General features: G+C 75.5%; 46 protein-coding genes. 20 read left to right on the top strand and 26 right to left on the bottom strand.

Annotated features, from left to right (window positions below):
* Window positions 1-123: 123 nt before the first annotated feature.
* The 3 genes from GJV82_RS11455 to mraZ all read right to left on the bottom strand — a co-directional run bounded on the left by GJV82_RS11455 (window position 124) and on the right by mraZ (window position 2,243).
* A complete protein-coding gene (locus GJV82_RS11455; protein WP_024840622.1) occupies window positions 124-573 on the bottom strand; it encodes a hypothetical protein in 450 nt (149 codons plus the stop codon).
* The gene (rsmH, locus tag GJV82_RS11450; protein WP_155099308.1) at window positions 570-1,631 is read right to left on the bottom strand and encodes a 16S rRNA (cytosine(1402)-N(4))-methyltransferase RsmH; all 1,062 of its coding nucleotides are present in this window, start codon (window positions 1,629-1,631) and stop codon (window positions 570-572) included. Before rsmH ends, GJV82_RS11455 begins: the two co-directional genes overlap by 4 nt.
* Window positions 1,632-1,808: 177 nt before the next feature.
* Window positions 1,809-2,243, bottom strand: a complete 435-nt coding sequence (gene mraZ, locus GJV82_RS11445) for a division/cell wall cluster transcriptional repressor MraZ (protein WP_031316739.1) — start codon at window positions 2,241-2,243, stop codon at window positions 1,809-1,811.
* 374 nt (window positions 2,244-2,617) lie between these two features.
* Between mraZ and GJV82_RS11440 the strand changes: the two genes are divergently transcribed.
* Genes GJV82_RS11440 through GJV82_RS11430 form a run of 3 tightly spaced genes read left to right on the top strand, consistent with a single transcriptional unit; the run spans window position 2,618 to window position 7,276 of the window.
* Window positions 2,618-3,637: an AAA family ATPase gene (locus GJV82_RS11440; protein ID WP_404812967.1), complete on the top strand. Its 1,020-nt coding sequence runs from the start codon at window positions 2,618-2,620 to the stop codon at window positions 3,635-3,637.
* A 1-nt stretch (window position 3,638) separates the two neighbouring features.
* Window positions 3,639-4,979: a DUF58 domain-containing protein gene (locus GJV82_RS11435; RefSeq protein WP_115942408.1), complete on the top strand. Its 1,341-nt coding sequence runs from the start codon at window positions 3,639-3,641 to the stop codon at window positions 4,977-4,979.
* A complete protein-coding gene (locus GJV82_RS11430) occupies window positions 4,976-7,276 on the top strand; it encodes a transglutaminase family protein (RefSeq protein ID WP_155099306.1) in 2,301 nt (766 codons plus the stop codon). Before GJV82_RS11435 ends, GJV82_RS11430 begins: the two co-directional genes overlap by 4 nt.
* Here the strand turns inward: GJV82_RS11430 and GJV82_RS11425 are convergent.
* From GJV82_RS11425 to GJV82_RS11415, 3 genes are read right to left on the bottom strand one after another with little or no spacing between them, the layout of a single operon-like run.
* On the bottom strand, window positions 7,224-7,616 hold the full coding sequence (locus tag GJV82_RS11425) for a DUF3040 domain-containing protein (RefSeq protein ID WP_024840617.1): 393 nt from the start codon (window positions 7,614-7,616) through the stop codon (window positions 7,224-7,226). The two genes, GJV82_RS11430 and GJV82_RS11425, sit on opposite strands and share 53 nt — an antisense overlap.
* A 37-nt stretch (window positions 7,617-7,653) precedes the next feature.
* Window positions 7,654-8,910, bottom strand: coding sequence for a DNA polymerase IV (gene dinB / locus GJV82_RS11420; protein ID WP_155099305.1), 1,257 nt, complete (start codon window positions 8,908-8,910; stop codon window positions 7,654-7,656).
* A gap of 39 nt (window positions 8,911-8,949) precedes the next feature.
* The gene (locus GJV82_RS11415) at window positions 8,950-9,393 is read right to left on the bottom strand and encodes an SAV_6107 family HEPN domain-containing protein (RefSeq protein ID WP_155099304.1); all 444 of its coding nucleotides are present in this window, start codon (window positions 9,391-9,393) and stop codon (window positions 8,950-8,952) included.
* A gap of 194 nt (window positions 9,394-9,587) precedes the next feature.
* Here GJV82_RS11415 and GJV82_RS11410 point away from each other — a divergent pair, with 194 nt between their 5' ends.
* On the top strand, window positions 9,588-10,514 hold the full coding sequence (locus GJV82_RS11410) for a spermidine synthase (protein ID WP_318657554.1): 927 nt from the start codon (window positions 9,588-9,590) through the stop codon (window positions 10,512-10,514).
* A gap of 112 nt (window positions 10,515-10,626) precedes the next feature.
* Here the strand turns inward: GJV82_RS11410 and GJV82_RS11405 are convergent, their stop codons facing one another.
* From GJV82_RS11405 to GJV82_RS11385, 5 genes are all read right to left on the bottom strand, one after another.
* Window positions 10,627-10,830 carry a cold-shock protein gene (locus GJV82_RS11405; protein WP_024840614.1) on the bottom strand — a complete coding sequence of 68 codons (204 nt, stop codon included), beginning with the start codon at window positions 10,828-10,830 and terminating at the stop codon, window positions 10,627-10,629.
* A gap of 294 nt (window positions 10,831-11,124) precedes the next feature.
* A complete protein-coding gene (locus tag GJV82_RS11400) occupies window positions 11,125-12,051 on the bottom strand; it encodes a proteasome assembly chaperone family protein (protein WP_024840613.1) in 927 nt (308 codons plus the stop codon).
* A gap of 108 nt (window positions 12,052-12,159) precedes the next feature.
* Window positions 12,160-12,600 carry a response regulator gene (locus tag GJV82_RS11395; RefSeq protein ID WP_024840612.1) on the bottom strand — a complete coding sequence of 147 codons (441 nt, stop codon included), beginning with the start codon at window positions 12,598-12,600 and terminating at the stop codon, window positions 12,160-12,162.
* Complete coding sequence (locus GJV82_RS11390; protein WP_318657553.1) at window positions 12,597-14,261, bottom strand: sensor histidine kinase; 1,665 nt, start codon at window positions 14,259-14,261, stop codon at window positions 12,597-12,599. Before GJV82_RS11390 ends, GJV82_RS11395 begins: the two co-directional genes overlap by 4 nt.
* On the bottom strand, window positions 14,258-15,589 hold the full coding sequence (locus tag GJV82_RS11385) for a PP2C family protein-serine/threonine phosphatase (RefSeq protein WP_318657552.1): 1,332 nt from the start codon (window positions 15,587-15,589) through the stop codon (window positions 14,258-14,260). Before GJV82_RS11385 ends, GJV82_RS11390 begins: the two co-directional genes overlap by 4 nt.
* Window positions 15,590-15,711: 122 nt before the next feature.
* On the opposite strand from GJV82_RS11385, the gene GJV82_RS11380 reads away from it, so the two are divergent.
* From GJV82_RS11380 to GJV82_RS11370, 3 genes are all read left to right on the top strand, one after another.
* Entirely contained in the window at window positions 15,712-18,000 is a 2,289-nt protein-coding gene (locus tag GJV82_RS11380) for a HelD family protein (protein ID WP_155099303.1), read from the top strand.
* A gap of 85 nt (window positions 18,001-18,085) precedes the next feature.
* Window positions 18,086-19,285, top strand: coding sequence for a phosphoglycerate dehydrogenase (serA, locus tag GJV82_RS11375; RefSeq protein ID WP_318657550.1), 1,200 nt, complete (start codon window positions 18,086-18,088; stop codon window positions 19,283-19,285).
* A gap of 109 nt (window positions 19,286-19,394) precedes the next feature.
* The gene (locus GJV82_RS11370) at window positions 19,395-19,814 is read left to right on the top strand and encodes a pyridoxamine 5'-phosphate oxidase family protein (protein ID WP_155099301.1); all 420 of its coding nucleotides are present in this window, start codon (window positions 19,395-19,397) and stop codon (window positions 19,812-19,814) included.
* A 56-nt stretch (window positions 19,815-19,870) separates the two neighbouring features.
* Here the strand turns inward: GJV82_RS11370 and GJV82_RS11365 are convergent, their stop codons facing one another.
* Window positions 19,871-20,065: a DUF5302 domain-containing protein gene (locus tag GJV82_RS11365; RefSeq protein WP_024840606.1), complete on the bottom strand. Its 195-nt coding sequence runs from the start codon at window positions 20,063-20,065 to the stop codon at window positions 19,871-19,873.
* Window positions 20,066-20,242: 177 nt separating this feature from the next.
* Between GJV82_RS11365 and GJV82_RS11360 the strand changes: the two genes are divergently transcribed.
* Window positions 20,243-21,328, top strand: coding sequence for an aldo/keto reductase (locus GJV82_RS11360; RefSeq protein WP_318657549.1), 1,086 nt, complete (start codon window positions 20,243-20,245; stop codon window positions 21,326-21,328).
* A 25-nt stretch (window positions 21,329-21,353) separates the two neighbouring features.
* Here GJV82_RS11360 and nrdR read toward each other — a convergent pair whose 3' ends face one another.
* Complete coding sequence (gene nrdR, locus GJV82_RS11355; protein WP_024840604.1) at window positions 21,354-21,881, bottom strand: transcriptional regulator NrdR; 528 nt, start codon at window positions 21,879-21,881, stop codon at window positions 21,354-21,356.
* 104 nt (window positions 21,882-21,985) lie between these two features.
* Entirely contained in the window at window positions 21,986-22,354 is a 369-nt protein-coding gene (locus tag GJV82_RS11350) for a LysM peptidoglycan-binding domain-containing protein (protein WP_225873290.1), read from the bottom strand.
* A 332-nt stretch (window positions 22,355-22,686) separates the two neighbouring features.
* On the opposite strand from GJV82_RS11350, the gene lexA reads away from it, so the two are divergent.
* Window positions 22,687-23,421 carry a transcriptional repressor LexA gene (gene lexA / locus GJV82_RS11345; RefSeq protein WP_024840602.1) on the top strand — a complete coding sequence of 245 codons (735 nt, stop codon included), beginning with the start codon at window positions 22,687-22,689 and terminating at the stop codon, window positions 23,419-23,421.
* A gap of 119 nt (window positions 23,422-23,540) precedes the next feature.
* On the opposite strand, the gene GJV82_RS11340 is transcribed toward lexA, so the two are convergent.
* From GJV82_RS11340 to hflX, 3 genes are all read right to left on the bottom strand, one after another.
* Window positions 23,541-24,551, bottom strand: a complete 1,011-nt coding sequence (locus GJV82_RS11340) for an L-lactate dehydrogenase (RefSeq protein WP_155099300.1) — start codon at window positions 24,549-24,551, stop codon at window positions 23,541-23,543.
* Between the two features lie 28 nt (window positions 24,552-24,579).
* Window positions 24,580-26,682 (bottom strand): ATP-dependent DNA helicase, encoded by a 2,103-nt coding sequence (locus GJV82_RS11335; protein ID WP_318657548.1) that lies wholly within the window; start codon window positions 26,680-26,682, stop codon window positions 24,580-24,582.
* Between the two features lie 110 nt (window positions 26,683-26,792).
* On the bottom strand, window positions 26,793-28,352 hold the full coding sequence (hflX, locus tag GJV82_RS11330; RefSeq protein WP_155099299.1) for a GTPase HflX: 1,560 nt from the start codon (window positions 28,350-28,352) through the stop codon (window positions 26,793-26,795).
* 147 nt (window positions 28,353-28,499) lie between these two features.
* Here hflX and GJV82_RS11325 point away from each other — a divergent pair, with 147 nt between their 5' ends.
* Window positions 28,500-29,189, top strand: coding sequence for a class I SAM-dependent methyltransferase (locus GJV82_RS11325; RefSeq protein ID WP_318657547.1), 690 nt, complete (start codon window positions 28,500-28,502; stop codon window positions 29,187-29,189).
* Window positions 29,190-29,202: 13 nt separating this feature from the next.
* On the opposite strand, the gene dapF is transcribed toward GJV82_RS11325, so the two are convergent.
* Together dapF and miaA are read right to left on the bottom strand one after the other, a co-directional pair.
* A complete protein-coding gene (dapF, locus tag GJV82_RS11320) occupies window positions 29,203-30,237 on the bottom strand; it encodes a diaminopimelate epimerase (protein ID WP_155099298.1) in 1,035 nt (344 codons plus the stop codon).
* Window positions 30,234-31,265, bottom strand: a complete 1,032-nt coding sequence (miaA, locus tag GJV82_RS11315; protein ID WP_318657546.1) for a tRNA (adenosine(37)-N6)-dimethylallyltransferase MiaA — start codon at window positions 31,263-31,265, stop codon at window positions 30,234-30,236. The genes dapF and miaA overlap by 4 nt, the downstream gene beginning before the upstream one ends.
* A gap of 186 nt (window positions 31,266-31,451) precedes the next feature.
* On the opposite strand from miaA, the gene GJV82_RS11310 reads away from it, so the two are divergent.
* The 3 genes from GJV82_RS11310 to GJV82_RS11300 are packed head-to-tail and all read left to right on the top strand — an operon-like array spanning window position 31,452 to window position 35,952.
* Window positions 31,452-31,943, top strand: coding sequence for a type III secretion system chaperone family protein (locus tag GJV82_RS11310; protein WP_024840595.1), 492 nt, complete (start codon window positions 31,452-31,454; stop codon window positions 31,941-31,943).
* Window positions 31,940-33,907, top strand: a complete 1,968-nt coding sequence (locus GJV82_RS11305; RefSeq protein WP_318657545.1) for an HSP90 family protein — start codon at window positions 31,940-31,942, stop codon at window positions 33,905-33,907. Before GJV82_RS11310 ends, GJV82_RS11305 begins: the two co-directional genes overlap by 4 nt.
* Complete coding sequence (locus GJV82_RS11300) at window positions 33,904-35,952, top strand: hypothetical protein (RefSeq protein ID WP_155099296.1); 2,049 nt, start codon at window positions 33,904-33,906, stop codon at window positions 35,950-35,952. Before GJV82_RS11305 ends, GJV82_RS11300 begins: the two co-directional genes overlap by 4 nt.
* Here the strand turns inward: GJV82_RS11300 and GJV82_RS11295 are convergent.
* A complete protein-coding gene (locus GJV82_RS11295; RefSeq protein WP_155099295.1) occupies window positions 35,942-36,556 on the bottom strand; it encodes a hypothetical protein in 615 nt (204 codons plus the stop codon). The two genes, GJV82_RS11300 and GJV82_RS11295, sit on opposite strands and share 11 nt — an antisense overlap.
* 206 nt (window positions 36,557-36,762) lie before the next feature.
* Between GJV82_RS11295 and GJV82_RS11290 the strand changes: the two genes are divergently transcribed.
* The gene (locus GJV82_RS11290) at window positions 36,763-37,359 is read left to right on the top strand and encodes a type III secretion system chaperone family protein (RefSeq protein ID WP_024840591.1); all 597 of its coding nucleotides are present in this window, start codon (window positions 36,763-36,765) and stop codon (window positions 37,357-37,359) included.
* Window positions 37,356-37,868, top strand: a complete 513-nt coding sequence (locus tag GJV82_RS11285) for a type III secretion system chaperone family protein (protein ID WP_024840590.1) — start codon at window positions 37,356-37,358, stop codon at window positions 37,866-37,868. The genes GJV82_RS11290 and GJV82_RS11285 overlap by 4 nt, the downstream gene beginning before the upstream one ends.
* Window positions 37,869-38,021: 153 nt before the next feature.
* Here the strand turns inward: GJV82_RS11285 and miaB are convergent, their stop codons facing one another.
* The gene (miaB, locus tag GJV82_RS11280) at window positions 38,022-39,659 is read right to left on the bottom strand and encodes a tRNA (N6-isopentenyl adenosine(37)-C2)-methylthiotransferase MiaB (RefSeq protein WP_024840589.1); all 1,638 of its coding nucleotides are present in this window, start codon (window positions 39,657-39,659) and stop codon (window positions 38,022-38,024) included.
* A 102-nt stretch (window positions 39,660-39,761) separates the two neighbouring features.
* Here miaB and GJV82_RS11275 point away from each other — a divergent pair, with 102 nt between their 5' ends.
* From GJV82_RS11275 to GJV82_RS11260, 4 genes are all read left to right on the top strand, one after another.
* Window positions 39,762-40,580 carry an amino acid ABC transporter ATP-binding protein gene (locus GJV82_RS11275; RefSeq protein ID WP_024840588.1) on the top strand — a complete coding sequence of 273 codons (819 nt, stop codon included), beginning with the start codon at window positions 39,762-39,764 and terminating at the stop codon, window positions 40,578-40,580.
* A 92-nt stretch (window positions 40,581-40,672) separates the two neighbouring features.
* Complete coding sequence (locus GJV82_RS11270; RefSeq protein ID WP_024840587.1) at window positions 40,673-41,539, top strand: glutamate ABC transporter substrate-binding protein; 867 nt, start codon at window positions 40,673-40,675, stop codon at window positions 41,537-41,539.
* Between the two features lie 101 nt (window positions 41,540-41,640).
* Complete coding sequence (locus tag GJV82_RS11265) at window positions 41,641-42,330, top strand: amino acid ABC transporter permease (protein ID WP_024840586.1); 690 nt, start codon at window positions 41,641-41,643, stop codon at window positions 42,328-42,330.
* Window positions 42,327-43,229 (top strand): amino acid ABC transporter permease, encoded by a 903-nt coding sequence (locus GJV82_RS11260; protein WP_155099294.1) that lies wholly within the window; start codon window positions 42,327-42,329, stop codon window positions 43,227-43,229. Before GJV82_RS11265 ends, GJV82_RS11260 begins: the two co-directional genes overlap by 4 nt.
* 72 nt (window positions 43,230-43,301) lie before the next feature.
* Here GJV82_RS11260 and GJV82_RS11255 read toward each other — a convergent pair whose 3' ends face one another.
* The 5 genes from GJV82_RS11255 to GJV82_RS20100 form a co-directional block, all read right to left on the bottom strand.
* Window positions 43,302-43,805 carry a regulatory protein RecX gene (locus tag GJV82_RS11255; RefSeq protein WP_051471627.1) on the bottom strand — a complete coding sequence of 168 codons (504 nt, stop codon included), beginning with the start codon at window positions 43,803-43,805 and terminating at the stop codon, window positions 43,302-43,304.
* A gap of 110 nt (window positions 43,806-43,915) precedes the next feature.
* Window positions 43,916-45,019, bottom strand: coding sequence for a recombinase RecA (recA, locus tag GJV82_RS11250; protein WP_115942389.1), 1,104 nt, complete (start codon window positions 45,017-45,019; stop codon window positions 43,916-43,918).
* A 209-nt stretch (window positions 45,020-45,228) separates the two neighbouring features.
* Window positions 45,229-46,038 (bottom strand): MBL fold metallo-hydrolase, encoded by an 810-nt coding sequence (locus GJV82_RS11245; protein ID WP_318657544.1) that lies wholly within the window; start codon window positions 46,036-46,038, stop codon window positions 45,229-45,231.
* Window positions 46,035-48,221, bottom strand: coding sequence for a phage holin family protein (locus tag GJV82_RS11240; protein ID WP_155099293.1), 2,187 nt, complete (start codon window positions 48,219-48,221; stop codon window positions 46,035-46,037). Before GJV82_RS11240 ends, GJV82_RS11245 begins: the two co-directional genes overlap by 4 nt.
* A 114-nt stretch (window positions 48,222-48,335) precedes the next feature.
* Complete coding sequence (locus GJV82_RS20100; RefSeq protein WP_024840581.1) at window positions 48,336-48,569, bottom strand: DUF3046 domain-containing protein; 234 nt, start codon at window positions 48,567-48,569, stop codon at window positions 48,336-48,338.
* A gap of 121 nt (window positions 48,570-48,690) precedes the next feature.
* Between GJV82_RS20100 and GJV82_RS11230 the strand changes: the two genes are divergently transcribed.
* Window positions 48,691-52,794, top strand: a 4,104-nt coding sequence (locus tag GJV82_RS11230) for a DEAD/DEAH box helicase (protein ID WP_318657543.1), incomplete at its 3' end; no start/stop codon positions are given.

Here is a 52,794-nt window from a genome sequence, read left to right as displayed (position 1 = left end):
CAGCCGACCGGCCCCCGGACGCGGCGCGGCCCCCCGGCGCGGGCCGGGAGGCCGTCGAGGCGGGCCGCGGCGTGCCGGCCGCGGACGGTGCCCGTCCCGCGCGTCCGGCCCCCGTGCCCCGCGTCACTGCCCGGCCTCCTCCTGCGGGAGACCGAGGACCGCGCCGTCGGACAGCCGCACCATCGCCGGGTCCTCCGCCTCGACCATGCCGAGGGAACGCGCGGTCTCGGGCAGCGAGGCCTTCTGCTCGGCCACCTGGGCCTGCAGGCTCTGCGTGTCCTGCGCCACGCGGCTCACCTCCCGGCGCAGCTCCGACATCTCGTAGGAGTTGCGCGCCATCGTCGTGTTCACCAGGAGAGCACACAGGAGCGCCGCGCCCAGGATCGACATGCAGAGCACGAGGAACGGGATCTTCGACCGCGCCTGCAGCGGCGCACGGACCAGCTCGAGGCGCGAGCGCAGCGCGCGCTCGGACGCGCCCCCGGGCAGCGCCGTGAGGGACGGCCGCGGAGCGGGCGCCGGGCGCGCCGGACGTGCGAGCGGGCGGGCGGCGGTCGACCTCTGTGCGCTCATCGTGTCCTCTTCCCCGGGTCGTGCGGTCGGTCGGTCGTGCGGTACTGCGGGCCGCCGGACGGGCGTCGGGCGGCGGGTCGGCGGTGCGGCGGCGTCGGCCGGGTGCGCTCGGCCGCCCGCAGGCGGACGGACGCCGAGCGCGGGTTCGTCTCGCGCTCGTCCGGGGTCGCCTCCTCGGCGCCGCGCGTGAGGAGCCGCAGGTAGGGCTGGTCCTCGTCGGGCACCACCGGGAGCCCCGGGGGCGCGCTGACCGTCGACCCGGCGGCCAGCTCGCGCTTGACGATGCGGTCCTCGAGCGAGTGGTACGACTCGACGACGACGCGCCCGCCGACGGCCAGGACGTCCACGGCCGCGGGGACCGCGCGCTCGAGCACCTCGAGCTCGCCGTTCACCTCGATCCGCAGCGCCTGGAACGTGCGCTTGGCGGGGTTGCCGCCCGTCTGGCGCGTCGCCGCGGGGATCGAGGCGCGCACGAGGTCGACGAGCTCCGCGCTGCGCTCCCACGGGCGCTGCTCGCGACGCCGCACGACGGCCCGCGCGATGCGCTGCGCGAACCGCTCCTCGCCGTACTCGCGCAGCACCCGCGTGAGCGCGCGCTCGTCGTACGTGTTGAGCACGTCGGCGGCGGTCGGGCCGGTCGTCGGGTCCATCCGCATGTCGAGCGGTGCGTCGTGGGCGTAGGAGAACCCGCGCTCGGCCTCGTCGATCTGCAGCGAGGACACGCCGAGGTCCATGAGCACGCCCTGGACCGGTTCGCCGACGACGTCGGCCACGACGTCGCCGATCTCGTCGTAGACGGCGTGCACGGCCCGGAACCTGTCGCCGAACCGCTCGAGGCGGCGCGACGCGCGGTCGATCGCCTCCGGGTCGCGGTCGATGCCCACGACGCGCGCGGTCGGGACCTGCTCCAGCACGGCCTCCGTGTGCCCGCCCATCCCGAGCGTGCAGTCCACGAGCACCGACCCGGGCTCGGCGAGCGCCGGCGCGAGGAGGTCGACGCAGCGCTGGAGGAGCACGGGGACGTGGCGCTCCGCGGCGTCGTCGGGGGTGCTCGTCATGCGCGTCTCCTCTCCGTGCTGCTCGGTGCCCGGCGACGGGCGTGCTGACCTGCTCGTGCTCCGCGGGCGCCGGGCCCCGTACGGTCAGGTCTCCCTCCGCGTCCTTTCTGGCGCCGGGGAAGTGCGTCAGACCGGGCGGGAGGAGGCCTCACCGTGCGGGCGCGGCGGCGCTCGCCCCTAGAAGCGCAGGTCCGGGAACACCTCCTCGGCGGTGTCGGAGTACGCCGACTCCTGCTCCGCGAGATACGTCTCCCACGCCTGCGCGTCCCAGATCTCGACGCGGGTGCCCGCGCCGATCACCGCGACGTCGCGGTCGAGCCCCGCGTACGCCCGCAAGGGCGCGGGGATCGACACACGACCCTGCTTGTCCGGGATCTCGTCGCTCGCCCCCGAGAGGAAGACGCGCAGGTAGTCCCGGGCCTGCTTGCTCGTCACCGGCGCCTGCCGGATCTGGTCGTACATGCGCCGGAACTCGTCCATCGGCAGCAGGAACAGACAGCGCTCCTGCCCCCGCGTCATGACCAGACCCGGCGCGAGCCGCGACCGGAACTTCGCGGGGAGGATGAGCCTCCCCTTGTCGTCCAGACGCGGCGTGAAGGTGCCCAGGAGCAGGCCGGAGGAACCACCGAGCACGTCGTCCACGAAGCCGGACATGCACCTGGCACCTCCTCTCCTGCTCCCTTCTGCTCCACGGTACTCCACTTCCCTCCACCGCTCTCGGTGAAAGCCCCCGCTTTCACCCGCCTTCGCAGGATCTCCGCAGGTCAGCCGAGTGGAGGGCGGTGGAGGGGAGAGGTACCCACGGCGCGTCGTGCCTCGTGGGAGGGCCCTGGCGCAGCGCCCCCCGGGCGACGGCGCGCGCGGGAGCGTCCCCTGCGGCGTGCCGCCCCGGGCCGCGACGCCGCAGGGCCCGCGGGTCCACTAGGCTCGTCCCACCCGCGGTCTGGCCGGTCCGCGGCCCTGCGCCACCGACGACGGAGGTCCCCGTGCTCCCCGACATCGCCCCTGTCGCGTCCTCCGACGACCCGGGACCCGAGCACCTCGCCGGGCTCGACGAGCTCGTCGAGACCACCGGCCGCATCCGCGAGGGCATCGAGTCGGTCGTCACCGGCCGTCCCGACCTCGTGACGATCACCGTCGCGGTCCTCCTCGCGCAGGGCCACCTCCTCGTCGAGGACGTCCCCGGCGTCGGCAAGACGACGCTGGCCAAGGCGCTCGCGCGCACGATCGACTGCAAGGTCGGCCGGATCCAGTTCACGCCCGACCTCCTGCCAAGCGACCTCACGGGCGTCAACATCTACCGCGCCGCGAACCACGAGTTCGAGTTCCGCCCCGGCCCCGTGTTCTCCAACATCGTCATCGGCGACGAGATCAACCGCGCCTCGCCCAAGACGCAGTCCGCGCTGCTGGAGTGCATGGAGGAGGGCCAGACGACGGTCGACGGGACGACCCACCAGCTCCCGAGCCCGTTCCTCGTCGTCGCGACGCAGAACCCGGTCGAGATGGAGGGGACGTACCCCCTGCCCGAGGCGCAGCGGGACCGGTTCATGGCGCGGCTCACGGTCGGGTACCCCGACGCCGAGGCCGAGCTGCGCATGCTCGACACGCAGGAGTCCGACAACCCGCTCGCCCACCTGCGCCCCGTGACGACCGGCGCGGCCGTCCTGCGGTTCGCCGAGGTCGCCCGGGCGGTGTACGCGTCCCCCGCCGTCAAGCGGTACGTCCTCGCGCTCGTCACCGCGACGCGCGAGCACCCCGGCCTGCGGCTCGGCGCCTCGCCCCGCACGACGCTCCAGCTCCTGCGCGCCGCCAAGGCGCTCGCCGCGATGTCCGGGCGCGACCACGTGCTCCCGGACGACGTCCAGTACCTCGCCGTGCCCGTGCTCGCGCACCGCCTCGTCATCACGACCGAGGCCCGCCTCTCGGGCCAGGACGCCGAGGCCGTCGTCACGTCGATCGTGGCGCAGACGCCGATCCCCGCCCTGGACGCGACCGAGCGACGCTGACGTGCGCGTCCCGTCGTCCCTCGCGCGGCTCCGCACCCGGAGGCGGAGCCTCGCCAGCGCGCGTCTCACGCGCCGCGGCACGGCCGTGCTCGCCGCCGGCGCCGCCCTCGTCGTCGTCGGTGTGACCCTCGGGCTGCCGGACCTCGTCGGTCTCGGCGCCGCCGGGGCGCTGGCCGTCGGCGCCGCGTGGTGCTGGATGGCGGTCCGCCGCATCGACCGCGGGCGCGGCGCGCTGCACGTCACGCGTCGCGTCCAGCCCAACCCGGCGGTGCGCGGCCAGTTCACGACGGCGCGGCTCACCGTCGCGGCGGCGCGCACGACGTCGTCCACGGCGGCGACGCTGTCCCGTCTGCGGATCAGCGAGCAGGCGGCGCACGAGCTGTGCGACCAGGGCTCGCTGCGTGCCCAGGTCGCGACGGTCGGCGACCACATCGCGGTGCGCTACCGGCTGCGGCCGCTGCGGCGCGGCCGGTGGCCGCTCGGCCCCCTGCTCACGACGCGCGTCGACCTGTTCGGGCTCGTGAGCGCGACCCAGGAGCTCGGCGAGCCGACGTCGGTGGCCGTCTGGCCGCGCACCGTGGAGCTCCCCGCGCGCGGCGCGCGCGCGTTCGGCGAGCACGAGCGCTCCGCGTCCGGAGCGCGCCTCGCGTCGAGCGACGACTCCGTGCTGCGCGACTACGTCGCGGGCGACGACCCGCGGCGCGTGCACTGGGCCAGCGCCGCGCGCCACGGCCAGCTCATGGTGCGGGCGGACGAGAGCGCGGGGCTGCCGCCCGTCACGGTGCTCCTGGACCGCGGGCTCCTCCCCCACCCCGAGCTCGCCGCGTCGAGCCAGCGCGCGCTCGCCGACGGCGAGTGGGCCGTCGAGTGCGCCGCGTCGGTCGGCGTCTCGCTGCTCCAGGCCGGGCACCCGGTCCGCCTCGTGCCGTCGTCGCTCGCGCCCGTCGTCTCCGGCACCGGCTTCCGCGTCAACCGCTCCGGCGAGGGCCCGGCGGACCTCCTCGACGCGACCGTCGACCTGCACGGCCACCACGGCGTCGCGGACGGCGACCGCGCGGTCGTCGCGACGGCGGAGGCGCTGCGTCGCGACCGCCGTCCCGGCGAGATCACCGTCGCCGTGCTCGGCCCGCTCGGCTCCGTCGCCCGCCACAGCGTCGCCGCGACCGCCGGCGACGGGCAGCAGCGCGCGCTCGTCGTGAGCGCCCGACCCTGGGCCCCGGAGCACGCCGACGCCCTCGAGACGGTCTCCGCGCTGCGCCGGGCCGGGTGGCACGCCGCGCTCGTCGACCCGTCGATGTCCCTGGAGCACGCCTGGACCCTGCTCGTGGAGGGCACCCGATGACCACCCCCCGCCCGGCCGCCACCGCCCCGGTCGCGTTCCGGGTGCTCGCGACGAGCGTGCTCGTCGCGGTCGCGGTCGTCGCCTCGACGTACGCGCTCGGCAGCGTCATCGGCCCCGGTGGGTGGACCGGGACCGCCGTGCGCGTCGTGACCGTCCTCGCGCTCGTCACCGGGGCGAGCCGCTACGCGCTGGAGCGCGGCCACGCGGCCCGCGGCGAGACGCTCGCGCCGCCGGCCGCCCTGCTCCCGTCGCTCGCGGGCCTCGTCGCCGGGCTCTGGGCCCTCCTCGGGCTGTACGGCGGTCCGACCGACCGGTTCTCGCTGCTCATCGGGCTCTCGAACGTCGACCGGGTCCTGTCCCGGCTCTCCACCGCGCGCGACCTCACGCTCGCCGAGGTCGCGCCGATCGACCCGAGCCTGCCGATCGCCCTCATGGCCGTCGGGGGCGCCGTCGTCGTGTTCCTCGTCGCCGACCTCATGGCTGGAGGTCTGCGGCTCGGCGCGGGCGTCGCGCTGCCGCTCCTCGCGCTGTGGGTCCCCGGTCTCGTCATCATGGGCGAGGTCCCGCCGGTCGCGTTCGTCGTGACCGTGACGGCGCTCGTGCTCCTGCTCGCCGTGGACAACCCGCACCGCACCGTGCGGCGGGGGACGGTCGGCCGACGGGCCGAGGGCCGCGCCGCCGGCGGGCTGCGCGCCGCCGGGGCGCTCGTCGTCGCGCTCGCCGTCGCGGTCACCGCGCTCGGGCTCGGCTCGGCCAGCGCCGTCCTGCCGGAGGTCGCGTCGGCCTCGTGGTCGCGCCTGTTCTCCTCGACGGGCCAGACCGTGCGGCTGTCGGACGACCTCGACATGCGGCGCGACCTCGCCGAGCGCTCGGGCGAGGTCGTCCTGCGCTACCGCACGGACGGCGACGAGGTCGGCCCGCTGCGGGTGTTCACCCTCACCGGGTTCGACGGCACCAACTGGCGCCGCGGCGCCGACCGCGACGGCGACCCGGTCGAGGACGCTCAGCAGCTCCTGTGGCCCGGCGACCCGGCCGCCGTCGAGGAGCCGACGACGGTCCGCGTCACGCTCGAGACGCTGCGCGACACCAAGCTCCCCGTCCCGATCGAGCCGCGCGCCCTCGACATCGACGGGGACTGGTCGTACGACGACGTCCGCGACGAGGTGCTCGGGGACCGGCCGACGGGCGCGGGGACGTCCTACGGGCTCGTCGTCCACCCGCGCCCGCTCGACGCCGACACCCTGCGCGGCGCGACCGGCAGCGACCCGGACGACCCGAACTACCTCGACGTGCCCGCGACCGAGCACGAGCAGGACATCCGCGACCTCGCGACGGAGGTCGTCGCGGGGGCGACGACGCGCTACGACCAGGCGCTCGCCCTGCAGACCTACTTCCGCGACGTGTCGCGCTTCACGTACTCGACCGACGTCCCGGCGGGCGACTCGGGCGACGCCGTCTGGGACTTCCTCCAGGACCGCACCGGCTACTGCGTCCAGTTCGCGACGTCGATGACGATGATGGCCCGCACGCTCGGCATCCCGGCGCGTCTCGGCGTCGGCTTCCTGCCGGGCGAGCGCGTCGACGACACGCGCTTCCAGGTGACGGGCCGCGACTCGCACGCGTGGCCCGAGCTGTACTTCCCCGGGCAGGGCTGGGTGCGGTTCGAGCCGACCCCGGCCCAGCAGACCGGGCCGACGCCGCAGTACGCCACGCCGGTCGCCGTCACGCCGGGCGGCCCCGGCGACCCGGGCAACGTCCCGACGCCGGGCGCCACGACGGCGGCGCCGTCGCCGTCGACGAGCGAGGCGCCCACGGCTCCGGGGACGACCGGGCGGCCCGCGGGCGCGCAGGAGGAGGCGACGCCGTGGACGGTCGTCGCGGGGGTCACGCTCCTCGTCGTGGTCGTGCTGGGGGCGGCCGCGTGGCTCGTGCTGCGGCGGCGCTCGGAGTCGTCGAACCTGCGCGACGCGGAGGACGCGTGGGCGGAGCTGCGGAGCCGGCTCGACGCGCTCGACGTGCGGTGGCCCTCGTCGACGACGCCGCGCAACGTGCCGGCCGCCGTCGTGGCGGCGCTCCGCGACCGCCGTGGCGTGCACCCGCTCGACGACGACGTGGCGGAGGCCGTCGCGGACCTGGCGTCAGCGCTCGAGGTCGAGCGTTACGCGCCGCACCCGCGGGCGGTCGTCCGCGCCGAACGTCTCGAGGAGCGTGTCGGCACGGCGGTGGGTCTGGTGGAGGAGTCGCTCAGCGACCGTCCTGCTCCCGCCGACGGTCCCAGCGCTCTTCCAGTCGGCTGAGGAAGGGCTTGCGGGCGGGCTTGCTCGCCGCAGCGGGGCGGACGGTGCCGTCGGCCTCGACGGTGCCGACCGGGCCCTTGCGCGAGCGCGGTGACTGGAAGACGAGCACCACGCCGGCGAACATCAGGACGAAGCCGATCACGCCGAGCCAGGTCTGCGAGAGCGCGGCTCCCAGCACCAGCAGGAGAAGGCCCCCCACCACCCCGACCCCGGCCAGGACGTAGCGCAGCGCAGAGCGACGTCGAGGGGCCTGGAGCGTGTTCGCCAACCGCGGGTCGTCCGAGGTGAGCGCGCGCTCCATCTGCTCCAAGACCCGCTGCTCGTACTCAGACAGAGGCATGAGCACCCCGTTTCTCCACGGTGGTCGTGTGTCCCCCTCAGGATAGATCGACATCCGCGGGGGTGGTAGTCGAGCGGACCCTCGCCGGGCCCATCGCGATGGAACTCACTCCGAAACGCCCCCGGACCGCGTCGACCGCCTCCTCGACGCGCCGCCGGGCCGCGCCCGCCTCGTCCACCGCGTCGTCCAGGGTGGGCTGCACGACCGCGTCCGCCCGCGGCTCGAGGCCCTCCGCCCGGACGCCGACGAGCCGCACCGCGAGGCCCCGCAGGTCGACCCCCGCGACGAGCTCGCGCGCGACGAGGTAGATCTCGCGCGCGACGTCCGTCGGGGCGCCCAGGGTCCGCGACCGCGTGACGGTGCGGAAGTCGCTCGTGCGGACCTTGACGCTCACGGTGCGCGCGACGAGATGCTGGCGGCGCAGGCGCCCGGCGCAGCGGTCGGCGAGCTCGAGCACGCGCGCCTGGACGTCCGCGAGGTCGCGGCGGTCGTGGGCGAAGGTCGTCTCGGCTCCGATGCTGCGCTCGGCCCGTCCGGGCTCGACGGGTCGGGGGTCGCGGCCCCACGCGAGGTCGTGCAGGTGCGCGCCGGAGACCTTCCCGACCGCGGCCTGCAGCACCGCGACGTCGGTGTCCGCGAGCTCGGCGACCGTGCGGATCCCCCAGCGCGCCAGGACGCCCTCCGTCCGCTCCCCCACACCCCACAGGGCGCCGACGGGCAGCGTGCGCAGGAACGGGATGGTGGCGGCGGCCGGCACGAGGAGGACGCCGTCGGGCTTGGCGTGGGTCGAGGCGAGCTTGGCCACGAACTTGGTCGTGGCGATCCCGACCGAGCACGTGATGCCGTGCTCGGCCCGCACCCGCTCGCGGAGCCGGGCGGCGATCCGCGTCGGCGGCCCGAGGCGCCGTCGCGCGCCGCTCACGTCGAGGAACGCCTCGTCGACGCTCACCTGCTCCACGAGGGCCGTGATCTCGCCGATCGCCGCCATGACCGCACGGGACACCTCGTGGTAGCGCGCGTGGTCGGGCGGCACCACGACCGCCTGGGGGCACAGCCGGCGCGCGGTGACCATCGGCATCGCGGAGTGCACGCCGAACGCCCGCGCCTCGTAGGTGGCGGCGAGCACGACGCCGCGCTCGGCGCCCCCGACGATCACCGGGCGGCCCACGAGCTGGGGGCGCCGGGCGAGCTCGACCGACGCGAAGAACGCGTCCATGTCCACGTGGAGGATCGAGCAGCCGTCCTCGTCCGTGCCCCAGTCGCGACGGACCTGCGCGCGGGGCCCGCGGCTCATGGCCGGCTCACCGCGCGCGCCGCGCGGGGCGGGGCGACGTCACGACGCCGCCGTCCGCAGGCCCGGGAGGCGCACGAAGCCGGCGTCGGGGTCGATGAGCATCGCGACCTCGTCGCGGAAGTCCTCGGCGCACGCCATGAGCTCGTCGGCGCGCCGCGGGTCCACGGCGTCGAACCGTCCGGCGTCGACCGCCGCGCGCACGCGCGCTCCGCTCGCGAAGTAGCCGGACCACGAGGCGAGGCCCGGCTCCGCGTCCGCGAGCTGGTCCCACACCGAGCGTGCGCGGCCCCGGCGCGCGGGGCGGCCGCGCAGCGCGACGACCGCCGCCGCCGCGCGCAGCGCGCCGAGGTGGGCGTGCACGAACCGCTCGCCCGCGTCCTGCGCGAGCGCCGCGGCGACGAGCTCCGCGTCCGCGCGGCCCAGCAGCCGGCGGACCTCCGCGGGGACGGCGACCCGGCTCCTCGCGCCTGCATCGTTCGACATCGCGCACCTCCTGCTCCCACTATCGAACACCTGTTCGAACCTGTCAACGCCGGGGGTGCGCGCGCAGCCCGTACCGTGGGCCCATGGCTCGCCGCACCTCCCGCCGCTCCTCAGGGTCCTCCGCACCACCCACACCGACCCGGCGCCGGGGCGGGCAGACGGGCCCGGCACGGTCCGCGCTCCCGGCGGAGCCGGTGCCGACGTCGACCGGCGTCGCCCGCGTCGAGCGCGACCCGGACCGCCCGTCCGCGGTGACGCTGCACGTCAACGGCGTGCCGAGCTCGTACGTCGACCTCGACGACCCCGGTCTGCTCGCGTTCGAGTACATGCAGCAGATGGCCGCGGTGGTGGACGAGCTCGCCCCGGGCCCGCTGCGCGTGCTCCACCTGGGCGCCGCGGGCTGCAGCATGCCGCGGTGGGTCGAGCACACCCGCCCCGGCTCCACGCAGCTCGGTGTCGACCTCGACGCCCGCCTGCTCGAGCTCGTCCGGGCGTGGTTCGACCTCCCCCGCGCCCCGCGACTGCGCCTGCGCCCCGACGACGCGCGGCACGCCGTCGAGGGGCTGGCCGACGCGTCGTGGGACGTCGTGGTGCGCGACGTGTTCGCCGGCGACCGCACGCCCGACCACCTCGTGACGCTCGGCATGGCCGCCGCGGTGCACCGGGTGCTGCGTCCCGGCGGCGTCTACCTCGTCAACTGCGCCGACCGGCCGCCGCTGACGCTCGTGCGCCGCGAGCTCGCGACGCTCGCCGCGGTGGTGGGCGAGGAGGCGTGGGCCGAGGGGCGGCTCGCGGCGGTCGCGGAGCCCGCGCAGCTCAAGGGGCGGCGCTACGGCAACGTCGTGCTCGTTGCCGTGCGCGCGGGCGACGGCGCACCCGACCTCGCGGGCCCGGGTCTGGGCCGGGCGCTGCGCTCGCTCGCGGTCCCGGCGCGCGTGCTCGCCGGCGACGAGCTCCGGTCGTTCGTCGGGTCCGCCGCGGTGCTGCGCGACCCGGAGCCGGTCGCGACGCCGGACACGCGGCCGGACACGGGGCCGGACACGGGGCCGGACGTGCGGGACGAGGACGGCGACCCGGCGGCACCTCGGCCGGGCGCCGGCGGCGGTGCCGCCCGCCCGTGACCGCGCCCGTTCCCACGACCGAGCCCCGACACGACAGGAGCCGCGCCCCGAGGGACGCGGCTCCTGCGCTGCTGCTACGACCGGTCGGCCCGGTCGCTGGACGTCGTGGACGTCAGAGCGGGCGGACCTTCTCCGCCTGCGGGCCCTTGGGGCCCTGGGTGATCTCGAACTCGACCCGCTGCGCCTCGTCGAGCGTGCGGTACCCGTTCGTCTCGATCGCCGAGTAGTGCACGAAGACGTCGGCACCGCCGCCGTCCTGCGCGATGAAGCCGTAGCCCTTCTCGGCGTTGAACCACTTCACAGAACCCTGCGCCATGCTCTTCCTCTGACCTTCTGTCCATCCGGGGACATCAGCGGCGGACCCTTCGTCCACCCCGTGCGCCGCAATGCCATGTCCCACGTCCTCCGCCGGCGCCCCCGGCCGTGTGCGGCCGGCGGACCGACGCCGGACCACCCTGCCGGGCGGACCCACGTACCGGCCCTGCCCCGGGTCGTGCGCAAGTACGTCACTGCAACGGGTGACAGTGTGGCACGGACCACGTCCGGTCCGCCACGAAACTCGCCACCTCGTGATGATTTTTCGGCACATTCTCCCCGGACCGGGGTGGGCTCACTCCCCGGACTGCTGGGCGAGGAAGCGCTCGAACTCCGCGCCGAGCTCGTCCGCCGTCGGGATGGGCGCCGACTCGGCGAGCAGGCTCGTGCGGCCGACGGAGCGTGCGAACGCGTCGTACTGCTCCTCGAGGGCGCGCACGACCGCGGCGACCTCCTCGGAGTCGCGCACCTGGCGCTCCACCTCGATGGTCGCGTCCTGTACCGCCTCCGCGAGCCCGCTCGTCGCGAGGTCGAGACCCGTGACGCGCTGGACCTGCTCCAGCGCGACGACCGCCGCGGGCGGGTACGACGACTGCGCGAGGTAGTGCGGCACGTGCACGGTGAACCCGAGCGCGTCGTGCCCCGCGCGTCCCAGGCGCAGCTCGAGCAGCGCCGCGAGGCTCGCCGGCACCTTCACGGTGCCGAACCACGACGTGTGCTCGCCGAGCAGCTCGGGGCGCGTCGCGTGGGCCGTCACGGACAGCGGCCGCGTGTGCGGGATCCCCATGGGGATCCCGTGGAAGCCCACGGTGAGCGAGACGCCGAGGCGCTCGACGACGTCACGCACCGCCGCGACGACGCGCTCCCACTGCACGTCCGGCTCGGCGCCGTGCAGGAGCAGGAACCCCGTCCCCTCGGCGTCGCGCACGTGGTCGATCACCAGGTACGGCTCGTCGTAGTCGGACCAGCGGTCGGTGCTGAAGGTCATCGTCGCCCGCTTGGAGCGGTAGTCGAGGAGCTGGTCGACGTCGAAGGTCACCACCCGGGTGACCTCGCCGATCTCCAGCAGGTGGTCGACCGCGAGCTCGCCCGCGCTGCCCGCGTCGACGAACCCCGCCACGGCGTGCAGCAGCACGGGCCCGGCGCCTGGCTCGGGCGGGGTGGGCCACAGGCGCGCGACGGCCTGCTCGTCGAGCTCGTAGATCCCGCGAGGGTCCAGCATGCATCCTCCTCGTCACGTCCTTCGCCCGTCGCCGCGCACGGCGTGCGGCGGGCCTGACGTGGACAACGCGTCCGCGGCCCCGGTTCTTCCCGGGCCGGCGCCGGGCGCTCAGCGCCCGGGGAGCCGCACCACGGAGACGAAGAAGTCGTCGATCTGGCGCACGACGTCGATGAACCGGTCGAAGTCGACGGGCTTGGTGACGTACGCGTTGGCGTGCAGCGAGTAGCTGCGCACGACGTCCTCCTCGGCCTCCGACGTGGTGAGCACGACGACCGGGATCTTGCGCAGCGCCTCGTCCGCCTTGAGCTCGGCGAGGACCTCGCGCCCGTCCATCCGGGGCAGGTTGAGGTCGAGGAGGATGAGGTCGGGCGTCGGGGCGTCCGCGTGCTCGCCCTCCTTGCGCAGGAACTCCAGCGCGCTCACGCCGTCGGAGACGACCGACAGGCGGTTGGTGACCTTGTGGTCCTCGAACGCCTCGCGCGTCATGAGCACGTCGCCGGGGTCGTCCTCCACCAGCAGGACGTCGATCGGCTTGCTGCCGTTGCTCATGCGGTTGTCTCCTCGTCGTCGTGGCGCACGCGTGCCGGAGCGTCGGGCTCCGCGGCGTCGTGGTCGGAGCGAGCGTAGCCGACCTGCGCGTGCACGTACGCGTGCGCGAGCGTGAAGCGGATCGTCGTCCCGCCCTCGCGCGGCTCGATCCAGATCCGGCCCCCGTGGTACTCGACGATGCGCTTGCACAGCGCGAGCCCGATGCCGGTCCCCTCGTAGACGTCCTTGGCGTGCAGCCGCTGGAAGATGACGAACACGCGTTCGGCGTACTGCGGGTCGATGCCGATCCCGTTGTCCTCGACGGACAGCTCCCAGTGCGTGTCGCGCGCGAGGACGCCCACGTGCACGACGGGCGCGCGCTCGGGGTCGCGGAACTTCAGCGCGTTCCCGAGCAGGTTCGCGAGGAGCTGGTGCAGGAGCGCCCGCTCGCCGACGACGACGGGCAGCGGGTCGTGCGTCACGGTCGCCCCGGTCTCGACGATCTTCTCCGACAGGTCCTCGAGGACGCCGCCGAGCTCGCGCTCGAGGTCGACGTCCACGCGCTCGGTGCCGGTCCGCCCGACGCGCGAGAAACCGAGCAGGTCCTGGATCAGCCGCTGCATGCGCTTCGCGCCGTCGACGGCGAAGTCGATGTACTGGTCGGCGCGGTCGTCGAGCTGGCCGCCGTACCGCTTCTTGAGCAGCTGGGTGAAGCTCGCGACCTTGCGCAGCGGCTCCTGGAGGTCGTGCGACGCGACGTACGCGAACTGCTCGAGGTCGCGGTTGGACCGCTCGAGCTCGCGCGTCCGCTCGGCGAGGAGCTCGTGCGAGCGCGCCGCGTCCTCGTGCGAGGCCTTGATCTGCGCGACCTGGTTCACGAGCTCGACGCGCATGTGCTCCACGTCCTGGGCGAGGTCCGCGATCTCGGCGGGGCCCGAGGTCGTGACGGGCTCGTCGAGGCTGCCCGAGCTCACGAGCCGGACGCGGTGCGCGAGCGCGGTCATGGGCTCGGTGACCCATCGCTTGAGGCACACCCAGAGGATGATGCCGACCGCGAGCGCCGAGCCGACGAGCACGAGGACGCTCCCGAACAGCGCACGGCTCCAGCGGTCGAGGGCGGAGAGCCGCTCCTCGCGCTCGGCACGCAGCAGGTCGACGTACTGGGCCGTGTCGGCGCGCGCCGCAGCGAAGAGCAGGGCGCCGTCCGCCTGGTCCGCGGCGCGGACCCGGCCCGGCCCGTCGTCCTCGGTGGTCGCGATCGCTGGCTCGGCGTAGTCCACGACCCAGGCGCGCACCGACGCGTCGGCGCGCGCGAGCGCCGCGGCGAGCTCGTCGTCGAGGTCGAGGCGGTCCACGAGGGCCGGGTCCGGCACGACGCCGGCCGCATCGACCTCGACCGCGCGCACGTACGCCTCGAGCGCGGTGTCGTCGCCGGTCGCGACGTAAGCGCGCACCGCGACCTCGGCGTCGAGCAGCCCGACGTACGCCGCGTCGGCCTCGGTCACGGCGTCGAAGAACGGTCCGGTGACGTCGTGCTGGAGCGTGAGCACGCGCGACAGGGCGACGGCCGACGTCGCGAGGACGCCCAGCAGGATCACCCCCGCGGCGACGAGCGCCCAGCCGAGGCGTCGCCGCAGGGTCGGTGCGCGCCCGACGCGCGCCCCCTCCGCCGGCCCGCTCACCGCGCCCACTCCTCGGAGTCCGCGAGCGTCGCGGTGCGCTCGCCCGGCGACGCCTCGTCGCCGCCCCAGCCGAGGACGAGGAGCGCAGCGTCGTCCGCGAGGGGGCCGCCGTGCAGGTCGCGCACCGAGCGGAAGACGCGTTCGACGACCCCCTCGACGCCCTGCTCGAGCGCGCGGTCCACCGCGCGGCGGAGCCCCTCGACCCCGACGCGCTGCGGGCGCTCGCGCGACCCGGCCGCGCCCGGCGGCCCGGCGACGGTCGCCTCGACGAGCCCGTCCGTGTAGAGCATGAGCGCCCACCGCTCCCCCAGCTCGACCGTCTGGGAGGTCCACCCGCCCGCGACGGGGATGCCGAGGGCGCGGCCCCGGGCGGTGGGCGTGATCTCCGATGCGACGTCCCGCAGCAGCAGCGGCGCGAGGTGGCCCGCGAGGTAGACCTCCGCGGTGCGCCGGTCCGCCGAGATCACGACCTGGCACAGCGTGACGAAGACCTCCGGCCGCGAGCGCTCGGGCACGAGCACGCGCTCGAGCAGCGGCAGGATCCCCTCGGGCCGGGTGTCGCTGAGCACGATCGTGCGCCACGCGGTGCGCAGCGTGGCCCCGAGCGCCGCCTCGTCGGGCCCGTGCCCGGCGACGTCGCCGATGACGCACAGCACGGTCCCGTCCGGGCGCTCGACGGCGTCGAAGAAGTCGCCGCCGAGCAGGCCGTTGCCACCGGGGACGTAGCCGACCATGACGTCGAGGCGGTCGTCCTGCACGAGCGGGGTCGGCAGGAGCGCGCGCTCGAGCCGCGCCGTCTCGGCCGCGCGCACCTCGCTGCGGTACAGCGCGCGCTGCTGCTCGACGGACATGCGGCGCTGGACGGCGTACCGCACCGACCGGCCGAGCAGGTCGCCGTCGACCTCGCCCTTGACGAGGTAGTCGTCGGCACCCGCGGCGACGGCCTGGACGCCGAGGTCGATGCCCGAGTGCCCGGTGAGGACGACGAGCGCCGGGGGGTGGGCGCCTGCACGCAGGCGCTCGACACCCGACAGCCCGACCGAGTCGGGCAGCCCGAGGTCGAGCAGGACGCAGTGGACCTGGCGCGAGACGAGCGTCTCGAGCGCGGCGTCGAGCGTGGTCGCGCGGTGCAGGTCGACCGTGAGGTCGCCGTCCGAGAGGAGCTCCTCGACGAGGATCGCGTCCCCGTCGTCGTCCTCGACGAGGAGGATGCGCAGCTCGTCGGTGGGGTCGAGCACGGCACGCTCGGAGTACGGCTGGCCGGCCGCCCGGGCTCCGTCGCCCCGCCCCGAGGGTCGTGCGGGGACCTGGCCTCCGGTCCCGGTCACGACGCCCGCTCCCCTCTGGTCGTCATGGGCCACGATCCTAGCGGCAGGCGCGCGTCGGTCCCGGTCAGGGCCGCGAGACGCGCCGATGGCCGCGTCCCCCGCCGGGGCGCGCGTACGCCATAATGGACGGCCGTGCCGGCGGCGCGACGCGGGGTCGAGGAAGGGACAGCGTGGGACGCAAGGACGAGCTCCGGCTCGAGCAGGAGGTCGTGGACACCCTCTACGCACGCCTCGACGAGCTCCGGGCGGCCGCCCGGGCGCGGCTCGACGAGGTCCGTCGCTCCGGGCCGTCGGGCTCGCCGCAGAACCGCAGCGAGCGGGACGCGTTCGCGACCCTGTACGAGGACCGCGTGGCCCAGCTCGACGCCGTCGAGGACCGCCTCGCGTTCGGCCGGCTCGACCTGGACGACGGCGCGCGCCGCTACGTCGGCCGCATCGGCCTGACGGACGCCGAGCACTCGAGCCTCCTCACCGACTGGCGCGCGCCCGCCGCCCAGGCGTTCTACCGCGCGACGGCGGCCCACCCGGACGGGGTCGTGCGGCGCCGGCACCTCGTCACGCGCGGGCGCGAGGTCACGGGGCTCGAGGACGAGCTGCTCGACCTCGACGCACCGGAGGCCGTGACGGGCACGACGCTGTCGGGCGAGGGTGCGCTCCTCGCCGCGATGGCCGCCGGGCGCACGGGGCGCATGGGCGACATCGTCGCGACGATCCAGGCGGAGCAGGACGCGATCATCCGGTCGAGCCTCGCCGGCGCGCTCGTCGTCCAGGGCGGCCCCGGCACGGGCAAGACGGCGGTCGCGCTGCACCGCGCCGCCTACCTCCTCTACGCGCACCGCCGGGTCCTCGAGCGCTCGGGCGTCCTGCTCGTCGGCCCGAGCCACTCGTTCCTGCGCTACATCGACCAGGTCCTGCCGTCGCTCGGCGAGACCGGGGTCGTGAGCACGACGATCGCCGACCTCCTCCCGGGCGTCGTCGCCGACGGCGAGGAGGACCCGCGCGCGGCGCAGGTCAAGGGCCGGGCGGTCATGGCACGCGCGGTCCGGCGTGCCGTGCGGGCGCGCGAGCGCGTGCCGGCCGCCGACGTGCCCGTGCGGCTCGACGGCCACGACCTGCTGATCCGGCGCCGCGACGTGCGCGACGCGATCGCGAAGGCCCGGCGCACCCACAAGCCGCACAACCTCGCACGCGTGACCTTCGTGCGCGAGATGCTGTCGCGGCTCGCCGAGCAGTACGGCCGCCAGCTCGGCGAGCCCCTCGTGGGCGAGGACCGCGCGCTCGTGCTCGAGGACCTGCGCTCGCACCGGGACGTGCGCGTCGCGCTCAACCTCGCGTGGCTGCCGCTCACGCCGGAGCGCCTCGTCGAGGACCTGTGGACCAAGCCGCACCGCCTCGCCGAGGCCGCGCCGGAGCTGTCCCCGCAGGACCGGCGCCTGCTCGAGCGCCCCAAGGGCTCTCCGTGGACGCCGGCCGACGTGCCGCTGCTCGACGAGGCCGCCGAGCTGCTCGGCGAGGACGACCAGGCGGAGCGCGCCGAGGCCGCGGCGCGCGCCGCGCAGCGCGCGCAGGACCTGGAGTACGCGCGCCAGGTGCTGGAGTCGTCGGGCGCGGGCGGCGGGATCGTCGGCGCCGACGTGCTCGCCGAGCGGTTCGCGGCGAGCGGCCCCCGCCTCACCACGGCCGAGCGCGCGGCGCAGGACCGCACGTGGACCTACGGCCACGTCGTCGTGGACGAGGCGCAGGAGCTCTCGGCGATGGCGTGGCGCATGCTCGTGCGCCGGTGCCCCACGCGCTCGTTCACCGTCGTCGGCGACGTCGCCCAGACGTCGTCGCTCGCCGGCGCGCGGTCGTGGCAGGGCATGCTCGACCCCGTCTTCCACGACGCGTGGCGCCTCGCCGAGCTCACCGTGAACTACCGGACCCCGGCGTCCGTCGCGGACGCCGCGCGCCGCGCCGCGCTCGCCGCCGGGCTCCCCGTCTCGCCCCTGACGTCGGCGCGCGACGTGCCCGACGCCCTGCGCGTCGTCGAGGTGGCGCCGGGCGACCTCCACGCCGGGGTCCGGGCCGAGGTCGACGCCGCGCGCGCCGAGTTCGTCGCGGCGGAGTCGGGTCGCGTCGCCGTCGTGGCGGCCGCCGCCGCGACCGCGGACCTGCGCGCGGCGCTCGACCTCGCGGACGCGGGCCCCGACGCGCCCGTCGTGGTGCTCGACCCGGTGCAGGTCAAGGGCCTCGAGTTCGACGCCGTCGTGCTCGTCGAGCCCGCGCAGGTCGCGACGGGCCGCTCCGGCGCGTCCGACCTGTACGTGGCCATGACGCGCCCAACGCAGCGCCTCGTCGTCGTGCACGCCGCCCCGCTCCCCGCAGGCGTCGCGCCGGCGCACGCGGAGAGCGGTGCGCCCGCGAGCGCCTGACGCCACGGTCCGCGGGGCCGTTCACCTCGTCCCGAGGGTCAAGACCCGTTTGGTCCGGGCCGTGGAACGGGCGCACCATGGGTGCGTGCTACGCGCCCTTCTCCTGGAAAACCTGCACCCTCTCGCCGCCTCGAACCTCGAGGCCGCGGGCATCGACGTCACCGTCCGCACCGGGGCACTCGACGAGTCCGAGCTGATCGAGGCGCTCGACGGCGTCCACCTGCTCGGCATCCGGTCCAAGACGAACGTCACCGCGAAGGTGCTCGAGAACGCCCCCGACCTCGTGGCGCTCGGAGCCTTCTGCATCGGAACCAACCAGATCGACCTGCGGTCCGCCGCGGCCCAGGGCGTCGCGGTGTTCAACGCGCCGTTCCAGAACACGCGCTCGGTGGTCGAGCTCGCGCTCGCCGAGATCATCGCGCTCACGCGCCGCCTCACCGAGCGCGACCGCGCGCTGCACGAGGGCCGCTGGGACAAGTCCGCGGAGGGCGCGCACGAGGTCCGCGGCCGCACGCTCGGCATCGTCGGCTACGGCAACATCGGCACGCAGCTCTCCGTCGTCGCGGAGAACCTCGGCATGTCGGTCGTCTTCTACGACACGGCGGAGAAGCTCGCGCTCGGCAACGCGCGCCGCATGGACACGCTCGACGAGCTGCTCGAGCAGGCCGACGTCGTCACGTTGCACGTCGACGGCCGCAAGGGCAACGCGGGGCTCTTCGGGGCCAAGCAGTTCGCGCGCATGCGCCAGGGCTCGATCTTCCTCAACCTGTCCCGCGGGTTCGTCGTCGACTACGGCGCGCTGCGCGAGGCGATCGTCGAGGGCCGCGTCGCGGGTGCCGCCGTCGACGTGTTCCCGCACGAGCCCAAGCGCAAGGGCGACGCGTTCGACTCCGAGCTGCGCGGGCTGCCGAACGTCATCCTCACCCCGCACATCGGCGGCTCGACCGAGGAGGCGCAGGAGGCGATCGGGCAGTTCGTCTCCGCCAAGCTGCGCGACTACCTGACGACGGGCTCGACGACGCTCAGCGTGAACCTGCCGAACCTCGCGCTCGAGCAGACGACGGGCATCACGCGCATCACGCACCTGCACCGCAACACACCCGGTGTGCTCGCCGCGGTCAACGCGACGCTGGCGGAGCACGGCACGAACATCGAGGGCCAGCTGCTCGCGACACGCGGGGAGATCGGCTACGTCGTCACCGACGTCGGCTCGCGCGTCGAGCCCGCCGTCATCGAGGCGCTCGCCGCGATGGAGCAGACCATCGCCCTGCGCATCCTCGACTGATCACCGCGGACGCCTTCGCCGCGTGCCACCCGGTGCGCGCGGCGAAGGTCCTCGCGCGGCGTGACCTTCGCCGCTGCGCGGCCCCCGCGGCGCGGTGCCACGATGGAGCATGACCGGATACACGCACGACGGGCCGCAGATCCTTGACGCCGACGCGTCGTGGGACCTCGTGGAGGGGACCCACGTCGCACGCCTCGCGGTGAGCGTGGGAGGCGAGCCGGACATCTACCCCGTGACCGTGCGCGCGCACGCGCGCACCCTCGCGTTCCGGACCGTGCCGGGCACCAAGCTCGCCACGATCGCGACCAACCAGCGCGTCGCGCTCGAGTGGGACGCCGTGGACGACGACGGCGCCTGGAGCGTCGTGGCGCGCGGCACGGCGCACCGCCTGCGCACCGAGCACGAGCTGGACGCGCTGGGCGTCGACACCGAGCCCCTGGCGCCGCTCGTGGACGTCCCGACCGAGGACTGGGTCGTCGTCGAGGCCACCGAGCTCACCGGGCGACGCTTCGCCCGCGCGGAACCGTAGCGGACGCACGTCGTCCGGCCGCCCCCGTCGGGACGACCGGACGACGGGAGCCGATGTCAGCCGGACTTGCGGCGGAACGTGCGCTGGACGGGACCCACGGTCTCCGAGCCGTGGACGGACCCCGTGTTGGTGTCGCCGTCGGCCGTGCGGTGGCGCGCGGCGTTCTTCCGGTCGAGCGCCTCGCGGAACTTCGCCTTGGCCTCGTCGGTCGGTGCGGTGTCTGCCGCGGATCGCTGCTGGTCGGACGCCATGGCGGTCTCCTCGTCGATGGGGAAAGATCGGTCGTGCCCCCTGCGGTCGCCCCACGAGCGGCACCCCGCCAGCCTCCCCCACCCGGGCACGCCGCGCCACCTCATTTGACCTGGCCGCCCTCCCGGACGAGCGGTTCGCGGTGGGCCGACCACGGGGGCTCGGGTAGCGTCGACCTCGTGCCGCTCGACCCTCCCGACGCCTCCGCCCCCTCGCCCGCCGATCCCTCCGCGCGACGCCGCGCGCTGCCGCACCGCCGTCTCGGGCGCAGCGGGCTGCGGCTGCCGACGATCTCGCTCGGGCTCTGGCAGAACTTCGGCGAGGCGGACCCGCAGGCCACCCAGCGCGAGATCGTGCTGCACGCGGTCGAGCGGGGCGTGACGCACCTCGACCTCGCGAACAACTACGGCCCGCCCGGCGGCGCCGCCGAGGAGTCGATGGGCCGCCTCCTCGCGCGCGAGCTGCGCCCGGTCCGCGACGAGCTCGTCGTCACCACCAAGGCCGGCTACCGCATGGGTCCGGGCCCCTACGGCGAGGGCGGCTCGCGCAAGTACCTGCTCTCGTCGCTCGACGCGTCGCTGCGCCGGCTCGGCCTCGACCACGTCGACATCTTCTACTCCCACCGCTTCGACCCGACGACGCCGCTCGACGAGACCGTCGGCGCGCTCGCCACGGCGGTGCGCTCGGGACGCGCGCGGTACGCGGGCATCTCCTCGTACTCGGCTCGGCGCACGCGGGAGGCGCTCGAGGTCGCCGCCCGGCTCGGCGTCGACCTCGTCGTCACCCAGGTGTCGTACTCGATGCTCAACAGGTGGGTCGAGGAGCCCGACCCGCACGACCCCGCGAGGGCGTCCGTCCTCGACGTCGCGGGCTCCGAGGGGCTCGGGGTCGTCGCGTTCTCCCCGCTCGCCCAGGGCATGCTCACCGACCGGTACCTCGACGGCGTCCCCGCGGGGTCGCGCGCCGCGCGGGGCGGACCCTTGCGGCAGTCGTTCCTCTCCGAGGAGAACCTGGGGCACGTGCGGCGCCTCCACGCGCTCGCGCGCGAGCACGGCCGGAGCCTCGCCACGACGGCGATCCTCTGGGCGATGCGCGACGAGCGGGTCACCTCGGTGCTGCTCGGCGCGAGCTCGACGCAGCAGCTCGACGACAACCTCGCGGCGCTCGACGCGCCCGCGCTCTCACCGGAGGAGGTCGCCGCCGTGGAGGCGCTGCCCGCCGACGCGGGCATCAACATCTGGGCGTCGCGGTCGAGCGACCTGTGAGCCGGCCCGCGGTCCCGGCACGGCGTCAGCCGAGCGGTGCGGCGTCGCGGTCCGCCGCCACCTCCGGGTCGGCGGACGTGCCGCGGCTCGCCGCCGACTCGCGCTCCTCGCGCTCGACGCGCAGCGACGTGATCGCGCTCTCGAAGTCCTCGAGCGAGTCGAACGCCTGGTAGACGCTCGCGAAGCGCAGGTAGGCGACCTCGTCGAGCTCACGCAGCGGACCGAGGATCGCGAGCCCGATCTCGTACGCGTCGAGCTCGGCGCTGCCGCTCGCCCGGATCGTCTCCTCGACGCGCTGCGCCAGCACCGCGAGGTCGTCCTCGTTGACCGGTCGGCCTTGGCACGCCTTGCGCACGCCGTTGACGATCTTCTCGCGCGAGAACGGCTCGGTCACTCCCGAGCGCTTGACGACGGACAGGCTCGCGGTCTCGATGGTCGTGAAGCGCCGGTTGCACTCGGGGCACTGACGGCGCCGTCGGATCGAGGACCCGTCGTCGGACGTGCGCGAGTCGACGACGCGGGAGTCCGCGTGACGGCAGAACGGGCAGTGCATGGCGGGCTCCTCCGCGGGTCGCGCCGACAGGTCGGCGCGACGAACGTATGCCGTCGCGGCCGGGCCGTGCAACACGCTCGCGTGCGACGTGCGTCTCGCCCGCGCTACCCCTCCTCGACGGGGAGGAGGAGCTTCTGGCCCGCCTGGACGCCGGACGACGACAGCCCGTTGAGCTCCACGAGACCGCTGACGACGTCGCGCAGGTCCTCCCCCGGGGCCGCGACGCCCTGCGCCAGCTCCCAGAGCGTCTCGCCCGAGCTCACGACGTGCACCCGGACCTCGACGGGCTCGCCGGGCCCGCTCGCGACCGCGACGCCCACGCGCGCGGCGAGGACGAGGACCAGGGCTGCCAGGAGCACGAGGACGACGCGGCCGCGCCGCGTGAGCCGCAGCGGCGCCTCGTCGTGCCGCGCGCGCTCCGTGCGGCCGCCCGCGAGGGCGACCGGCCCCGCCATGATTCCCACCGCCTGCATGTCTCCTCCGTCCCGGCCGCGGCCCCGATCGCCTTCCCCGGTCGATCGGACCCGCCGCCCGTCGCGTGCGGCGCCCGGCCCATTGGTCGAACACCTGTACGTAGAACATCTGTACGAAGGTCTATCACGAACGACCGACAGAGTCGAGACATGCTCGAACAGGTGTTTGATTCGTGTCGCAACCTCCCCTAGCCTGGGGTCAGGTCGGTTCGCCGGACATGTCCGCTCGGACCTGGGGAGACGACCGAGGGCCCGGGGCGCACGCCCCGGGGTGGGGTGGCCGCGGGCACGCGTTGCGCCGGCGGCCCGCGACGGACGAGGGCGGAGCGACCATGGCGGGACGAGGCACGGACAGCGCACGAGGGCTCGCCGAGGTGCGCGAGCTCCCGGACGGCTCGGCGGGCGGCGACGGGCTCACGCCGCGCCAGCGGCTCGTGCTCGAGACCATCCGCGCGTGCGTCGAGCAGCGCGGCTACCCGCCGAGCATGCGCGAGATCGGCGAGGCCGTCGGCCTCACGAGCCCGTCCTCCGTGAAGCACCAGCTCACGACGCTCGAGCGCAAGGGCTTCCTGCGCCGCGACCCTAACCGGCCGCGCGCGATCGAGGTCGTCCAGCCGGACGACTCCCGGCGGGCGACGCCCCTCTCGGTCGCCGGCACCGCACCCGAGCCCGCGTACGACGAGTCCCGCCCCGCGCCGTCGTACGTCCCGGTCGTGGGCCGCATCGCGGCCGGTGGCCCGATCCTCGCCGAGCAGGTCGTCGAGGACGTGTTCCCCCTCCCCCGCCAGCTCGTCGGCGACGGCGAGCTCTTCCTCCTGCGGGTCCAGGGCGACTCGATGGTCGACGCGGCGATCTGCGACGGCGACTGGGTCGTCGTGCGGCGCCAGCCGGTCGCCGAGAACGGCGAGATCGTCGCGGCGATGATCGACGGCGAGGCCACGGTCAAGAGCCTGCGCCGCGCCGACGGCCACGTCTGGCTCATGCCGCACAACGCCGCGTACGACCCGATCCCGGGCGACGACGCCCAGGTGCTCGGGCGCGTCGTCTCGGTCCTGCGCAGCCTGTGAACCGGCACGGCCTCTGAGCGGCACGAGAGCCGGGTGGTCCGTCGACCACCCGGCTCTCGTCGTCCGCAGGCCCCGTGCCGCCCTCGCTCGGGCCGGGCCGCCGTCGCGCCCGCGCGGGGTCAGAGCCCGAAGCGTCGCGCGACGGCGCGCAGCGACTCCGCGGACGCGCGCAGGCCCGCGAGCTCGTCGTCCGCGAGCGGCACCCCCACGCGCTCGACGGCCCCGCGCCGGTCCACGAGGGTCGGCAGGGAGAGGCACACGTCCTCGAGGCCGTAGGCCCCGTCGAGGAGCGTCGAGACGGGCAGGACGCGGTGCTCGTCGTCGAGCACGGCCTCGATGATGCGCGTCCCCGCGAGCCCGACCGCGTAGTTGGTCGCGCCCTTGCCCTCGATGATCCGGTACGCCGACTGCACGACCTCGCGCGCGATGTCGTCGCGGACGTCGGCCGTGAGCGGTCCGCGGCCTGCGATGCCCTGCCACTCGAGCAGCGGTACGCCGCCGATGGTCGCGGAGCTCCACAGGGGGATCTCGGTGTCGCCGTGCTCCCCCGCGATGTACGCGTGGACGTTCTGCACCGCCACGCCGCAGTGCTGGGCGACGAGGAAGCGCAGCCGCGAGGAGTCGAGGACCGTCCCGCTGCCGAAGAGCTGCGACGGCGGCAGGCCGGAGAACTTGAGCGCCGCGTACGTGACGATGTCGACGGGGTTGGTGACCATGACGTAGACCGCGTCGGGCGCGACCTCGACGAGCCCGGGCAGGATCGTGCGCATGAGGCCGATCGTGCCCTCGGCGAGGTCGAGCCGCGTCTGCCCGGGCTTCTGCTTGGCGCCCGCGGTCACGACCACGACGTCGGCACCCGCGCACACCGCGACGTCGTCGGAGCCCTCCACGCGCGCCATCGGCATGAACTGGATCCCGTGCTGCAGGTCGAGCACCTCGGCCTCGACCTTCGCACGGTTGACGTCGAGCAGCGAGACGGTGCGCGCCGCCCCGCGCATGAGGGCCGCGTACGCGAGCGTCGACCCGACCGCGCCCGCGCCGACGATGGCGAGCTTCGTCGTGCGGGCCCCGCCTCCTGGACCGCCCGTGGTCGCGCCGCCGGTGCCCTGCGGGGACGTGCTCGTCGTCATCTCGCCTCCGTGAAGTCGCTGGAAGGCCTCAGCCTAGGGCGGCGAGGCGACGGAGCGCACCAGCGGCGACGTCGCGGTCGGTCGTCTGCCAGAACGGGGGCATCGACCGGGTGAGGAACGTGCCGTACCGGGCGGTGACGAGGCGCGGGTCGAGGACCGCGACCACGCCGCGGTCCTCCGTGGAGCGCACGAGGCGACCGGCGCCCTGCGCGAGCAGGAGCGCGGCGTGCGTCGCGGACACCTGCATGAACCCGTTGCCGCCAGCCGCCTCGACCGCGCGCGCCCGCGCCGACTTCACGGGGTCGTCCGGGCGCGGGAACGGGATGCGGTCGATGAGGACGAGCGAGCACGAGGGGCCGGGCACGTCGACGCCCTGCCAGAGCGAGAGCGTGCCGAACAGGCACGTGTCGGGGTCGGCGGCAAACTCCCGCACGAGCGTCGGGAGCTGGTCGTCGCCCTGGCACAGGACCGGCACGTCGAGCCGCTCGCGCATCGCCTCGGCCGCCGCGACGGCGGCGCGGCGCGACGAGAACAGCCCGAGGGTGCGCCCGCCGGCGGCCTCGACGAGCGTCGCGATCTCGTCGAGCTGGTGCTCCGTCGCGGCCTCGCGCCCCGGGGTCGGCAGCCGCTTGGCGACGTAGAGAATCCCCTGGCGCGCGTAGTCGAACGGGCTGCCGACGTCGATCCCGCGCCAGCGCGGCGCCTCGTCGTCACCGGTGCCGGTCGCGCCCAGGCCGAACGTGCGCGCGACCGCGTCGAAGCTCCCGCCGAGCGCGAGCGTCGCGGACGTGAAGACGCCCGTGCGCTCGGCGAGGAGGTGCGTGCGGATGAGGCCCGCGACGCCGAGCGGTGCGGCGTGCAGGCGGCTCGCGCCCTCGCCGAACCGGTCGGCCGTCCAGCCGCCCTCGCCGGGCCGCGAGCACCAGAGAACGTCGTGGCCCGTCGGGTCCGCGGCCATGCGCTCGGCCACCTCGAAGAGCTGGAGCATGGTCGACTGCGCCATCTTCAGCCCGCTGTCGGGCTGCGCGGGCTTCGTCACGCCCGTCTCGGGCTTGAGGGACGACAGGACCTCGCGCGCCGCGTCGCGCACCGCGGCGACCGCCGCGCGCGCCCCGTCCGGGAGCCCCTCGGGGAACCGCTCCGCCGGCAGCGCGCCGACGACCGTCCCGAACGCCGCGGAGGCCGCGTCGAGCGCGTCCGTCGTCACCCCGCCGTGGCGGCGCGCGAGACGTGCCGCGCTCTCGATCGCCGGGACGGACAGGTCGACGGTCGCGGCCGCGGTCACGCGGTCGGCGAGCTCGTGCGCCTCGTCGACGACGAGCACGTCGTGCTCGGGCAGCACCCCGGGCGACCCCATCGCGGCGATGCCGAGCATCGCGTGGTTCGTCACGACGACGTCCGCCTCGCGCGCGGCGGCGCGCGCCTTCTCGGGGAAGCACTCCGCGAGGAGCGGACAGCGCTGGCCGAGGCACTCGAGCGCCGTGACCGAGACCTGCCGCCAGGCCTTGTCGCTGACGCCGGGCACGAGGTCGTCGCGGTCGCCCGTCGACGTCTCGTCCGCCCACTCGCGCAGGCGCACGACCTGCTCGCCGAGGGCCGCGGCGCTCGTCCCGCCGCGCGCCGCCGGGTGGTCGGCCGCACCCGCGGACTCGCCCGGCAGGTCGAAGAGGGTCGGCTCGTCCGTGGGGTAGCCGCCCGCGATCTTGTGCACGCACAGGTAGTTGTGCCAGCCCTTGAGGAGCGCGATGGACGCCGGCCGCGGGAGACGGTCCGCGACGGCGTCGGCGACGAGCGGCAGGTCCCGGGTGATCACCTGGCGCTGGAGGGCGAGCGTCGCCGTCGAGACCACGACGCGCTCGTCGGTCGCGACGGCGTGCCGCACGGCGGGGACGAGGTAGCCGAGCGACTTCCCGGTGCCGGTGCCCGCCTGGACGACGAGGTGCTCGCCGCCCTCGATCGCCTCGACGACGGCGCGGGCCATCGCGTGCTGGCCCTCGCGCCGCGCCCCGCCGAGACGCGAGACGGCGACGTCGAGGAGCGCGTCGACGTCGGGTACCGTGCCCGGCGCGGCGCCCGGTGCGTCGTCGTCGAGGGTGTCGGGCGCGGGAGCCGGGCGGGTGGAGGGGGGCACCCGTCGAGTCTACGGTCGGGCGCCCACCCGCCGGCGGACCTGTGGACGGCCCGGCCCCGTACGGCACGACCCCGCGCGGGGCATGCCGCGCGGGGTCGTGATTCGGGTCGTCAGGCCTGCGCCGCGGCGCCGACGAGCTCTGTCGCGAGCGCCTGGGCGACGCGGCCGCGCAGCAGGGTGCCCTCGGGCGTGTGCTCCTCGTGGTCGATCTCGCCCTCGGTGTGGACGCGGTGCACGAGGTCGCCGCGGCTGTAGGGCACCACGAGGTCGATCTCGACGTCCGGGCGGGGGAGCTCGTGCGCGATGAGCTCGCGCAGGTGCTCGATGCCCTCGCCCGTGTGCGCCGAGACGACGACGGTGCGCCGCTCGCGCAGCCGGATCCGCGCGATCGTCTCCGGGTCCGCGACGTCCGCCTTGTTGAGGACGATCACCTCGGGCACGTCCTCGACGCCGGGGATGCCGGCGAGGACGTGGCGCACTGCCGCGATCTGCCCCTCGGGGTCGGGGTGCGACGCGTCGACCACGTGGAGCAGCAGGTCCGCGTCGCCGACCTCCTCGAGCGTCGAGCGGAACGCCTCGACGAGCTGGTGCGGCAGCGCGCGGACGAACCCGACCGTGTCGGCGAGCGTGTAGACGCGCCCGTCCTCGGTGCGCGTGCGGCGCACCGTCGGGTCGAGGGTCGCGAACAGCGCGTTCTCGACGAGCACGCCCGCGCCGGTGACGGCGTTGAGCAGGCTCGACTTGCCCGCGTTCGTGTAGCCGGCGATCGCGACGGACGGGACCGCGTGCCGCTTGCGCGACGCGCGCTTGGTCTCGCGCCCCGGGGCCATCGCCTGGATCTCGCGGCGCAGCTTCGCCATGCGGTTGCGGATGCGCCGACGGTCCAGCTCGATCTTCGTCTCACCCGGACCGCGCGAGCCCATGCCCGCGCCGGCGCCGCCGACCTGACCACCGGCCTGCCGGGACATCGACTCGCCCCACCCGCGCAGGCGCGGGAGGAGGTACTCGAGCTGGGCGAGCTCGACCTGGGCCTTGCCCTCCCGGGACTTCGCGTGCTGGGCGAAGATGTCGAGGATGAGCGCGGTCCGGTCGATGACCTTGACCTTGACGATGTCCTCGAGCGCACGGCGCTGGGACGGTGCGAGCTCGCCGTCGACCACGACGGTGTCCGCGCCGCTGGCCGCGACGACGTCGGCGAGCTCGGCGGCCTTGCCCGAGCCGAGGTAGGTGCCCGGGTCCGGCTTCGCGCGGCGCTGGATGACGCCGTCGAGCACCTGGGACCCGGCCGTCTCGGCGAGCGCCGCGAGCTCGCGCAGCGAGATCTCGGCCTCCTCGGCCGTCGAGGGCGCGCCGTCCTCGCGCGGGTCGGAGCCGGGGCTCCAGATCCCGACGAGCACGACCCTCTCGAGGCGCAGCTGCCGGTACTCGACCTCGGTGACGTCCTCGAGCTCGGTCGACAGCCCGGCGACGCGGCGCAGCGCGCTGCGCTCCGCGAGGTCGAGCTGCTCGCCGTCGTGCTCCGCGTGGACCGTGCCGCCCTCGGCACGCGCCGTGCCGGCCCGCGCGAGCACCCGTGCCACGACGTCGCTCGCGATGTCCCGCGTCGCGCCGGTCGGCTCGTCCTGAGCCGAGGTGGGGTTCGTGGGGGTGTTCGCAGGGGTTGGGCTCATGTGCCGCCTTCCGTCGGGTCCGGGCGCGCGTGCGCCCTGGCAGGACAACAAGCGTGGCACGCGAAATCGTCCCGGTGCCAGCCGATAAGGCGCGCGGGCCCGCGCCGAGGCCCGGCCGCCGGGCGCGCCCGCGTAGGATCGGCCGACGTGACCGAGGACGAGCACCGGGCCGTCGAGCCCCCGCACGACGACCCGCAGGACCACTACTTCACCGCGCGGCCGGCGTCCGCGGCCGAGCGCCGCACGATCTCGGTGCGGCTCGCGGGGCGCGACGTCGAGGTCGAGGTCGCGTCCGGCGTCTTCTCCCCCGGGCGACTCGACCTCGGCACGCAGGTCCTGCTGCGCACCGCGCCCGCGCTCGACGACGTGCTCGCCGCCCGGGCGGGCGGCGCGCCCGCGCACGTGCTCGACCTCGGGTGCGGGTGGGGCCCGGTCGCCCTGACGATGGCGCTCGAGGCGCCGGGGGCGACGGTGTGGGCCGTGGACGTCAACGAGCGCGCGCTCGACCTCGTGCGGCGCAACGCGCAGCGCCTCGGCCTGGCCAACGTGCGGGCGGTCGTCCCGGACGAGGTGCCGGACGACGTCCGGTTCGCGGCGCTGTGGTCGAACCCGCCGATCCGGGTCGGCAAGGACGTGCTGCACGCGATGCTGCTGCACTGGCTCCCGCGCCTCGCGCCGGGCGCGAGCGCGCACCTCGTCGTGCAGCGCAACCTCGGCTCCGACTCGCTCCAGCGCTGGCTCGCCGAGGCGCTGCCCCCGCTGCTGCCGGGCGCGACGGTCGGCCGCGCCGCGAGCGCGAAGGGCTTCCGCGTGCTCGAGGTCGTCGCGCCGTCCTGACGCGCTCGGCGCCTCAGACGTGCGTCCGGTCGCCGTCCGCGGCGCCGGTCGCGACCACGTCGCGGCTCGCGTCCTCCTCGCCCTGCGGGGCGGGGTCGACGGCGCCCTCGGGCTCCGCCGTCCCAGGAGCTCCCGGGACGAGCGCCGCGAGGTCCACCTCGCCGGAGTACACGAGCTCGGCAGGACCCGCGAGCTCGACGCGGTCGCCCTCGAGCGCCCGGACGCGCACGGTGCCGCCGGGGACGTCGACGAGCCACGTGTCGGGTGCGTCGGGTCCGCCCCACACGCGGACCGCGAGCGCCGCCGCGCACGCCCCGGTCCCGCACGACGGCGTCTCCCCCACCCCGCGCTCGTGGACGCGCATGCGCACGCGGCCGACGACGGTCCCGTCCTCCGCGGTCGTCTCGCCGAGCGGCACGACGAGCTCGACGTTCGTGCCGTGCGGGGGCTGCGGCTCGACGGCGGGCGCCTGCGTGAGGTCGGCGTGCGCGAGCAGGTCCTCGCGCGCCACGGCGAGCACGGTGTGCGGGTTGCCGAGGTCGACGCTCAGCGCGGGGCGCGGGACCTCCCAGCCGCGCACGACGACCGTCGCGTCGTAGCCGTCGTGCAGCGCGGGCCGGCCGCCGGGCAGGAACCACGGGCCCATGTCGACCGCGTACCAGCCGTCGTCCTCCTTGCGCACGCGCTTGACGCCGGCGCGCGTGCCGACCGGGACGTCGTTCCCGCCGGCGAAGCTCACGAGCCCGAGCCGCTCGGCGAAGGCCGCGAAGACGCGCACGCCGTTGCCGCACATCTCGGCGACCGAGCCGTCGGCGTTGCGGTAGTCCATGAACCAGATGGCGTGCGGGTCCTCGGCGAGCACCTCGCGCGACTCGGGGACGAGGGCCGTCGGGACGAGGCGGACGACGCCGTCGCCCCCGACGCCCCCGCGGCGGTCGGCGAGCGCACGCACGAGCTCGGGCGTGAGGTCGAGCTCGCCCTTCGTGTCGGCGATGAGCACGAAGTCGTTGCGGGTCCCGTGGCCCTTGGTGAAGCGGGTGCGCGTCATGAGCCCAGACTACGGCGCACGGGCGCACCGGTGTCCGCTTCGTCCGGCTCGGCCCCCGCGACCGGTCCGGCCGCGGCCGCGCGCGCGTCGGCCTCGGCGACGGCCGCGAGCGCGTCCTCGACGCGCGTCGGCGACTGCGCGTCGAGCCAACGCACGCGCGGGTCGCGCCCGAACCACCCCATCTGCTTGCGCGCGAGGCGCCGCGTGTTGGCGGTGACGGCCTCGCGGGCCACGTCCTCGGTCGTCTCGCCGTGCAGCGCGGCCAGCACCTCGGCGTACCCGACGGCGCGCCGCGCGGTGCGTCCCATGCCCCGGGCCTCGACGCGCCGCACCTCGTCGACGAGCCCCTGCGCCCACATCCGCTCGACGCGGCCGGCGACCCGGGCGTCGAGCACGGCGCGGTCGCAGTCGAGACCGATCTGGACGGTCGGGCGCACGTAGACCTGGCGCGGGAGGTTGGCGGTGAACGGCGCGCCCGTGAGCTCCATGACCTCCAGGGCGCGCACGACCCGCCGCGTGTTCGCCGGGCCGATGCTCGCGGCGGCCTCGGGGTCGCGCCGCGCGAGCTCGTCGTAGAGCGCACGCGTGCCCTCCGCCTCCGCGCGCGCCTCGAGCGCCGCGCGCACGTCGGGGTCGGTGCCGGGGAAGCGCATGTCGTCGAGCAGCGCGCGCACGTACAGGCCGGACCCGCCCACGACGACGGCCCGCGCCCCGCGCGCGTCGATCTCGTCGAGGACGCGCCGCGCCTGCGTCTGGTAGCGCGCGACGGAGGCGTCCTCGACGGGGTCGAGGACGTCGAGGAGGTGGTGGCGCACGCCGCGGCGCTCGGCGACGGGGACCTTCGCCGTGCCGACGTCCATGCCGCGGTAGAGCTGGTACGCGTCGGCGTTGACGATCTCCGCCGGGGCGCCGGGGACGGACAGCCGCTCGGCGAGGTCGAGGGCGAGGTCGGACTTGCCGGTCGCGGTCGGCCCGACGACGGCCACGACGACACGGCGCGCGCGCGACGGGTCGTGCTCGGTCTTCACCCGCGCAACGGTACCGTCCGTGCTGGTCGCGACGGATGCCGCCGGTCCGGAAGGTCTGTCCCGTGTGGGTGGGGATGCGTAGGGTGTCCGACGACCGCCCGCTCCTCGCGGGCCCTGCGTCGCGCACCCCACGGCTCCTGCGGTGGCGGGCGCGCCGGCGCCCCGACGACGACAAGGACTCGAGCCATGGGCTTCTTCACCAAGCCGGACGCCGCACCGACCAGCCAGAACGCGCCGCTGACGCGCGAGCGGGTCGAGGCGTTCCTCACGAGCCGCGACTGGCGGTACTTCGTCGACTCCGACGGGGACCTCGGCGGCAACTGGGACGGCAAGGTGTTCTTCTTCTTCCTCATGGGCGAGAAGCAGGAGATCCTCCAGGTCCGCGGGCGCTGGAACCGCACCCTGCCCGCCGAGGCGGAGGCGCAGGTGGCCCTCGTCGCGAACGAGTTCAACCGCGACAAGATCTGGCCCAAGGTCTACGCGCGCGTGGAGGACGACCGCCTCGCGGTGTACACCGAGGTGGCCACGGACCTCGAGTTCGGCGTCGCGGACGACCAGCTCGGCCAGCTCGTCGAGTGCGGGCTCTTCACGGGCCTGCAGTTCTTCGACGCGCTCGACGAGCGCTTCCCCGACACCGCGGCGCAGGCCGTGGCCGACGGCGCCGCCGGCGCGCGGTGAGCGGGACGGACGAGCGCACGGCGCGCGCCCCGGGGCCGTCCGGGGACCCGGCCCGCGACGACGCGCCGGGCGCGGCCTTCCAGGTCGACCTGCGCGGCGTCGTCGACCTCCTCGCCCGGCACCTGTACTCGAGCCCGCGCGTGTACCTGCGCGAGCTCCTGCAGAACGCCGTGGACGCGATCACGGCGCGCGGCGCCCTCGGGGACACCGACGGGCCCGCCCGGATCGTGCTGCGGCCCCTCGCGGGCGGGGGCCTCGAGGTGCACGACACGGGCGTCGGCCTGACGCGCGACGAGGCCCACGAGCTCCTCGCGACGATCGGACGCAGCTCCAAGCGGGACGTCGAGCTCGGCACGGGGCGCGAGGAGTTCCTCGGCCAGTTCGGCATCGGGCTGCTCTCGGCGTTCATGGTCGCCGACGAGATCGAGCTCGTGTCGCGCTCGGCCCGCCCGTCCGTGGCGGGCGGCCCGGCCGCGCCGGTCCGCTGGCGCGGGCGCTCGGACGGGCGGTACGAGCTCGTCGAGCTCGCCCCGGACGACCCCGACGCGCCCGCGGAGCCCGGCAGCGTGGTGCGGCTGCGCCCGCGCCGGGACACCGAGCACTGGCTCGCGCCCGAGACGGTCGTCGCGCTCGCGCAGGACTTCGGCTCGCTCCTGCCGGTCGAGCTGCTCGTCGAGACGCGCCTCGACGACCCGGCCGCGGGCGGTCCCGACGCTCCCGTCGCCCTGCGGCGGCTCAGCGGCGAGGACCTGCCCTGGCGCGCGGCGCACCCGACGCCGGCGGCGCGCGACGCCGCGCTCGCCGCCTACGCCGAGCGCACGCTGGGCTTCACGCCGCTCGCCCGCATCGACCTCGACCTGCCGCTCGCCGGCCTGTCCGGGGTCGCGTACGTCCTGCCCGCGGCCGTCGCGCCGACAACGACCGCGCGTCACCGCGTGTACCTCAAGCGCATGCTCCTCGGCAGCGCCGTCGACGACCTGCTCCCCCCGTGGGCCTTCTTCGTCCGGTGCGTGCTCGACGCGTCCGTGCTGCGCCCCACCGCGTCGCGCGAGGGCCTGTACGAGGACGAGGTGCTCCTCGCGACCCGGGACGCTCTCGGTGCGCAGGTGCGGCGGTGGCTCCTGGAGACGCTCGCGACGGACTCGGTCCTCGCGCGGCGCTTCCTCGAGACCCACCACCTCGCGGTCCGGGCGCTCGCGCTCACCGACGACGAGATGCTCGACGTCGCGGCCCGCGTGCTGCCGTTCGAGACCACCGCCGGCACGGGCACCCTCGCGGACCTCGCGGAGGCGCACCCCCGCGGCCGGCTGCTCTACACCACGACCGTCGAGGAGTTCCGGCGCATCGCGCCCGTGGCCGCCGCGCAGGGCCTGCCGGTCGTCAACGGCGGCTACGTCTACGACGCCGCGCTGCTCGAGCGCGTCGCGGACCGCTTCCCGGGGTGGCGTCTCGCCCCGGTGGCGGCGGCCGACGTCTCGCACGTCCTCGCCGAGGTCGAGCCGCTGCGCGAGCTCGAGGTCGCCGACGCCCTCGCGGCGCTGGACGCCGCGCTGGACGAGCAGGGCTGCGACGTCGTCCTGCGCCGGTTCGAGCCCGACGCCCTGCCCGCGATGCTCCTGCACGACCGCGACGGCGACCACGCCCGCGAGGCGGCACGCGCCGCGGAGACCGACGACCTGTGGGGCGAGATCCTCGCCGGGATCAGCGGCCCCGCGCGCCCGCGCCGGCTCGTCCTCAACGACGCCAACGACACGGTGCGCGACCTGCTCGCGAGCCCCGACGCCGACGTCCGCGCGGCCGGGGGCCGGTCGCTGTACGTCACGGCCGTGCTGGCCTCGGGCAAGGCCCTCCAGCCCGCCGAGGCCGCCCTCATGAACGACTCGCTGTCGCTCCTGCTCGCCCGTGCCCTCGCGGCCGGGCCGGGCGCGAGCGCCGACCGCTCCCCCGACGAGGAGAACCGATGACGCGGTCCGTGGACCAGGTGAACGCCGCCCTGTACGACGTCCGGCGCATACCGTACGGCCTCGCGCGCTCGACGGCCGCAGCGGCCGAGCTCGAGCGCGTCGAGGCCGAGGGCCCCGACGCCGCGCGCGCGTACGCGCTCTTCGTGCTCGTCGAGTCGTCCGTGTGGGGCGGCGAGGTGACGAAGGCGTACCTGCCGTTCACCCGGCTGCTGCGCTGGTGGGACGAGCACCCGGAGCACTTCGACGCACAGGACGCGCACTCGCTGTTCTGGTCGTTCAAGTGGATGGTCGGGCACCTCATGGAGTTCCCCGACGTCCCGGCCGGGCAGATCGAGCGGACCCTCGACGACATGGCGCGGCGGTACGCCCTCGCGGGCAACGGCACGAACGCGGTCGCGCTCGAGCGCTTCGAGTGGGCGCGCGAGCGCGGGAGCGCGGACGTGGAGGACGCCTACCGCGCCTGGGTCGCGACGCCGCGCGACGAGTACTCCCAGTGCGAGGCGTGCGAGCCGGGCGACCGCGCGGCCTATCTCTTCGAGACGGGCCGGTACGACGAGGGCGTCCGGCTCCTCGAGCAGGTGCTGGAGGGGTCGCCGTCGTGCGCGACCGAGCCCGGGGACATGCTGTCGCACCTCCAGCTCGCCTACCTCGAGGTCGGCGACGCGAAGGCCGCCGCGCGCACGCACCGGCGCGGCCTGCGCCACCTCGACACCGGCGTGTCGATGACCGGTCCCACGGGCCGGCACGTCGAGTTCCTCGCGCGGACCGGGAACGCGTCCCGGGCGCTGCGCCTCCTCGTCGAGCACCAGGGTTTCCTCACCGTGGCGGACTCGCCCGGGGACCGGCTCGGCTTCCTCACGAGCGCGAGCGTCGCGACGGGCGTGCTGCGCGACGCGCACGCGGACGCCCCGCTCGCGCTGCGGGACGTCCCCGCGTCGACGGTGGCCGAGCTCGACGAGTGGGCGCGCCGCGAGGCGGCCGACCTCGCGCGCGCGTTCGACGCGCGCAACGGCACGCCCGCCGCGTCCGAGCGGCTGCACGCCGCGTGGGCGCGCGGCGCGCGCACGCTCCCGGTGGACCTCGCGGTGCTCAGCGCGGACGGCGGCGGCACGGGATCGGTCCCCGTCCCCGCGTGGTCCGTCACCACCGGGTCCGTCACCACAGGGGCCGTCGACGCAGAGGTCGGCACCGCAGGGGTCGGCACCGCGGATGCCGTCGCTGCCGCTCCCGCGGCTCGGCCCTCCGGGGCCGCGCCGGACGACCCGTCCGCCGCGGGCGCGCCCGGTGCCGAGCCCGCCGACGCGGACGGGCTGCTCGCCCTCGCCGAGGACGTCGCGCGCGAGGACCCCGTGCGCGCCGCGCAGCTCCTGCGTCGTGCGTCGACCCTGCTCGAGACCGCCGGGCACCTCGACCGCGCGGGCTTCGCGCTCGCCGAGGCCGCGCAGCTCGCCGCCGTCGACGGCGACGACGAGGGCGCCGCGCCCGCGTTCGCCCACGCGCTCGCGCTGCTGCGCGCCGGCGGCGTCGCGCCGCGCTTCGTCGGCCCCGTCGTCCGTGCCTCCGCGCGCGTCGCGGCCCGGCGCGGCGACGTGCCTGCGGCCCTCGCCCAGGTCGACCGGACGCTCGCCGACCTCGCCGCCGCGGACGACACCGCCGCGGAACCGCGCGCCGTCGACCTCGTGGAGCGCGACGCTTCGGCCGCCGAGCGCGAACGCCGCGAGCTGCGCGACTCCCGGGCCCGGCTCCTCGCGACCGCCGGCGAGCTCGACGCGGCGGCGACGCTCGCCGAGCGCGTCGCCGAGGAGTTCGCGCGCGCCGGCGACGTCGGCGACGCGGCGCACGCGTTCTGGCTCGCGGGGCGGTCGCGGAGCGCGGCGGGCGCCGACGCGGACGCCGTGGACCTGCTCGAGTCGGCGATGGAGGGGTTCGCGATCGTCCACGACCGCGACGCGCGCGCGACCGTCGCGAACGAGCTCGTCGCGGTCCTGCGCCGTCTCGGGCGCGAGCAGGACGCCGCCGCGGTGGGCGCCGGCCTCAGCGGCTGACGCCGCTCCCCGCGGACGGTGCCGGGCCGTCGTCGTACCACCGCACGGCGGAGGTCGCGCCGGCGCGGACGGGCGACGCGGCGCGAGCGTCCGCGTCGTCGCCCGGCAGCCCGAGACCGTCGAGCACGCCGGCAGGAGCGGCGAGGCGCGGGTCGTCCATCACCACCACGCGCGCGCCGCGACGCGCGAGCGCCGCGCCCGCCGCGCGTGCGGCCGCCGCGTCCTGGCCGCCGACCTCCAGGACCTCGACCGGGCCCGCCCACCCCGCGCCGGCGAGTGCGAGCAGCCCGACGGACGCCGCGACCCCCGCGACGGGACGGTCGTCGTGGCGAGTGGCCGCGGCCCACGTCGGGTCGACCCACGCGTCGGCGACGCCCGCGGCGGCGAGCGACGCGCGCGCCGGTCCCCGCACCGGTCCCGCGGGGCGCGGCGTCCCGGGGGCCACCACGACGACGGGCACGGAGCCGTCGTCGGGCACGCCGTCGACGAGGCGCCCGAGCGCGGCGAGCGCCGCCTCGCGCTCCTCCTCGAGAACCGTTGCCGCGCCCGCGGCGCCGGGCACGAGGAGGGGGGTACCGGGCAGGACGACGGCGCGGACGGTCACGGCCCCACCGTAGCCGTCGCGGGGTCGAGTCCCTGCCGCGACGGACGGTCCGTGGTCCGCCCGCCGTCGCGTCCTTGCCGCCCGCCGTCGCGTCCTTGGCGCCGCCGTCCACGGGAGGGACCACGCCGCGCGGGCACGCCCCGGGCGCGGGGTCGCGCAGGGGTCGCGATGCGACGTCCGGGCGTGCGCGCGAGTACGGTGGGTGGGTGAGGTTCTTCGGGGCGCAGGACGACGACGACCGGCGGGACGGCGATCCCCGCGGGTCCTCCGACGGCGGCGGGACGGCACCCCGCACGGGCGACGAGCTGCAGTCGCAGGTCGAGGACCTTCTCGCGCGAGAGCTCGGACAGGTCGCGACGGACGTGCTGCGTCCGCCGACCCCGTTGACGCTCTCGCGCGTCGTCGAGTGGATCACCGACAGCGGGTACAGCTACTTCGTCGACTCGGACGGCGACGTCGGGGGGCTGTGGCACGGCCGCCTGTTCTACTTCCTCCTCTTCGGCAACGGCGACGAGATCCTCCAGGTGCGCGGCCAGTGGAACCGCGACCTGGCGCTCGAACGGCTCGAGGAGATCCTCGAGTTCTGCAACGAGTGGAACGCGGACCGGATCTGGCCCAAGACGTACACGCGCGTGCGCGACAACGGCATGGTCCAGGTGTTCACCGAGGTCACGGTCGACCTCGAGCACGGCGTGACGGACGACCAGCTCGACCAGCTCCTCCAGTGCGGGCTGAGCACGGGGTCGATGTTCTTCGACGCGCTCGACGAGTTCTACCCGGACCCGGCGAGGCAGGCGCCATGACGCAGGCCCGCACCAACTGGTTCACGCGCCTGTTCGGCAACCGCCGGCCCAAGGCCCCCGACTCGCTGCCCCGCGAGGCGGAGCTGCCGCGCGCGCTGTCGATGTCGCGCGTCGGCGACCACCTCACGCGCCGCGGCTACCACTTCCGCGTCGACGACGACGGCGACATCACGGGCACGTGGGACGGGCACCGGTTCTGGTTCCTCCTGCTCGGCGACCGCTCCGAGATCCTCCAGGTGCGGGGCCGCTGGTCGACCTCGCTGCCGCTGGAGTCGCGGCTCGTCACGCTCCAGGCCGTCAACGACTGGAACCGCGAGCGCATCTGGCCCAAGGTCTACCTCCGCGAGGAGGCGGGACGGCTCGCGCTCTACGCCGAGGTCTCCGTCGACCTGGAGCACGGCGCGACGGACGCGCAGCTCGCGCAGACCGTCTCGTGCGGGCTGGGCACCGCGGTGCAGCTCTTCCACGCGATCGGCGCTCAGCTCCCCCCGGGCACCCTGGACGGCTGACCCTCCGGTCACCCGGTCACCGGGTCCGCGCGCGGGACGGCGTCGGTGCTCGGGGCTGCCGCGCCGGCGCCCGGCTCGGACGGTCGTCCGTCGTCGAGCGGGTCCCCGCCCTCTCGCGTCCGACCTCGTCCCGCGCCGCCCTGCTCGGACTGCTCAGGCGCGGACGGTCGGCAGGCCCAGGACGACCGGTCCGGCGGGGGCTCCCCCGCCGTGGCCGTGACCGTGCTCGTCCTCCCCGCCGAGGCGAGCGCGCTCGCGCCGCGCCCACGCGTCGCCCGAGCGCGTGCGGCGCACCGCGAACGTGCCGCCCGCGAGGGCCGAGTCGGCGATGAGGTGGTGCGGCGCCGCGCGCGTGACCTCGACGGTCACGACGTCGCCGGGGCGCGGCAGACGCGCGTCGAGGTCGTCCGCGAGGCGCGGGTCGCCCGCCTCGGGCGCCCCCGCGTCGTCGGGCGCCGCGAGCACGACGTCGGTCGGCAGCGCGAGGTGCACGAGGCGGTTGTCGGGGGCGCGGCCCGTCACGCGGTGCGTCGCGCCGTCCTTGCGCCCGGAGCCCTCGCCCACGAGCACGTCGAGCGTGCGCCCGACCTGGCGGGCGGCCTCCTCGCCGGCGATCCGCTCCTGGAGCGCCTGGAGCCGCTCGAAGCGCTCCTGGACGACCTCCTTCGGCAGCTGGCCGTCCATCGTCGCGGCCGGCGTCCCCGGCCGGGGCGAGTACTGGAACATGAACGCCGAGGAGAAGCGCGACGCCTCGACGACGCGCAGCGTCTCCGCGAAGTCCTCCTCGGTCTCGCCGGGGAACCCCACGATGACGTCGGTCGTGATCGCGGCGTCCGGCATCACGGCGCGCACGCGGTCGAGGATGCCGAGGAACCGCTCCGAGCGGTACGAGCGGCGCATCGCGCGCAGGATCCGGTCGGAGCCGGACTGCAGCGGCATGTGGAGCTGGGGCATGACGTTCGGCGTCTCGGCCATGGCGGCGATGACGTCGTCGGTGAACGCGGCCGGGTGCGGCGACGTGAAGCGCACGCGCTCGAGCCCGTCGATCGTGCCGCACGCCCGCAGCAGCTTGGCGAACGCGCCGCGGTCGCCGAACTCGACGCCGTAGCTGTTGACGTTCTGCCCGAGCAGCGTGACCTCGATCGCGCCGGCCTCGACGAGCGCCCCGACCTCGGCGAGGACCTCGCCCGGGCGACGGTCGCGCTCCTTGCCGCGCAGGTGCGGCACGATGCAGAACGTGCACGTGTTGTTGCAGCCGACGCTGATGGACACCCAGCCCGCGTAGACGGACTCGCGCTTGGTCGGCAGCGTCGAGGGGAAGACCTGCAGCGACTCGGCGATCTCCACCTGGGCGGCCTCGTTGTGGCGCGCGCGCTCGAGCAGCACCGGCAGGGCGTCGAGGTTGTGCGTGCCGAACACGACGTCGACCCACGGCGCCTTCTCGACGATGGTCCCGCGGTCCTTCTGGGCGAGGCAGCCGCCGACGGCGATCTGCATGCCGGGGCGCGCCGCCTTCACGGACGCGAGCTGGCCGAGGTTCCCGTACAGGCGGGTCGCGGCGTTCTCGCGCACCGCGCACGTGTTGATGACGACGACGTCGGCGCGGCTCGCGGCCTCGTCCTCGGCGCTCGCGCGCGTGTACCCGGCCTGCTCGAGCATCCCCGCCATGTGCTCGGAGTCGTGGACGTTCATCTGGCAGCCGAGCGTGCGGACGACGTAGGTGCGCGGGCGCGCGTCGTCGGTCGGCGCGGCGGGCGCGGCCAGGACGGGGGTGGGGGCGATCGTGGACATCACCGTCCAGGGTACGGCGCCGGGTGCCGTGTTACTGAACTGTTGCCCGACTGTTGCCGGATCAGGTGGCACTGCGCAACAGAAGGGACATAGTGTCCAGGAATGGCCGACGAGACCTCATCGCCGTCCGACGCGCAGAGCAGCGCGCAGGACGCTCCGCCCAGCACCGCAGCGCAGCCCCTCGGGGAACCGCTCGTCGAGCTGCGCGACGTCAACAAGCACTTCGGGGACCTGCACGTGCTGCGGGACATCAACCTGACCGTCCGTCGCGGCGAGGTGCTCGTCGTCATCGGGCCGTCGGGCTCGGGCAAGTCCACGCTGTGCCGCGCGATCAACCGTCTCGAGACGATCGACTCCGGGGAGATCCTCGTCGACGGCGAGCCGCTGCCGCAGGAGGGCAAGGCGCTCGCGCGCCTGCGCTCCGACGTGGGGATGGTCTTCCAGTCGTTCAACCTCTTCGCGCACAAGACGATCCTCGACAACGTGACGCTCGGGCCGGTCAAGGTGCGCCGCGAGAAGACGAAGGACGCCAAGGAGCGCGCCCTCGCGCTGCTCGACCGCGTGGGCGTGGGCAACCAGGCGCACAAGATGCCCGCCCAGCTCTCCGGCGGCCAGCAGCAGCGCGTCGCGATCGCCCGGGCGCTCGCCATGCACCCGAAGGTCATGCTGTTCGACGAGCCGACCTCGGCGCTCGACCCGGAGATGATCAACGAGGTCCTCGACGTCATGGCCGCGCTCGCCAAGGAGGGCATGACGATGATCGTGGTCACGCACGAGATGGGGTTCGCGCGCAGGGCCGCGAACCGCGTCGTGTTCATGGCCGACGGCCAGATCGTCGAGGAGGCCCACCCGGAGGAGTTCTTCACGGCGCCGAAGAGCGAGCGCGCGAAGGACTTCCTCTCGAAGATCCTCACCCACTGACGCCCTCGGACCGAGGGCGACACCCCCACACCCCGGCCGGCCGACGGGGCACACGCCCGGCGGGCGGCCACCACTCACGAAGGGTAGGAACGATGCGCACACGACACGCAGGTGCGGCCGTCCTCGCCGCGCTCACCGCGCTCACGCTCGCGGCGTGCGGCGGCGGCGAGGTCGGCGACGACAGCACCACCACGGACCCCGAGCAGACCGCGGGAGGCGGCGGCGGCGAGTCGATCAAGATCGGCATCAAGTTCGACCAGCCGGGCCTCGGCTACCAGGACGGCTCCACGTACACGGGCTTCGACGTCGACGTCGCCACGTACGTCGCGGGCGAGCTGGGCTACTCCGAGGACCAGATCGAGTGGGTCGAGGCGCCGTCCGCGCAGCGCGAGACGATGCTGCAGACCGGCCAGGTCGACATGATCTTCGCGACGTACTCCATCACGGACACGCGCAAGGAGACGGTCGCGTTCGCCGGCCCGTACTTCGTCGCCGGGCAGGACCTGCTCGTCGCCGAGTCGAACACCGACATCACCGGCCCGGAGTCGCTCGAGGGCAAGAACCTGTGCTCCGTCACGGGCTCGACGTCCGCGCAGCGCATCAAGGACGAGTACGCCGCCGGCGTGCAGCTGCTCGAGCGCCCGGGCTACGCCGAGTGCGTCACCGCGCTCACGGCCGGCCAGGTCGACGCCGTCACGACCGACGACATCATCCTCGCCGGTCTCGCGGCCCAGCCTGCCAACCAGGGCAAGGTCAAGGTCGTCGGCGCCCCGTTCTCGACCGAGCGCTACGGCGTCGGCCTCCCGCAGGACAACGACATCTGCGAGGACGTCAACGCGGCGATCGAGAAGATGATCGAGGACGGCTCCTGGGAGGAGTTCGTCACGAAGAACACCGAGGGCACCGGGTACACGCCGAACGCGAGCGAGAACCCGCCGACGGTCGACCCCTGCGCCTGACCGTCCACGATCGGGGGAGCGGCGCACCGGTGCGCCGCTCCCCCGGCCGTCCGGTCGGCGACCCGACCTGACGCACGACCCCTCCGGGAGGAAGACCAACCGTGGGTGACTACCTGTCACAGACCTGGGAGCTCGCGCGCGAGTACGACGTGCTCGGCGCCTTCTGGGTCAACATCCAGCTGACGTTCTGGGCGGCGATCCTGTCGCTCGTGCTGGGCACCGCCCTGGCGCTCATGCGGATCTCCCCGGTGCCGAGCCTGCGCTGGGCCGGGACGGCGTACGTCAACGTGTTCCGCAACACGCCGCTGACGATCATCATGACGTTCATGGTGCTCGGCCTGTGGGGCCAGCTCCAAGTCACGCTCGCCCCGGACTTCGCGGGCAACTTCTTCCGTCTCGCCGTCATCGGCCTCGCCGTCTACCACGCCGCGTTCGTGTGCGAGTCGATCCGCTCGGGCGTCAACACGGTGCCGATCGGCCAGGCCGAGGCCGCGCGCGCGATCGGGCTGCCGTTCCTGCCCGCCGCGCGGCTCATCATCCTCCCCCAGGCCTTCCGCGGCGCGATCGCCCCGCTCGGCAACACGCTCATCGCGCTGCTGAAGAACTCGACCGTCGCGGCGGCCGCGAGCGTCACGACGGAGACGTCGAGCCTCATGAAGACCATGATCGAGTTCAACTCGAACTACATCTACGGGATCTTCCTGACGTTCGCGATCGGCTACGTCATCCTGGTCATCCCCATCGGCCTGCTCACCACGTCCCTCTCGACCCGACTGGCGGTCCGCCGATGAGCACCCAGCAGTCCGTCCTCTTCGACGCGCCGGGCCCGCGCGCCCGCCGCGTGATCATGATCGGCAACGTCGTCGGCGGGATCGTCGTGCTGGGCGTCGCCGCCCTCGTGCTTCTCGCGCTCGGCCGCAAGGGCCAGCTCGACGCCGACCTGTGGACCTCGCTGTTCACCGCCGACGCCTGGCAGTACTACTTCATCCCGGGCCTGCAGAACACGTTGCGCGCCGCGGGCTTCGCCATCGTCGGCGCGCTCGTGTTCGGGCTCGTGTTCGGCACCGGCCGCCTCTCCCAGCTGCGCGCGGTGCGCGTCGTGAGCGGCATCGTGGTCGAGTTCTTCCGCGCCGTGCCCGTGCTGCTCATGATGATCTTCTTCTACCTGCTGCTGGGCTTCAACAAGGTCGACGACGCACCGTTCCTCGCGGTCGTCTTCGCCCTCGTGCTCTACAACGGGTCCGTCATCGCGGAGCTCGTGCGCTCGGGCGTCGGGAACCTCCCCAAGGGCCAGGGCGAGGCCGGCCTGGCGATCGGCCTCACGCCGAGCCAGACCCTGCGCTCGATCCAGCTCCCCCAGGCGCTCATCGCGATGCTGCCGGCCCTCGTGTCGCAGCTCGTCGTCGTCCTCAAGGACTCCGCGCTGGGGCAGATCATCACGTACAACGAGCTCCTGCGCGCCGCGCAGCTCTTCGGCGTCGGCAACGGGAACATCCTCCAGTCGCTCGTCCTGGCCGCGGTGATCTTCATCGTCATCAACTGGCTGCTCACGCTCGTCGCCCGCTGGCTCTCCCGCTTCCTCAGCGGTCGCACCGCGGGCGCGACGACGACCGGCCCGGGCATCGGCAACCCGACGGTCGTCGCGGGCGGGCCCGCCGAGGACGCCCCCGCGGAGGCCGCGGCACGCTGACGGGGGGCAGGACCCGGGTCGGCTCGTCGCGGCGACCCGCGCCTCCGTCGTGGCGGCTGCGCGCCGCCGGGCTCAGTCGAGAGGCTCGCCCTCGGCGTCGAGCTCGCGCTGGACGATCTCGAACGCGAGCGACGGGCTGTAGCCCTTGCGCGCCAAGGCGCCCACGGCCCGACGGACCCGCACGTCGCGGTCGAGACCGCGCGTGCGCGCGAGGCGGGTGCGCGCGAGCGCGAGCGCCGCGTCCGCCTCGGAGTCGTCGTCGACCTGCTCGAGCGCTGCGGACCCGACGTCCGGGTCGATGCCGCGACGGCGCAGCTCGGTCGAGATCGCGCGCCGCGAGAGGCCCCGCTCGGCGTGCCGGGTGCGGACGATCATCTCGGCGTACTGCGCGTCGTCGACGAGCCCGACCTCCTCGAAGCGGTCGAGGACCGGCAGCACGACGTGCTCCGGGTAGCCCTTGCGCGCGAGGGACTGCGCGAGCTCGGCGCGGCTCTTCGGCGCGGCCGTGAGGATGCGGAGCACGGTCTCGCGCGCCCGCTCGGTGAGGTCGGCGTCGCTGATCTCTCCCCGCTCCACGAGCTCGTGGAGGGACGGGCGCGGGCGCCGCCCGGCCGTGCGGCCGGTGCGACGCCCGTCGTCGTGCGGGGCGGACGGCGCGTCGCCGTCGGGCCCGCTCCCCTGCTCGATCAGAACGGCGACTTCTTCCCCTTGGCGGCACCCGCCGTCGCCTTCGCGGCCGGAGCCGCGTCGGCGACGGTCACGCCCGCGGCCGGGTCGGCCGGCGCGTCGACCTTGGCACCGACGCCGAGCTTCTCCTTGATCTTCTTCTCGAGCTCGTTGGCGAGGTCCGGGTTGTCGCGCAGGAACGCGCGCGCGTTCTCCTTGCCCTGGCCGAGCTGGTCGCCGCCGTACGTGAACCACGACCCGGACTTGCGCACGAACCCGTGCTCCACGCCCATGTCGATGAGGCCGCCCTCGCGCGAGATGCCGACGCCGTAGAGGATGTCGAACTCGGCCTGCTTGAACGGCGGGGCCATCTTGTTCTTGACGACCTTGACGCGCGTGCGGTTGCCGACCGCGTCGGTGCCCTCCTTGAGGGTCTCGATGCGGCGGATGTCGAGGCGCACGGACGCGTAGAACTTCAGCGCCTTGCCACCGGTCGTCGTCTCGGGCGAGCCGAAGAACACGCCGATCTTCTCGCGGAGCTGGTTGATGAAGATCGCCGTGGTGCCGGACGCGTTGAGCGCACCGGTGATCTTGCGCAGCGCCTGCGACATGAGGCGGGCCTGGAGGCCGACGTGGCTGTCGCCCATCTCGCCCTCGATCTCGGCCTTCGGCACGAGGGCCGCGACCGAGTCGATGACGATGATGTCGAGCGCGCCCGAGCGGATGAGCATGTCCGCGATCTCGAGCGCCTGCTCGCCGGTGTCCGGCTGCGAGACCAGGAGCGCGTCGGTGTCGACGCCGAGCTTCTTGGCGTACTCCGGGTCGAGCGCGTGCTCGGCGTCGATGAACGCCGCGATGCCGCCGGCACGCTGCGCGCTCGCGACCGCGTGCAGCGCGACCGTCGTCTTGCCGGAGGACTCCGGGCCGTACACCTCGATCACGCGGCCGCGGGGCAGCCCGCCGATGCCGAGCGCGACGTCGAGCGCGATGGACCCCGTGGGGATCACGTCGACCGGCGCGCGGCCCTCCTCGCCGAGGCGCATGACGGAGCCCTTGCCGAAGCTCCGGTCGATCTGGGCGAGGGCTGCCTCGAGCGCCTTCTCGCGGTCTGCGGGTGCGGGCATGTCAGTCCACCTTCGGTTCGACGTCCATAGTTCGTTGTGGCCCGACGTTACGGGCAGCCACCGACACGCGGCGCCGGCGACCCTCGAGCCTGGGGATCGTCGTGCCGGACCGGCGTCCTGGGCCCGCCGGAGCGCGCCCTGTGCACAACTCTAGCCGAACACCTGTTCGACCCGGCGACCCCGGGCCCGGCGTGTCACGCGCCGGCGGCTCACGCTGCGCCGTCGGACGACCACGCCTCGCCCGGCCGCAGGACCACCACGCGCGTGCGGGGCGCCGCGCGCTGGCACGCCGCCTCGAACGCCGCGCCCGCGTGGTCCATCCACCCGCGCGGCAGGTGCCGGCCGCCCGGCGCGTGGAGCGTGCCCCAGTGGACCGGGATCGCGACGCGCACGCCGACCTCGGCGCACACGCGCGCCGCCTGCGCGGGCCCGAGGTGCCCGCCCGACAGCCGCGGCCCCCAGCCGCCGACGGGCACGAGCGCGACGTCGACCGGCCCGTCCGCGAGCGCCGGGAGGTGGACCATCTCCGCGTGGTGCTCCGTGTCGCCCACCGCCCACACGCGCACGCCGCCCGGCCCGGTCGCGCGCACGAGGTGCCCGTTCGCCGCGTTGGGCCGGTGCGGCATGGGCCGGTGCCCGTGCACGGCCCGCACGAGGCGCACCTCGACCCCGGCGTCCGCCGGGCCGACGCCGTGCCACGCGCCGCCGAGGAGACCGACGCCGCGCAGCCCCTTGGCGCGCAGCCACCGGGCGTTCGCGGGCGCGGTGAGGACCGGGACGTCGCCGAGGAGCCGCAGCGACCGCAGCTCGGCGTGGTCGTGGTGCAGGTGCGACAGGAGCACGGCGTCGGCGCCCTCCCACTCACCCGCGTCCGGCCGGTCGCCGCGCCGTCGCAGCACGCCCGCGTGACGCTGCAGGAGCGGGTCGGTGACGAGCCGCACGGGCGGGGTGCCGGCGGGCCCGGTGCCCACGTCGAGGACGACGCTCGCGTGGCCGAGCCACGTCACGCGGACGCTCACGGCGCGCCGTCCCGCCGTGCGGGGCCGCGCGCGGGCACGGGCTCGCGCAGGCCGAGGTCGCGCAGCCACGCGACGAGCCGGCGGTGCACGGCCTCGGCCCCGACGAGGACGCGCTCGCCGTCGACGACCTCGAGCTCGTCGTCGGGCAGCGCGAGGTGGGCCGGCCAGAGCAGGACGGCCTCGTTCTGCGCTCCGCCGAGCCCCCCGTGCGAGCCGACCAGCCCCTCGAACGCGTGCACCATCCCGACCTCGTCGACGCGCGAGACGAGCACGAGGTCGCCCGCGTCCTCGAGCCCCGCGACGCGCTCGAGGTCGGCGGCCGCGCGCGAGCCGTACGCGGCGAGCGGGTCCTCCCCCACGACCTCGCCCGTCCGCAGGTCGCGCGAGCCCGTGCGCCCCTGCGCGCGCACGCGGCCGTCCGCCCCGCGCTCGACGACGACGCCGACGGCCGGGTGCGCGACGAGCCCGGGCAGGAGCGCGGGCCAGCGCGCGCGCACCTCGTCGCCCGTGAGCCGGCGCGGCTCGCGGGGGAACCAGACCATCCCGAGGTTGCCGGAGCCGACGACCGCGACCTCGGGCAGCTCCGGCGCGGTCGCGGCGGCGTCGGCGCGCCGCTCCGACCGGTCGGGTCCCACGAGCATGCGCCCGGCGCCCGGCGCGTCGTCGCCCGCGTGGCGCAGCGCGTGCAGGGCCGTGTTGGTGGGGCCCCACGCCTCGCTGTCGGGGGCGGTGGCCCGACGCCGCCCCTCGACCCGCGCTCCGTCCTCGCGCGGGGCGCGGCCCGGCCCGGGCACGTCGTCGGCGGGCGCGCGGTCGAGCGCCATGAGCCGCCGGACCTCGTCGAGGAAGGTCCGTCCGGCGACCTGCTCGAACGTCGGGCCGAGCGACTGCCCGTGGTCGGAGAGCACGACGACCTCGTAGCGGCGCGGCGCGACCGCCGCGACCTGCTCCCAGAGACCGACGACGCCGTCCAGACCCTCGAGCGCACGCAGCGACTCGGGGCGCAGCGGACCCGCGTGGTGGGCGATCTCGTCGTAGTCGACGAGGTCGACGCACACGACGGGCGCGCCGCGCACGAGCTGCTCCGCGACGAGCGTGGTGTTGAGGTCGCGGAGCACGACGTTCGTCACCGCCCGCAGCACCGGGTACCACCCGAGGCGCGAGACGCGCGGCTCGACGCCGCGCACGGCCTGCTGCCAGCCCTGGTACAGCTCCTTGAGGAGCTCGCCGAGCGCGACGACCACGGCGCGCACGAGCACGAACGGGCTCGCGAAGAAGTGCACGAACATCTGCCCCGGGCCCAGGCCCGCGCTCGCGCGGCTCATGACGAGCAGGCTCGTCGCGGCGTCGCCCGAGAACATCGTCGAGACGGCGACCCCGCCGCCCGCGAGGAGCCCCGCGCCGTCGCTCGTCCGCGCCTCGACCGCCGCGGCGTCGGCGGGCCGGTTCGTCACGACGAGCCGGCCGAGCGCGCGCGACCACCACCGGAACGCGGGCACGTGCTCGGTCGAGCCGTGCAGGAGCCCGATCGTCGAGGCGGGCGTCGTCGCGGGCACGCGGGCCCACCACGTCGTCAGGTGGTGGCTGCCGCTGCCGAGCCAGCGCGCGAGCGTCGGGACGAGCCCTGCCTGCAGCGCGTAGTCGAGCGTGGGCCGGGCGACGCCGTCGAGCAGGACGACGAGCAGGCCCGCGGGTCGCCCGGCGTCGTCGGCGCCGCCCCGGGCCGGGCGCGGCACCCCGGCGTGGCGTCGCGCGCGGCGCAGCAGGTCGCCCAGCACGTACTCGTTGTCGCTCGCGCCCACGACCCAGCGCCCGAGCGCCATGAGCACCGCGGCCAGGACGAGCACGGCGAGGACGTCGAGCCACGAGCCGCTGCGGAAGCCGGGGAGGTACGTGAGCGCGGCCCACGCGACGACGAGCTGGGCCGCCATGCCCGAGACGAGCGCGCCGACGACGCCCGAGCGGCGCGCGAGCCGCCGCAGCACGGGCCGCAGCAGCGCGTCGCCCACGCCGACCGCGAGCGCCGCGAGCACGAGGGACCACGGCTTCGTCACCTCGACGCCGGGCACGACCCAGATCGCGAGGCCGAGGCCGAGCGTCGTCGAGACGAGCGACCACGCCGCGCCGCGCACGTCGGCCGCGGTGACGCGCGCGGCACCGCGAGCCCGGGCAGGAACGCTCATGCCGCCATCATCGCGGGGCCGGGCGGGTCGCGCTCCCCGGCCGACGCGGCGACGGGTACCGGGGCGCCGACAGGACGCGCCAGCGGTCCCCGCGGCGCCGGAGGGGCGACGCGCTCAGCGGCGCGGCGGCGCCTGACGGTGCTCGTCGCGGCCCCAGCGCCGCTCGTCGGGCACGTCGAGAGCGTCGCAGAGGGCGTGCCAGACGACGCGCGGCTCGACGCCGTCCTCGAGCGCCTGCGCCGCCGTGCGGTCGTCGAGGGCGGACAGCACCTGCTCGCGGACGTAGGCACGACCCAGGGACTCGCCGAACACCTCGTCGACCAGCTCGGAGAACTCGCGGTAGCGCACGGCACCAGCCTCCCACGCCCGGGCCGCGCCGCGGACCGCGGTCCGCCGCCCGTCCGGCGACGCCCGCGTCCGGACCCCTGTCACCGCGCGACGTGTGGGTGGGCACGACCACAATGGGCGGGTGACCGTCGACCCCCTCGCGCGCTTCGCCGCGCCCACGCGCGCCTGGTTCTCCGGCGCGTTCGACGCGCCGACCGCCGCGCAGGCGGGCGCGTGGGACGCCGTGGCGAGCGACCGGCACGCGCTCGTGGTCGCCCCGACGGGCTCGGGCAAGACGCTCGCGGCGTTCCTGTGGTCGCTCGACCGGATCATGAGCGCGCCGGCCGAGGGCACGCAGGTGGCGCGCGAGCACCGCTGCCGCGTCGTGTACGTGTCGCCGCTCAAGGCGCTCGCGGCGGACGTCGAGCGCAACCTGCGCTCGCCGCTCGCGGGCATCCGGCAGGCGGCGGTGCGCCTCGGCCAGGAGGTGCCGGACGTCGTCGTCGGCACCCGGACCGGCGACACGCCGACGAGCGAGCGCCGCCGCCTCGCGACGCACCCCCCGGACATCCTCATCACGACGCCCGAGTCGCTGTTCCTCGTGCTCACGTCGCAGGCGCGCGCGGGGCTCGTGGGCGTCGAGACGGTCGTCGTCGACGAGATCCACGCCGTCGCGGGCACCAAGCGCGGCGCGCACCTCGCGGTGTCGCTCGAGCGGCTCGACGCGCTGCTCGAGGCGAACGAGCGCCCGCCCGCGCAGCGCGTGGGCCTCTCGGCCACGGTCCGGCCCGTCGACGCGGTCGCGACGTTCCTCGGCGGGCACCGCCCCGAGTCCGACGGCGGCCGCGAGGTCGTCGTCGTGCAGCCCCCGGCGAGCAAGCGCATCGAGGTCGACGTCGTGGTGCCCGTCCCGGACCTCACCGATCTCCAGACCGCCCCGCTCGTGCCCGACGCCGGGTCGCGCGACGGCGGGCTGCCACCGCTGCCGCCGGGCGAGCGCGACCTCACCGGTCCGGCCACGTCACGCCCCACGGGCGCGCCCGAGGTCCGCCCCGCGCGCCCGTCGGTCTGGCCGCACGTCGAGGAGCGCGTCGTCGACCTCGTCGCGGACCACCGCTCGACGCTCGTGTTCACCAACTCCCGGCGCGGGGCCGAACGGCTCACCGCCCGCATGAACGAGGTGTGGGCCGAGCGCCAGGGCGAGGACGTGCTCGACCCGGGCACGGTCACCGCCGCGCAGGTCCAGGCGCAGTCCGGGGCGAGCTCGGGCGTGGAGCCGGTCATCGCGCGCGCCCACCACGGGTCGATGAGCCGCGCGGAGCGCACGCGCACGGAGACCGAGCTCAAGGACGGTCGCCTGCCCGCGGTCGTCGCGACGTCGAGCCTCGAGCTCGGCATCGACATGGGCGCGGTCGACCTCGTCGTCCAGGTGGGCGCGCCGCCCTCGGTCGCGTCCGGCCTGCAGCGCATCGGGCGCGCGGGGCACCAGGTGGGCGCGGTGTCGCACGGCGTCGTGTTCCCCACGCACCGCGGCGACCTCGTGCCGTCCGCGGTCGTGGCCGAGCGCATGCGCGGCGGGGGCATCGAGGAGCTGCACGTGCTCGCCAACCCGCTCGACGTGCTCGCGCAGCAGGTCGTGGCGATGGTCGCGGTCGACGAGTGGACGGTCGCCGAGCTCGCGACGGTCGTGCGGCGCAGCGCGCCCTACGCCCACCTCGGCGACGGGTCCCTGCACGCGGTGCTCGACATGCTCGCCGGACGCTACCCGAGCGAGGACTTCGGCGAGCTGCGCGCGCGCATCGTGTGGGATCGTGCGTCCGGCCGGCTCACCGGGCGCCCGGGGGCCCTGCGGCTCGCGGCGACGAGCGGCGGGACCATCCCCGACCGCGGCATGTACGGCGTCTTCCTCGCGACCGACGCGCCGACGGGCGGCGTCGCGGGCGACCCGGACACCGCCGGCGGCCGGGCGCCGCGCGGCGGCAAGCGCGTCGGCGAGCTCGACGAGGAGATGGTCTACGAGTCGCGCGTGGGCGACACGTTCACGCTCGGGTCGAGCACGTGGCGCATCGAGGACATCACGCCCGACCGCGTGCTCGTCACGCCCGCGCCGGGCATCCCCGGCCGCCTGCCGTTCTGGAAGGGCGACTCCCCCGGACGGCCCGCCGAGCTCGGTCGCGCGCTGGGCGGCTGGGTGCGCGAGACCGACGCGCTCGCCGCCGCCGACCCGGAGGCGGCGGCCGACCGGCTGCGCGCCGCCGGCCTCGACGCGTGGGCGACCGACAACCTGCTCGCCTACCTGCGCGAGCAGCGCGAGGCGACGGGCCGGGTCCCCGACGACCGCACGGTCGTCGTCGAGCGGTTCCGCGACGAGCTCGGCGACTGGCGCGTCGTCGTGCACTCGCCGTACGGCGCGAAGGTGCACGCGCCGTGGGCGCTCGTGCTCGCCGCGCGGCTGCGCGAGCGGTACGGGGTCGACGCCGCGGCGATGCACGCCGACGACGGCATCGTCCTGCGGCTGCCCGACACGGGGGAGTCGTGGCTCGACCGCGCGTCCGACGGGGGCACCGGCGGGTCGGGGGCGGACGCGGCCGTCGTGCCCGTGGAGGACCTGCTGCTCGACCCGGACGAGGTGCTCGACGCGGTGCGCGACGAGCTCGGCGGGTCCGTGATGTTCGCGTCGCGGTTCCGCGAGGCCGCGGCGCGCGCGCTCCTGCTCCCCCGGCGCCGGCCCGACCGCCGCCAGCCGCTGTGGCAGCAGCGCCAGCGCTCGGCCCAGCTGCTGTCCGTCGCGTCGCAGTACCCGGAGTTCCCCATCGTCCTCGAGGCGGCGCGCGAGTGCCTCCAGGACGACTTCGACGTCGCGGCGCTCGTCGACCTCATGCGGGACCTCGCCGCCGGGCGCGTGCGGCTCGTCGAGGTCACCACGCCCACGCCCTCGCCCTTCGCGCAGTCGCTCCTGTTCGGCTACACCGCGCAGTTCCTCTACGACGGCGACGCCCCCCTTGCGGAGCGCCGCGCGGCGGCGCTCTCGCTCGACCCGACGCTCCTCGCCGAGCTCCTCGGCGGCGACGGCGTCGCGGCGCAGCTCGCCGACCTGCTCGACCCGGCGCAGATCGAGCGCACCGAGGCCGAGCTCGGCGCGCTCGCGCCCGAGCGCCAGGCCCGGCACGCGGAGGACCTGTGGGACGTCCTGCGCCGGCTCGGCCCGCTCACGGACGACGAGCTCGCGGCGCGCACGCGCGAGGACGTGCGCGGCGACGTCGGCGACTGGCTGCGCGGGCTCGAGTCGGCGCGGCGCGTCATGCGCGTCCGGCTCGCGGGCGTCACGCCCGAGCGCGCGCCGCAGTGGGCCGTGGTCGAGGACGCCGGACGGCTGCGCGACGCGCTCGGCGTCGCGCTGCCCGTCGGGATCCCCGAGGTGTTCACCGAGCCCGTGCCCGACCCGCTCGGCGACCTCGTGCGCCGGCACGCGCGCACGCACGGACCCTTCACCGCGCACGACGTCGCGACCCGGCTCGGGCTCGGCGTCGCGGTCGTCACCCAGACGCTCGAACGACTGGAGGCCGCGCGGGTCGTCGTGCGCGGGCGCCTGCGCCCCGAGTCGATCGGGGGCACCGGCGACGACTGGTGCGACGCCGAGGTCCTGCGCGTGCTGCGCCGCCGCTCGCTCGCGGCGCTGCGGGCCGAGGTCGAGCCCGTGCCCGCCGAGACGCTCGGCGTCTTCCTCCCCCGGTGGCAGGGGCTGGGCGCGCTGCGCGGCACGGACGGGCTCCTGCGCGTCGTCGAGCAGCTCTCGGGCGCGGCCGTGCCGGCGTCCGCCCTCGAGACCCTCGTGCTCCCGGCGCGCGTCACCGACTACACCCCGACGATGCTCGACGAGCTCACCACGACCGGCGAGGTCGTCTGGTGCGGCCACGCCCCGCTGCCCGGCTCCGGCGGCGGCGACGGTCTCGTCAGTCTCCACCTCGCGGAGTGGGCGCCCCTCACGCTGCCCGACCCCGGCCCGCCGCCCGAGAGCGGGCTGCACGCGACGCTCCTCGACCTCCTCGACGGGTCGGGCGGCTACTTCCTGCCCCGCCTCGCGGAGCGCGCGGGCGCCGACGTGGGACCGACCCTCGACGCGCTGTGGGACCTCGTGTGGTCGGGGCACGTGACGAACGACGGGCTCGGCTCGCTGCGCGCCCGGCTCGGCGCCGCGGGCGGAGCGCACCGCGCCCCGCGCGCGCCCGCCCGCCCCCGCCCGCTC

Source organism: Cellulosimicrobium composti, assembly GCF_009711085.1.
In the GTDB taxonomy this organism is placed as follows: domain Bacteria; phylum Actinomycetota; class Actinomycetes; order Actinomycetales; family Cellulomonadaceae; genus Cellulosimicrobium; species Cellulosimicrobium composti.
This window is presented reverse-complemented; position numbering and strand designations above follow the sequence as displayed.

Coding starts and splice junctions, on each gene's coding strand:
- GJV82_RS11455 (WP_024840622.1), bottom strand. CDS start 573: ATGAGCGCACAGAGGTCGACCGCCGCCCGCCCGCTCGCACGTCCGGCG.
- rsmH (WP_155099308.1), bottom strand. CDS start 1,631: ATGACGAGCACCCCCGACGACGCCGCGGAGCGCCACGTCCCCGTGCTC.
- GJV82_RS11430 (WP_155099306.1), top strand. CDS start 4,976: ATGACCACCCCCCGCCCGGCCGCCACCGCCCCGGTCGCGTTCCGGGTG.
- GJV82_RS11425 (WP_024840617.1), bottom strand. CDS start 7,616: ATGCCTCTGTCTGAGTACGAGCAGCGGGTCTTGGAGCAGATGGAGCGC.
- dinB (WP_155099305.1), bottom strand. CDS start 8,910: ATGAGCCGCGGGCCCCGCGCGCAGGTCCGTCGCGACTGGGGCACGGAC.
- GJV82_RS11415 (WP_155099304.1), bottom strand. CDS start 9,393: ATGTCGAACGATGCAGGCGCGAGGAGCCGGGTCGCCGTCCCCGCGGAG.
- GJV82_RS11405 (WP_024840614.1), bottom strand. CDS start 10,830: ATGGCGCAGGGTTCTGTGAAGTGGTTCAACGCCGAGAAGGGCTACGGC.
- GJV82_RS11400 (WP_024840613.1), bottom strand. CDS start 12,051: ATGCTGGACCCTCGCGGGATCTACGAGCTCGACGAGCAGGCCGTCGCG.
- GJV82_RS11395 (WP_024840612.1), bottom strand. CDS start 12,600: ATGAGCAACGGCAGCAAGCCGATCGACGTCCTGCTGGTGGAGGACGAC.
- GJV82_RS11380 (WP_155099303.1), top strand. CDS start 15,712: ATGGACGGCCGTGCCGGCGGCGCGACGCGGGGTCGAGGAAGGGACAGC.
- GJV82_RS11370 (WP_155099301.1), top strand. CDS start 19,395: ATGACCGGATACACGCACGACGGGCCGCAGATCCTTGACGCCGACGCG.
- GJV82_RS11365 (WP_024840606.1), bottom strand. CDS start 20,065: ATGGCGTCCGACCAGCAGCGATCCGCGGCAGACACCGCACCGACCGAC.
- nrdR (WP_024840604.1), bottom strand. CDS start 21,881: ATGCACTGCCCGTTCTGCCGTCACGCGGACTCCCGCGTCGTCGACTCG.
- GJV82_RS11350 (WP_225873290.1), bottom strand. CDS start 22,354: ATGCAGGCGGTGGGAATCATGGCGGGGCCGGTCGCCCTCGCGGGCGGC.
- lexA (WP_024840602.1), top strand. CDS start 22,687: ATGGCGGGACGAGGCACGGACAGCGCACGAGGGCTCGCCGAGGTGCGC.
- GJV82_RS11340 (WP_155099300.1), bottom strand. CDS start 24,551: ATGACGACGAGCACGTCCCCGCAGGGCACCGGCGGCGCGACCACGGGC.
- hflX (WP_155099299.1), bottom strand. CDS start 28,352: ATGAGCCCAACCCCTGCGAACACCCCCACGAACCCCACCTCGGCTCAG.
- dapF (WP_155099298.1), bottom strand. CDS start 30,237: ATGACGCGCACCCGCTTCACCAAGGGCCACGGGACCCGCAACGACTTC.
- GJV82_RS11310 (WP_024840595.1), top strand. CDS start 31,452: ATGGGCTTCTTCACCAAGCCGGACGCCGCACCGACCAGCCAGAACGCG.
- GJV82_RS11300 (WP_155099296.1), top strand. CDS start 33,904: ATGACGCGGTCCGTGGACCAGGTGAACGCCGCCCTGTACGACGTCCGG.
- GJV82_RS11285 (WP_024840590.1), top strand. CDS start 37,356: ATGACGCAGGCCCGCACCAACTGGTTCACGCGCCTGTTCGGCAACCGC.
- miaB (WP_024840589.1), bottom strand. CDS start 39,659: ATGTCCACGATCGCCCCCACCCCCGTCCTGGCCGCGCCCGCCGCGCCG.
- GJV82_RS11275 (WP_024840588.1), top strand. CDS start 39,762: ATGGCCGACGAGACCTCATCGCCGTCCGACGCGCAGAGCAGCGCGCAG.
- GJV82_RS11270 (WP_024840587.1), top strand. CDS start 40,673: ATGCGCACACGACACGCAGGTGCGGCCGTCCTCGCCGCGCTCACCGCG.
- GJV82_RS11260 (WP_155099294.1), top strand. CDS start 42,327: ATGAGCACCCAGCAGTCCGTCCTCTTCGACGCGCCGGGCCCGCGCGCC.
- recA (WP_115942389.1), bottom strand. CDS start 45,019: ATGCCCGCACCCGCAGACCGCGAGAAGGCGCTCGAGGCAGCCCTCGCC.
- GJV82_RS11240 (WP_155099293.1), bottom strand. CDS start 48,221: ATGAGCGTTCCTGCCCGGGCTCGCGGTGCCGCGCGCGTCACCGCGGCC.